The sequence below is a fragment of the Caenimonas soli genome, from assembly GCF_013155545.1.
In the GTDB taxonomy this organism is placed as follows: domain Bacteria; phylum Pseudomonadota; class Gammaproteobacteria; order Burkholderiales; family Burkholderiaceae_C; genus Ramlibacter; species Ramlibacter soli.
The window spans coordinates 220,954-276,939 of record NZ_JABJVV010000004.1 but is presented as its reverse complement, the minus strand read 5'-3'; the positions used below and the strand labels follow the sequence as shown (position 1 = coordinate 276,939).

The window sequence follows — 55,986 nt, the reverse complement described above, 5'->3', positions numbered from 1 at the left end:
TGTTTACGCTGCGAGGCATGCCGGGCATCAAGGTTCCGATGCCGATCATCCTGGGGATCGACATGGCCGGCGAGATCGCGGCCGTCGGCAAAGGCGTCACGAACTGGAAGGTAGGCGACCGGGTCCTGGTCGATCCCATGGACCGCGTGAAAAACCAGTTGATCGGCGAGATGTCGGACGGCGGGCTGGCGCAGTACTGCGAAGTCCCGGCCCACATGCTGATGGCGTTGCCCGATCGCGTGTCCTTCGCCGAGGCTGCCGCCCTCCCGGTCGCCTACGGTACGGCCTACCGCATGATGATCACGCGCGGCAAGGTGGCGGCCGGCGAAAAGGTGCTGGTGCTCGGCGCGTCGGGCGGCGTTGGAACCTGCTGCGTGCAACTGGCCCGACTGGCCGGGGCCCATGTGGTGGCGGCCGCCTCCACCTCCGAGAAGCTGGACCGGCTGATCGAACTGGGCGCTCACGAAGGCATCAACTACCAGGCCGTCAATTTCATGAAGGCCATCCACGAGCGCTTCGGCAAACCCAGGGTGTGGGGAGGCGGCGGCGTCGACATGGTGGTGAATTTCACGGGCGGCGACACCTGGGTGCCCTCCTTGCGTTCACTGCAGCGGGGCGGGCGGATGATGACCTGCGGAGCCACCGCCGGTTACGACCCGCAAACGGACATTCGCTACATCTGGACCTTCGAGCTCAATATCCAGGGCTCCAATGCCTGGGACAGGGGCGGCCTGCACGCCTTGCTCGACCTGGTGCAGCAACGCAAGCTCATCCCGATGATCGACCGGACGGTACCGTTGTCGCGGGCCATCGAGGCGTTCGAGGCGCTGGACCGGCGCGAATTATTCGGCAAGGTCATCATCGAGCCTTGACGTCGGCGCCTCGCGCCCGCTCCATCATGGGGCATCGTTCAGCACGATTGATCCACGCGAGCGGTGCGAGCAGCCCGTCGGATGAGCGCCGGCGCGGCTTGCATCCATGCGCAGCGCCTGGCGGCCCTGCGCCTCGAAAAAAAGACCCCCACCCCAACCGTTCGCCCCCCGCCGGAAAGCCTTGCAAACACGGTTCATGAATGCTATTCTCAATTCCATGAACGCAATTCACGAAATAAAAACGGCGGTGATCGGCAGCGGCGTGATGGGCTGCGGAATTGCGCTGGCCTGCGCGCTGTCGGGGCGCGCCGTCGTCCTGCACGACCAGAACGCGGCCGCGCTGGATGCCGCGTTCGAGCGCATGCGCATGGACCTGCAGCGCCTTGCAGCGCGGGGGCGCTTGACGCAGGAGCAGGCCGCCGCCGCGATGGCGCGAATTTCCGGTGACAGCAGGATCGAGGGAGTGGCGGCCTGCGACCCCGTGATCGAAGCGGTGTTCGAGGATTTGGCAGTCAAGTCGGAACTGTTCCGGCAGATCGGCGGGATCGTGGCGCCCGATGCCCTGGTTGCCAGCAACACCAGCGCGCTCTCCATCGAGGCCCTTTCGGGTTCCATTGCACAGCCTTCGCGTTTCACCGGAATGCATTTCTTCATTCCCGCGCACCAGAACGCGCTGGTCGAGATCACGCGCGGCACCCGCACCAGCCAGTCCAGCCTCGAACGCGCCATCGCGTTCTGCCGCTCGATCGGCAAGACCACGCTGCAATGCAAGGACTCCCCGGGCTTCGTGGTCAACCGCTTCTACCTTCCCTTCATCAACGAGGCAGCTCGCATCGTCGATGAGGGCCTGGCGTCCGCCAGCCTGGTCGACGAGGCCGCGAAACTGGCGTTCGAGCCGCCCATCGCGCCGCTGGCGCTTTGCAATCTCGGCAGCCCGAGGACAACACACGGCGCAATAGCGGCGCTGGCTGCCCTGGGCCCTTTCTATGCACCGGCCGCCAACGTGGTTTCGCATGCGGCCGCGATGACACCCTGGCCCCTGGGGGACAAGTCCGCTGCGCCCGCGTCGGTTCCGCAGGCCATCGTCGATCGCCTCAGGGGCAGCGTGTTCCTTTCGATCCTCCACGCGCTGGACCAGGGCGTGGCCGCCGCCGCGGATTTCGATCTTGCAGCCCGCGTGGCGTTGCGGTTCGGCCTCGCGCCTGTCGCCTTGATGGACCGGCTGGGCGCCGCCGAAGTGCGCCGCCTGGTTCACCCTCTGTGCGAAGCCCATGGACAACCCCTTCCCGCCGCGCTGCGCGCAGTTGGCGGGCTGTCAGCCACCACCGAAAGGGAGACCCCTTGACGTTCGACCCGACCCGCTATGCGGCATTCCTGAAAAAATATGCCACCAACGGCCCTGCGCCGGGAGGCCTGAGCATCGCCCTGTGCGACAGGCATGCCGAGAGGGCCCCCGACTCCCTCGCCCTGATGGACGAAGCCGCCGACGGGACCATCACCACCTACAGCTACGCGAAGCTGCGGGAGCTGTCGACGCGTTTCGCCAACGCCCTCGCCGCGCGCGGCGTCCGTCGGGGCGACCGCGTGGCTCTGTTTCTGGGGCAGACGCCCGAGATGCCGATCGCGCTGATCGCAACCTGGCGGCTGGCGGCCATCGCGATGCCGATCGCCAGCGTGTTCAGCGGGACCGGGCTGCTGCACAGGCTGGCTCATTCGGGCGCCAAGGGCATCGTGACCGATCGCACGGGCTATGCAAAGTTGCAGCCCATGCTGGACCAGCTTCCGCCCGACATGACGATCTGGCTGACCGACGGAACCGAGGCGGGCACTGCCGACTTCTGGTTGGACCTGGCAAAGGGTTCGACACTGTCCCCCGGCGTACCAGGCCAGGGCCGCGATCCGGCCTACATCATCTACACCTCGGGAACCACCGGCAAAGCCAAGGGAGTGTTGCATTCGCATGGAGGCTGGCTCGGCGGCGTGGGTGGACTTGCCATGATCCACACCGACCTCGGAACGACGGGCGACGTTGCGTGGTCGCCCGCGGAATGGACCTGGATCGCCGGCTTTTCCGGCATCCTGCTCTCCTTTCTGTATGCCGGCACCCCGCTGGTGTCCTGGAAAGCGCCGCATCCCTTCGACCCCGACGCGGTGTTCGCATTCATGTCGCGTCACAAGATTCGCAACACCCTGCTGACGCCGACCATGCTGCGCATGATGCGGCAGGTCGGGACGCCGCCGCCGACGGTGCTGCGCAGCCTGTTCTGTACCGGCGAGTCGCTCGGAAAGGACATGTTCGAGTACCTTCAGTCGGCGTTCGGCCTGATCCCCGGCGAGGCCTATGGGCAGACCGAGTGCGCCCCTTTCACCGTTCACAACGCGGCGTTGATGCCGGCACGCTTCGGCTCGCTCGGCCTTGCGGTTCCGGGCGCCCGGCTGCAGATCGTGAACGCTGCCGGCGAGCCGGTGAAGTGCGGCGAGGTGGGGGAAATCGCATCGCACCGCAGCCATCCACAGACCTTCCTGGGCTACTGGGGCGACGAAGCCGCGACGGCGGCCAAGCTGCGTGGCGAGTGGCTGATGACAGGCGACGAGGCCTGGCAGGACGAAGAGGGCTACCTGTGGTTCGTGGGCCGCAACGACGACATCATCAAGAGCTCGGGCTATCGCATCGGCCCCTCGGACATCGAGGCTTGCTTCGTCACCCACCCGGCGGTCGACCTGGTGGCCGTGGTCGGGCTGCCCGACAAAGTGCGCGGCGAGGCCGTGACGGCCGTCGTGCAGCTCAAGCCCGGGGTCGCGCCCTCCGAAACCCTCAGCCGGGAACTGGTCGAGTACGGCCGCACCCGCCTGGAACGCCATGAATATCCGCGCCGCATCGAGTTCATGGCGCAGTTGCCGCTCACCGTGACCGGAAAGGTCATGAGAAAAGCGGTCAAGGACGACCTGTGGCAGCGCGACGCCGCGCGCGCGTAATCCACCTTTCGAGCATTCGTTTGTATCCGCGCACCACGCGCAATTCGTCTTTGTTGCCCACCAAGAGATAAGGAATCATCATGCAATTCACTCGAGCGTTTCACGGCATTTGCGCTCTGGCGGTCACCGCCGGTTGCCTGCTGCCCGCGCCAGCGTCCAGCCAGCCGGTGCGCATCGCCGTCATCGAGCCGCTGTCGGGACCGACGGCCGGCACCGGCAAGCCCTGGGTCGACAACCTGACGGTCGCCGCCGATGAGCTCAACGCCCGCGGCGGCGTGCTCAAGGGCAGGAAGATCCAGATCGTTCCGCTCGACAACGCCGGCAATGTCGAGAAGACCAACGAACTGCTCAACAAGGCCTACGACGACGGCATCCGCTATGTCGCCGTGGGCATCGGTTCCAACCACGCCCTGGCCACCACCGCCTTCGTCGAGCGCCAGAACAAGCGCTCGCCGGACAACCCCATGGTCTTCTTCAACACCTCCGGCGGCGCCCTCGCGCTGACCAACGAGAACTGCTCGTACTGGCACTTCCGCTGGGGCATCGGCGCCGACATGTACGCCTCGGCCCTGGTCAATGCGATGGCCAAAGATCCGGGCGTCAAGCGCATCTACCAGATGGACCAAGGCTATGCATTGGGCCAGGCTTTCCACAACGCAGCCTCGCAGCTGGTGAAGGAGCGCCTGCCCAATGCCGGCGTGGTCGCCGCCGACGTCATCCTGCCCTTCGGCAAGGTGCAGGACTTCACGCCCTACGTTGCCAAGCTGCGGCAACTCAACGTCGACACGGTGCTCACCAGCGCGTTCGACGTGGACTTCATTCGCTTCTACAAAGCCATCGTCGCGGCCGGCCTCAAGGTCAAGGTCTATGCCGCGTACGGCAATCTGTCCCCGCACATGGCCGTGATCACGCCGCAGGACCTGGCCATCGTGCCGGTGGTTGCCGTGACTGACCTGAACCCCAACGATGGCGTCGGTGAGGAGATGAAGAAGGTGTATGCCAACTACCGCAGCAACTTCAACGGAAGCTACTTCGCCGAGCGCATGGTCTGGATGCTGGACATGTTCAAGTCCGCCATCGACAAGGTCGGCGAGGACAACCCGCGCAAGGTCGCGGCCGCGCTGGAGCAGACCAGGATCACCACGCCCTCCGGGCCGGCGTCGTTCCGGACCACCGATCACCAGTTCGAGTTCCCGCTCACCATCGTGCAGCTATCCGCATCGGTGCCGGAGAAATATTTTGTCGAAGGGCGCACCACCGGCGTCGGCTTCAAGACGCTGTACCCGCCTTCGCCGCAGGGTTCGATGATGCCGACCACCTGCAAGATGGCTCGGCCTTCCTGACGCGCGGCTTTTCCTACCGGAGCGTTCCATGGACAGTGTCGCATTCGTCGTTTTCAACGGTATCTCCTACGGGCTGATGCTGTTCCTCTTGAGCAGCGGCTTCACGCTGGTGTTCGGCATCATGGGCGTGCTGAACATCGCCCATGCGACCTTCTTCATGCTTGGCGCGTACTTCGCCTACGAGCTGTCGCGCATCGGCGGCTTCTGGCTGGGCCTGTGCCTGGCGCCGATCGGGGTGGCCATCCTGGGCTCCCTGATCGAGCGTCACGTGCTGTCACGGGCGCGGGGCGCGGGCCACCTGGCGGAATTGCTGGTGACCTTCGGCCTGGCCTATGTGCTGACAGAGGCGGTTCAACTGATCTGGGGGAGGACCTCGGTGCCTTACCTGGTTCCGACTTTCCTCGACTTTCCGCTGTTGCGCACCGGTGGCATCCAGTACTCGGCGTACAAGGTTCTGTCATTCGGCTTGACGCTGCTGGTCTTCATTGTCCTGTTCCTGGTGATGCGCCTGACACTGATCGGCTCCATCATCCGGGCCGCGCTGACGCATCCCAAGATGACGGCGGCGCTGGGCCACAACGTGCCGCGGCTGTTCAACCAGGTGTTCGCGGTGGGCGCGGGCCTGGCGGGCCTGGCCGGGGCGCTGGCGGGCAACGTCCTGGGCACGCAGCCGACGATGGCCATCCAGCTCGGCGCGCTGATTTTCGTGGTGGTGGTGGTCGGCGGGCTCGGTTCGCTCGGCGGCGCCCTGCTCGCGTCCCTGCTGATCGGCCTGGTTCAGACCGCCGCGGTTTCCTACCCTGTTTCATTGCTGGACGTGGCGGCGCTGCTGCACCTGGATGGGCAGGCGCTGGCTCGCAGCACGGACCTGCGCCAGTTGTCGACCGCATCGATCGCACCGCTGCTTCCCTATCTGCTGATGATCGTCCTGCTGCTGGTTCGCCCGCGCGGCCTTTTCGGAACGCGAGACGTCTGATGTTTACCCGCCCTCATCGATTTTTGCTGGCGCTCACGCTGTTTGCGGCCGCCCTGTCCCTGCCCCTGCTCAAGCTGTCTCCGGCCACGCTCACCGGCGCGTCGCAGATTGCGATCGCAATCCTGTTCGCGCTGTCTTTCCACCTCATGTACGGCATCTGCGGAATGCTGTGGTTTGCCCACGGCATCTTCTTCGGGGTCGGCGGATACGCCCTGGTCTACCTCCTGAAGGGTTTTCACGCGCAATCGATTCCCTATGTGCCGATCTCCCTGCTACCGCTCGCGTGCGGCCTCGCCGCGGCGCTTGCCGGCGCGGCCATCGGCTGGATCGCAACGCGCCGCGAGAAGCTGGCCTTCGCCATGATCTCCCTGGGCATCGGCGAACTGGCCATGGGCCTGGGCTATGTGTTCAGGTCGGTGTCGGGCGGAGAAGAAGGCCTGTCGGTGGACCGCTGGGTCGGCCCCACGCCCCTTGGCATCACGTTCGGCCCGCCATGGCAGGTCTACCTGCTGATCGTCTGCTGGGTTGCGCTGAGCATGCTGGCGATTCGCCATTTCGAGACCACGCCACTTGGCCGCATCGCCTTGGCCGCGCGGGAGAACGCCGAGCGTCTTCGGTTTCTCGCCTACGACGTTCGCATGGTGCGCTGGCTCACCTTCACCGTGTCCAGCTTCTTCGCGGGCATCGCGGGCAGCCTGTCCGCGCTGAGCTACGAGCACGTCGGCCTGGCGTCGCTGTCGATCGAACATTCGGCGCTGCCGGTATTCATGACGGTGCTCGGTGGAACGGGCTCCTTTTTCGGAACCATCGCCGGCGCAATCGGCGTGACCTTGCTCAGCACCCAGCTCAGCGGCGTGACGCCGGCCTGGCTGTTCTACCTCGGAGTCATCTTCACCTGCGTGATCCTGTTCTCGCCGAACGGCCTGGCGGGGGCTTTCGCGGCGCAGCGTGCGCTGCTCGTCGCAGGGACGGCACGCAGGCAACTGCTGCGCAACGGGCTCGCGCGCGCCGCGGCCATCCTGGTGGTGGCCACCGGCCTGATCGGCATGACCGAGGTCGTGTTCGCCCGGCGCAGCGGCGGCGGGGCCGTGTCGATCTTCACGCTCGGGCTTCCGCTGGCAGGTGCGCTATTGCTCTGGCTCCTCGTGGCCGCCTCGGGCGCCTGGTGGGGATGGTCCACGCTCGCGCGCGCGGCCAGGATCCGGCGAGCCGCACCTGACGTCACCCGCAGCAAGATGGAGGCAGCATGAACACCGCACTCGAACTGACCGAGGTGCGCAAGCAGTACGGCCTGCTCAAGGTGCTCCAGGGCGTGAACTTGTCGATCGCCGCGTCGGAGCGCCATTGCATCATCGGCCCCAACGGCGCCGGCAAATCCACGCTGTTCCACGTGATCTCGGGACGCCAGCCCTTGTCCGGGGGGCGCATCACCTTGGGCCAGAAGAAGATATCCGGACTGGTCCCGCACGAGATCGCGCGGCTCGGCCTCGCCCGCAGCTTCCAGATCAGCAACCTCTTCCCGCGTCTGAGCGTGCTGGAAAACCTGCGTTGCGGATGTATGTGGAGCAGCGGAGACCGGTATTCGATCTGGCGAAACATCGCCAAATCGCATGCAGCCAACCGGCGCGCGCAGGAATTGCTTGAGGAAATCGAGCTGCAAGCACGGGCGGACACGCTGGCCGAGAACTTGAGCTACGCCGAACAGCGTGCACTGGAGATCGGGATCGCCGTCGCCGGCAATCCTTCCGTGCTGCTGCTCGACGAACCCACCGCCGGCATGAGCCAGGCCGAGACCGAACGGGCCATCGGCTTGATTCGCCGCGTCAGCGAAGGCCGTGCGCTGGTCATGGTGGAGCACGACATGAGCGTCGTTTTCGGCCTGGCCGACCGGATCACCGTGCTGGTGGCCGGCAAAGTCCTGTGCACCGGCACGCCCGAAGCCGTCCGCGACAACGCCGCGGTGCGGGAAGCCTACCTCGGAGATTTGGGGCAGGACCATGCTTAGCATCAAGAACCTTCATGCCTACTACGGGCAGAGCCACATCCTGCAGGGCATCGACCTGGAGGTACCCGCCGGCGCGGTGGTGAGCCTGCTCGGGCGCAATGGCGCTGGCCGGTCCACCGCGCTCAAGGCCATCATCGGCGAGGTGCAGGCACAAGGGTCGGTCCGCCTCGATGATGCGGAAATGATCGGACTGCCACAGCACCGCGTGGCGCGCGCGGGCATCGCGTACGTCCCGGAGAGCCGTGACGTCTTCCCCGAGCTCACGGTGCGCAAGAACCTCTCCCTGGGAATGAAGCGCGGCCCCGGCGGCGAGTCGAAATGGAAACTCGAGGAGATGTTTCAACGCTTTCCGCGCCTGGCCGAGCGCGCAGAGGTGAACGCCGGGTCGCTGTCCGGCGGCGAGCAGCAGATGTTGACCATCTGCCGCAGTCTGCTGGGCAACCCGAGGGTCATGCTGGTGGACGAACCCACCGAGGGCCTGGCGCCGAAAGTGGTGGCGCAGGTGGCCGAACTGCTCAGCGATATCGCCGCCGCGGGCGTCGGCATTCTTCTTGTGGAGCAGAAGCTGACCATCGCAATGCGCTTGTCGCGCACCGTGCATGTGATGGGGCGTGGGCAGATCGTCTATTCGGGTTCGCCCGAGGCATTGACGGCGCAACCCGAAATTTTCCGCCAGTGGCTGGCAGTTTGACTTAAAGGAACGACTTTCATGCGAGAAGCAGTAGTAGTGGGCTATGCCCGAACCCCCATCGGCAAGGCCCATCGCGGCAGCCTCAACATGACGCACGGCGCCACCATGGCGGGCCATGCGATCGCCGCCGCCGTCGAACGTGCGGGAATCGAACCCGGCGAAGTCGAGGACGTGACCGTGGGCTGCGGCTATCCCGAAGGCGCAACCGGCGAGAACATTGCGCGGCAGTCAGCGCTGCGGGCCGGGTTGCCGGTGACGGCGGCCGGCCTGACGGTCAATCGCTTTTGCTCCTCCGGCCTGCAGGCGATCGCCATCGCCTCGCAGCAGATCATGGCCGGTGGCAGTGACGTGATGGTGGCCGCCGGCGTGGAGTCGCTGAGCCTGATCGAGGGCCCGGGCAAGAACCGCTCGAACGTGGAGGAAGCATGGCTGCTGGAGAAGTATCCCGAGATCTACCGCATGAGCATGCTGCAGACCGCCGAGGTGGTGGCAAAGCGCTACGGAATTTCGCGTGAACAGCAGGACGCCTACGCGCTGCAAAGCCAGCGGCGCCACGCGTCGCCGGAGCAGCAGGCGATCCTGCGCGACGAAATCGTGCCGATCACGGTGCGGCGGCGGGTGGTTGCCAAAGGAAGCGACACCGCCTATGAGGAAACCGCGACGCTGGCCCACGACGAAGGCGCGCGCGCCGGCACGACCCTGGACGGCCTGGCCGGCCTCAAGGCGGTGGAGCCCGAGGGCAGCGTCACCGCGGGAAATGCCAGCCAGCTGTCCGATGGCGCGGCGGCGGTCGTCGTGGTGGAGCGCAAGTTCGCTGAGAGCCGCGGCCTGAAGGTGCTGGGCGCCTTTCGCGGCTTTGCCGTGGCCGGATGCGAGCCCGACGAAATGGGCATAGGGCCCGTATTCGCGGTGCCCCGCCTGCTGGCGCGCAACGGCCTTTCGATCGACGACATCGACCTGTGGGAACTGAACGAAGCGTTCGCCTCGCAGGTCCTGTACTGCCGCGACCGGCTGGGGCTGCCCAATGAACGCTTCAACATCCACGGCGGCGCGATCTCGATCGGCCACCCCTACGGAATGAGCGGCACGCGGATGGCCGGGCACGCCTTGCTTGCGGGGCGCGCGATGGGACTGAAGCGCGCGGTCGTCACCATGTGCATCGGCCATGGCATGGGCGCGGCGGGCCTGTTTGAGATATTTTCCTGACGCGATGGCGAAATGCCCCTGTCATTCATACCACCGGAACGCGAACTGCTGCGAACCCTGCAGTGCGTTGCAGGGTTGGAGGCGCTGCTGGCCTTCGATACCGAAGGCGCTGCGGTGGACGATGTCGCCGCCATCCTGACGCACGGGGGCCGGTTCGCGACGAGGTGGCTGTCGCCCGGCCGGGGCGCCTCGCAGCGCGAGGGCGCGAGACTGGAGGGCGGCCGCGTCAAGGCGCCCGTGGGTATTGCCAAGGCCTATGAGGCCTTCCGAAGCGACGGCTGGATGGGCATGTCCATGCCACGCGAGCTGGGCGGGAGCGCCCTGCCTTGGGCTGTGCAATTCGCATTGTGTGAGATCTGGAGTGCGGGTGACGCTGCTTTCAATCAGTTGCCGGCCTTGACCCATGGTGTCATGGTTGCGCTCGAGCAGCATGCGCCCGAGTGGATGCGGCGGGGATGGCTGCCCAGGCTGGTTTCGGGGGAATGGACCGGCGCCCTTGGAATGACCGAGCCGCAAGCCGGTTCGGACCTCGGCTTGCTGCGGACCAGGGCCGTGCCCCACGACGACCATTACATGATCGTCGGCCAGAAGGTGTTCACGTCCTGGGGCGATCATGACGGCGCGGCGAACGTGCTGCATCTGGTACTGGCACGATTGCCGGGAGCCCCTGCCGGCACGGCGGGCATCTCGCTGTTCGCGGTGCCCTTGCGTCGAGCCGACGCCGCGGGCGTCGCAGGGGATCTCAATCACGTCCGGGTGCTGTCCCTCGAAGACAAGATCGGCCTGCATGCCAGCGCGACCTGCTGGATGGAATTCGGCCGCGACGGTGTAGGCGCCGAGGGCTGGCTGCTGGGGGAGGCGAACCGGGGCCTGGCCTGCATGTTCTCGATGCTCAACATCACGCGCCTGGCCACTGCGGTGCAGGGCGTCGGCCTTGCGGAGCGCGCCTACCAGCAGGCGTTGGGCTACGCAAGGCATCGCGTCCAGGGCAAGCCGGTCACCGGCGGCGCCGCGTCGATTCCGATCATCGGCCACCCGGACGTGCAGCGCATGCTGCTGACGATGCGCACGCTGATCGCCGGCGCCCGCGCGCTGTACCTCTACGCCGCCGCCCAGCTGGACATCTCGGCCGCGCACCCCGTTCCCGCGCAGCGAACAGTGGCGAAGGCCCGGCTCGAACTGCTCACGCCGGTCGCCAAGTCCTGGTGCAGCGCGCGGTCCGTGGAGGTGACGGCCATGGCGATCCAGGTTCACGGCGGCGCCGGCTATGTTGCCGAAACCGGCGTAGCGAGCTATCTCTCGGATGCCCTGGTCGGGCCGATCTATGAAGGAAGCAACGGCATCCAGGCATTGGATTTCGGCCGCAGAAAGGTCCTGCGCGACCAGGGGCAGGCACTGCGGGAACTGATCGTCGAACTGCATGGCCAGTTCAGGGCGCGCGCCGAAGCAGAACCGCAATGGGCGCAGCCTTTTGCTGCCGTTGACCCGTACTGCAGCCTGTTTTTCACGCTGGTTGAACTTTCGAACCAGCGCTGGTCCGCGCAACCGTCGACGGCGGCCGCAGCGGCCAGCGATTTTCTCGATTTCGCGGGCACCCTGATCGCGGCTTTGCTGCTGGCGCGGGAAGCCGAGCCAGGTGGGCGGCAGGCGAATGCAGAGCCGCTGGCTGTCATGAAGTTTTTCGCAGCCCAGGTGCTGCCACGCTGCGACACCTACGCCGCACAGGTGCTCGCGGCCGAACATGTGGTTCAGGCGGCGTTTTTGGTGGACTGAGGCCGGCACGATCGGCAAAAATGGGGAAGTATCAAAAAAAATGAAAGGACGTGCCACTGTGTCTAGTCTCGTTGCCGCCGCTCGAAAAATGCCAAAGACTACGCCGCGCGCATCGCTGCGAAAAGAGTTCGAACTTCGCGGGGAGGCCATCCTCGAAGCGGCGCTGGCGGAGTTCTGCGAGAACGGCTACGACGCCACCTCGATCAGCTCCATCGCGTCGCGCCTGGGTATTTCAGACGGTCTTCTCTACAAGCACCTCGACGGCAAGGAGGAACTGTTGTACCGCTCGATCGCGTGGCACTACGCCGAAGTGGTGCAAATGATCCGCGACGAAGTGAAAAAGGAGAAGACGCCGCTGGAGCGGATGCGCCGCTTCGTGGAGCTGCAATTCATGTCGTGGCGCGATTCGCCCAAGTTCAACCTGCTGTATTTCCACGAAACGCGCCGCCCCCCGCACAAATATTCGTCCATCCTCAGCCCGCTCAGTAGCATCTACGTGCGCTGTTTCGAGGACATCCTGCGCGACGGGATCAAGAGCGGGCAGTTCCAGCCTGATCTCAATGTTCGCTTCATCCGCGATTTCGTGATCGGGGGGCTAGACCATTCTGTCTGGTGGTCCGCCGCAACCGGCCGGCGAATCGACGTGGAAGCCCTCACGGAACAGAGCATGGCTTATGTGCTGCCAGGCCTGCTTGCCGAGCCCGCGGCCAAGTTCGCATCGGCCGAGGCAATAGCCCGGAAATCGATGCCTTAGCGATGAAACGGGCTTGCGTCGCGAAATCGTGAATGGTATTCTCGATGTCATGAATAGAATTCACGATTTGCCTGGCGCTACTGCCACGGGTGCCGCCGGCACGGCCTCTCCACACCAATTCAGCTATCTGCACCTGAGCATCGAGGGGGCGGTGGCCAAGCTGCGTTTGAACCGTCCGGGAAAACGCAATGCGGTCAACAAGGAAATGATCCTCGAAATCGGCGCCTTCTTCGCCTCGCCTCCCCCGGGCGTGAAGGCCGTCATCCTGCATGCGCAGGGCGACCATTTCTGTGCCGGGCTGGACTTGACGCAGGTGCTCACCGCGACCGATCCGCTGGGCGCGATCGAGGAGTCGCGGTTGTGGCACCGGGTATTGCAGGACGTGCAGTATGGCGGGTTGCCGGTCATCGCGTTGATGCACGGCGCAGTGCTGGGCGGCGGGCTTGAAATAGCCACTGCGGCGCACATCCGGGTGGCCGAGGAGAATGCGTTTTTCGGCCTCCCCGAAGCACAGCGGGGCGTGTTCGTCGGTGGCGGCGCCGCGGTCCGCGTGGGCCGCATCATCGGCAGCGGCCGAATGACGGAAATGATGCTGACCGGTCGGACTTATAGTGCCCAGGAAGCCCTCGCGCTTGGTCTTGCGCACCATGTGATGCCGGCCGGCAAAGGCATGGCCAAGGCAGAGGCGCTGGCAATCTCGGTGGCCGGCAACGCCCCGCTGACGACGTACCTCGCCATCCAGGTACTGCCGCGCATTGAAACCATGGGCAATGAGGAAGGCTTCATGACCGAAGCCCTCGCAGCGGCGCTGCCGCGATTCTCTGCGGATTCTTCCACAGGGGTATCTGCCTTTCTGTCGAAGCAGACCCACCGCTTCGACTAGCCGTGAGTTGCAATATGTTGTTCCCGCCGAGGCGGGAAGCTAATGCAGGCAACCAGTCAGTGCTCTCGGCACTGTGGGTCCACATGCGGCCGCAGGCCCATCACGAAGGCAAGTCTGGATGAATCGTTCGGCCTTGCCATTGGTTTGCGGTCGGTAGGGCTTGGTGAACGTGTGCTTGATTGCAGTGACCTTAGGCGGGGCGCTCATCGCCCGAAGCAACAGGAACGAGGCCAGCCGCGGTCTCCGCCCCGTGATGTACGCGCGGGCGCGCACGAGGGTGGATTATAGATAATTCGTACATGCGATTCCGATAACTCTGCCGACGCATCGTTCGCCGCACTGGCCCGGAGCAACGCCAACAAGGTTCCACGTTTGGAACGTTGAAATCTTCGGGATTCTTCGACGCAGCGGGATCTTCAGCAAGGGCGCCTTCGGGCCCTGGCAGGCGCCAATACCACCCCTTGCTCATGCCCCCCTTGCGGCGTTGTAGATTCAGCCGCTTGCCAGCCGCCCGTATCCCCTTCCGACCGAATCACGCGTACGCCAGGGCTTTGGCCGCCGCGCCCGCAGGCACCCATGCCGCGCCGATCAACTCCTGCCGCCGCATGTCGGCTGCGTCCGTCAGGTCGCCGACTCGGTGTTGTCAGGCGCGTCCGCATCAGCCCGTCCGAGCAGCTCGCCGGCCGAGCCTTGAACCTCCCTGCCCCACTCGATCCGGGTAGCCTCGATTCCAGCAAGTGCTTCCACCAAGTTCAATTGGTACTCAAACCCTACGTCGTTCCGGACCAATGTTGCTTTTGGCGCGCGCGAGGATTCGGCAATCTCGCCCCTCGTCGTCTTTGCTCTTGGCCGCCAACAGCACTACCCGCGCGACCGCAGTGAACGCGATGCTACCCACCACCCGCGCGGACGGGTCCATCGACGGGCGCACGCCCATTTCGCGGCAGCGGCTGCCGAAGGCAACGCTGGTGTATTGGGCGTATTCAACCGGTCGTCGCAACATTGAATTGCTGAACCGATTTTAGGTACTCGTGCACGGCTTCGGCTGGTGTCTTCCAACCGAGCGATTTTCGAGGCCTGGTGTTCAGCGTGTGGGCTACGGCTTGGATCTCCCGTGCGCTCCACCTAGACAGGTCGGCGCCCTTTGCGAAGAAGGGCCGCTTTGCAGACTTCCATGCGGTCGTCCAAGAGGCTGACCAACCCCCCTACGGAGCGGTCGCACTACGCCTACAGCGCATCAAAGGGCGGTGTTGTGGACATGACGCTGGCGGAGATCGTCTCCGCCGCACCGCACAAACCCGGACTCCGAAGCGCCGCTTCGGCGCAAGCGGGGTCAGGACTACTGGGCTGTTGGGCCTCACCGGGGGCTGGGCTTGAGGCGAGATGAAGATCTCGCCGCCCTCACGGCGCTTTTGGGCCCTACTCCGCCGTGATCTTCGCGATGCGAACGATGTCGCTCCAGCGCTTCATTTCAGACTGGACATAGGCGCAGAATGCATCGGGCGACTGGCCGCCGTCCACCGATCTGAAATCGGCGAGGCGGCGGGCCACCTCCGGATCTTTCAGCGCATGCGCGGCGGCGTCATGCAGCGCCTTGAGCACCGGCGCGGGCAAGCAGGAGGCGGCTCAGTGGTTGGGCCCTCCCCCCCGCTGGCGCAGGCTTCATCCTATTTAGCCTGCTGAATTTCCATCACCGTGTACTTGCCTCCCTCATTGGCGGCCTTGAATCGCACCTTGTCGCCAGGCTTTACCTTGTCGAGTTCCGTGGCATCTTTGACCTGGAACACCATCGTCATCGCAGGCATGTCGAGATTCTTGATCTCGCCGTGCTTCAGCGTGACTTTCTTGTTGTCCTTGTCGACCTTGCGAACCTCCGCCTCTGTGAAGTCGGTGGTGCTCGCAGTGGCTGCCTGCGCTTGCGCATGCGCGCTTGTGGCCATGACGGAGGACAAGCCAACCATGCCGGCAAAGAGAACGTGGGAGAGACTTTTCATGACTTGCTTCCTTGGTACTGCTGATAAACCGTGGCGCCACCACCCTTGGACAGCAACATCACGCTAAAGGGATCTTTACGATTCCCATAGATGGCCCCGTCCATGCCGGGTGATCCCACGGGCATTCCAGGAACCGCCAAACCGATGGCATTGGGCCTTTCCTTCAACAGGCGGTGGATTTCACGCGCCGGCACGTGGCCTTCAATGGCGTAGCCGCCGATCAGCGCCGTGTGGCACGAGCCATACTTGCTGGCGATGCCCAGCCTGGTCCGCGCTGCACCGTTCCCGGTCTCGTTGACCTTGACCTTGAAGCCATTGGCCTCGAGATGGGCTACCCATTCCTTGCAGCAGCCGCAGTCGGGATCCTTCCAGACCTCGGCGCGAATTGCGGACTTTGCGTGAGCTGTGAAAGCCAGCGGAGCCAGCAGCGCTGCGCCCGCGCCAAGCACAAAGTCGCGCCGTGATGGCTTCCGGGTAATGTGAGATGTTTCCATGCGTGCCTCCTTTCAGGGATTGACCTTGATTTTTCCGACCATGCCGGCCTGGTAGTGCCCGGCCACCAGGCAGGCGAAGTCGAATTCGCCGGCGCGATTGAAGTTCCATACGAGCTCGCCCTTCTTGCCTGGCCCGACATGGGCCATGTAGGGCTCGTCATGTTCCATAGTCGGGAACTTCATCATGAGTGCGGCATGCTCGTCGAGTTCCTTCCTCGTGCCGATCACCATCTCATGCATCATGTTTCCGGCGTTCTTGATGATGAACTTCACGGTATCGCCCTGCTTGACCTCGACAAGATTGGGGGAGAAGCGCATTTTGTCCGTCATAGTGATCTCGATGGTGCGCTTGGTGGCCCGGGGTTCGCCGGCGACGCCCCATGGCTTCTGCTCCTTCTTGACTTGGGCCGGTTTGCGCCCGTTGTTCTTCGCTTCATGGGCGTATGCGGTCGCGGCGAGCGCAACACTGAGCGCGAGCAAGAGTCTTTGCATGCTGTCCCTTTCTTAGTGGTGGGCGCCATGCCCGCTGGGTTTGCGAATCTGAACTTCGATGTCTTTCCTGGGTGCGGTCTTTGCAGGCATCGAGCCGGAGCCCGCTGTGGTTGCCCGTGCCGGGCCGGGCGGCGCGCCCTGGAATTCGAAGGCCACCGTGCCCGCCGGGTGCTTGAACCAGCCCGGGTTCTGGTAGTCGCCGGGCTTCTGGTCACGCCGCACTTTGACCACCGTGAACATGCCGCCCATTTCGACTGAGCCGAACGGGCCTACGCCGGACATCATGGGAGCTGTATTGTCCGGAAGCGGCATTTCCATCTCCGCCATGTCGGCCATGCCACGCTCGCCCATCACCATGTAGTCGGGCACCAGATTCGTGATTTCCTTGACCACCTTGCGATGGTCGACGCCGATCATGGTGGGGACGTCATGGCCCATCGCGTTCATCGTGTGGTGGCTCTTGTGGCAGTGGAAGGCCCAGTCGCCTTCCTCGTCCGCCAGGAATTCGATCTGGCGCATCTGTCCCACCGCCACGTCGGTGGTCACCTCATACCAGCGGGTGCTCTTGGGCGTTGGCCCGCCGTCCGTGCCGGTGACGAGGAACTCGTGGCCGTGCAGGTGGATGGGGTGGTTCGTCATGGTCAGGTTGCCGAAACGGATGCGCACCTTGTCGCCCTTGCGCACGTTCATCGAGTCGATGCCCGGGGAGATCCGGCTGTTGAACGTCCAGAGGTTGAAGTCGAGCATCGTCATGATCTTCGGCGTGAAAGACCCGGGCTCGATGTCGTAGGCGTTCAGCAGGAACACGAAGTCACGGTCTACCTGTTCGATGAGGGGATGGCGCTCCTTGGGATGCGTTACCCAGAAGCCCATCATCCCCATCGCCATCTGCGTCATCTCGTCAGCGTGCGGGTGGTACATGAAGGTGCCGGGACGACGGGCCACGAACTCATAGACGAACGTCTTGCCTGGCTCGATTGCTTTCTGCGTGAGGCCGCTGACGCCATCCATCCCGTTGGGCAGACGTTGCCCGTGCCAGTGAATGCTGGTGTGCTCCGGCAGCTTGTTTGTCACGTAGATGCGTACCCGATCGCCCTCGACCACTTCGATGGTGGGACCTGGCGACTGGCCGTTGTAGCCCCAAAGGTGAGCCTTGAACCCCGGCGTCATCTCCCGCACCACCGGTTCGGCAACAAGGTGGAATTCCTTGACGCCGTTGTTCATGCGCCAGGGCAGCGTCCAGCCATTCAAAGTGACGACAGGGTTGTAGTGTCGGCCGCTGCTGGGCACGAGCGGCGCCATGGTGTCCGGCTTGGTCTGGATCGCCGGTTCGGGCAATGCCGCCATGGCGACCTTGCTCACCGAGGCGGCCGCCACTGCTCCAGTGATGGCGCCTGCGCCGGTCAGAAAGTTTCGTCTCGAGGTCATTTTTATTTCAACCGGATCAGTGACCCTGGCCCTCGTTGGTGGTCGATGTACTGGCGGATACTGGAGTGACCGCCCCGGCCAGCGGCTTGCCGATCACCGCAGCTGACATGCTTGCGTCGGCCAGCCAGAACTGCTGCTGTGCATTGATGGACGCCATCACGCTTGCGATCTGATCCCGCGTGTCGGCCAGCAGCTCGAACACGCCTATCAGCATCCCGTTGTAGCGCAGCACGTTCTCGTCCGACATGGTCTTGCGCAATGGCACGATTTCGTCCCTGTAGTGCTTCGCAAGGTCGTAGGCACTCCGGTAGGCCGAGTAGCTCTCGCGCAGTTGCGATGACGCAGTCCGCACGACGCTTTCGTAGCGATTCGCGGCCGCCAACGACTGGGCATTCATCGCGGCCCGCTGGGCACCGCCCCAATCGAAGATCGGGAGCCGGATCGCCAGCTCATAGCCCTTGCGATTGGCTCGCTCGCCGCCGGCGTTGTCGAACACTGTGTCGTGGCGGGCGCCGAGTTCGACGTCGACCAGGCTGTTCAGGAGGGTCAAGCCCTGGGATCTTCCGGCGGCGTCCAGCTGCAGCCGAGCCATCTGCCAGTCGAGGCGTTGCTGCATCGCCGCGGTGCTGACCTCCGCAGCTGCGCGGGGCTCCTTCGGCAGGTCGGGCAGCCGCCCCGGCAGCTTCAGGCTCCCCGCCTGCGCGTCGTCCAGGCCCAATAGACGGACCAGTTCCTCGCGCGCGACCGTGGCCGCATGCTGCGCTGAAGCCAGTTGCGCTGTCGCATCCGCATAGAACGCATGCTGGCGGGCGCGCTGAAGCTTGGTGAAATTGCCTACCTGCTGCATCCGCCGAGCGAGTTCGGCGCTCGCATGTGCAGCTCTTTGGACCTGTTCGGCGTAGCCCAGGGTTTGCTGGGCGCTCACCGCCCGCACCCACGCCTGGCGTACCCGGCTGACCTGGTCCACCACGGCCGCTGTCAGTTGCAGCTTTGCCTGGGCCTGCTGGTTTCGGGAAATCACCTGCCGCTGCGGCAGTGTCAGCAGGTCCAGGAGCCCGATGGAAAGTAGCCGGCCCAGTTCCAGCTCGTTGCTCAGACGCATGCGTTCAAAGGTGAACACCGGGTTGGCGATCCTTCCGGTCTGGTTCGCCGCCGCCAAGTCTGCCCAGCCCTGAGCCAGCAAGGCCTGGAAGCCAGGACTGTTGGCCAGTGCGAGCTGCACGGCCTCATCCATGGACACCGGCTCGGCCAATAACTGCCTCGAAAGCTGGTCGCGCGCGTGGCGCTGTTCGGCCGTACGACTCAGTTCCACCCTGCCCTGTGCAAAGTCGCGTGCGGCCTCATTGGTCTCTCGCAAGCTTTGGTCGAGATCCACCGAGGCGCAACCCGCCAGCAGCAAGGCGGCACCGGTCAGCCCGATGCGTCGAATATTTGTTTGCATGGCCGAGTCCTTAGTGCTTGTGGCCACTGGACGGGGCGGGTGTCGCGGACGGAGCGCTCGGCGGAGCCGGTTTGGCGGCGCCTTCGCCTGCTTCTCGGGCATAGGCGCGCCAGCCGCCTACCTTGCCAACGGTATCGTTGGACTCCTTCCACGGGGCAAGCTTTTCCTCAGCGAAGGGCTGATAGCCCTCGAATGCGGACCTGTAGGGCGCGGGCGCGGATGCGGGACTCGCACCGGGGGGCTGGGCTTGCTGCGCCATGACAGCGGCGCACATGCTGCTAGCGATTAGGGCCAGCCAAAGCGCTGGTTTGGGGTGAAACATGAAATCCTCGCGTGTTGAACGACGACGCCACGGCCGATAGGCTGGTGGCGGACGAGCAAGTGCCCGGCTGCCGATCAGCGATGCTGTCGGCGAGACGGGGCGTCAGGCGCGAGGAGGTTTGTCAGGAACGGGTGTTGGCCGGCTATACACCAGCACCAACGGCTCCGCCGAAGTGGTCCGGGGAGCCTCAGAGAGCGTGAAGGATTGCACCGTCTGGTTGACGGCGACGGCGTGGCAACAGGCCGCGCAAATGCTGCACTTGTGGCCAGCATCGGGCAGGGTCGATCCACTGGAATGTTCACCGGTATCCGGCGCCGCCTGATGGTGTTTCGCATGATCATGAGTCACGGCCGGGGATTCGTGCACATCATGCCCGTGGTGCTCGTGCGCAGCTTCTGTCTGCTGAGCTTGAGCCTTTGCAGCCGGGCCGCAGTACAGCATGGACGCGGCAGCCAGCCCCTGCAGCGGAATCGCCAGGAGTAGTAGCCAAGCCAAGAACATGCGCAATCGGATCATTGCGGGGAATTCTACTGACTGTCGGCCATATTTGTGCGATGAAGGGTGGGAGGCAGGGTTACAGGTGGTGTTCTGAAACCTCCCAGGCCGGGCCGCTTGCGCACACTCGATCCGCAAAGTCTTCAACGAGCTTCGCGAAGGCGGCCGCGTCCGCCCAATGGGGAGCGTGGCCCGCGCCTTCCCACACAACTACCTGGGAGCGCGGCAAGCGCTGTCGGAGGGATGTCGGCATCCGGCGCCGGGACCATCGAGCCCGCCGTGCCCCAAAGAACCAGTGTCGGCACGGCCAGCCGGTCCAACTCGTCCGAGTAGTCGTCCTCGAACAGGCCTGCGAACGCCTGCTTCCAGATGGTTGCGGGCACCTTCAGGCTTTGTTCGACCATCTGGTCCATGAAGGGCTTAGCAACCGGTCTCGCCACGGTGCTCTGCTGGAACTCGTCGGCGAAGCCGAACTTGATCGGGTCGGCCAGTGGAGCTCCTCAGTCGGCCCGGATGTTGTTGGCCTTGACCACCTCGCCCCAGGTCTTGTAATGAGTGCGCGTCAGCGCGCCAAGCTGCTCGGGCGTGCCGCCGCCGGGCTCGTCGCCCCGGTCGAGAATGTTCTTGGCCACCGTTGGGTCCTTCAGCGCCGTGTTCATCGCGGCGTTGGCCTTCTTCACCACGTCGGCAGGCAGGTTGGGCGGGCCGTACAGGCCGATGAACGAGACGATGTTGAAGTCCTTGAGCCCCACCTCGGCGGCGGTCGGCACGTCCGGGAACGCGGGCACGCGCTTGTCGCTCGTGACCAGCAGCGGCCGCAATTGGCCCGACTTGATGAAAGGCGCGAGGACCGACGTGGCATCGAACATGGCGTCGAGCCGGCCCGCGATCAGATCGGTCATCGCCGGGCTGCTGCCTTTGTAAGGCACGTGGTTCATCGGCGGCTTGCCCAGGCGCTCGCGCAGCAGCTCCATCGTGACGTGCGGGAGCGCGCCCACGCCGCCGGTGCCGTAGTCGATGCCCTTGCCGCCCTTGCTCTTCGCCTTGACTTGCTCGACGAAGTCGGCGTAGGTCTTGACCGGCGAAGAACCCGGCACCGCGAGAACGAGAGCGGACTGCAGCATCACCCCGATGGGCGTCATCTGCCGCGTGTCGACAATGCCCACCGTCGTATAGACGTGAGCGGCGATCGTCATGGAACCGTTGCCGACGTACAGCTTGTAGCCATCCGGCGGCGCCTTCATCACTTCGACCGCGCCGATGTTGCCGTTCACGCCGGCCTTGTTGTCGATGACGACCGGTTGGCCAAGCGAGCTCTGCATGCCGGCCAGCAGCACACGGCCCGCGAAGTCGGTCTGGCCGCCCGGCGGGAAGCCGACGACGAGCGTGACCGGCTTGGTCGGCCAGGCGGCCTGCGCCCACGCGGCCGGCGCCGCCAACACGGCAACTCCCAGCGCGGCGCCGCCGACCAGGACAGAGCGGCGCGAGGCCGCGAAGTGGTTCGTCTGCATGTGAAGTTCTCCTTGGATTGGCCGAAGGACCGGCTGACGGGAGAAGGTAGGCTCTTGCAGTCGTTCGTCGGTGTCAAGTGCCAAGTACGGCCGAGTCAGCCCAGGACTACTGGACCGTTGGACTCACCGGCGGCTGGGCGTCAGGCGAAGTGAAGATCTGCGCCGCATCCACCGCATCGAAGCGATACTGCTGGCCACAGAATTCGCAGCCCACATCGATCTCCCCGCGTTCGGCCAGGATGCTGTCGGCCTCCTCCTGGCCCAACCCGCGAATCATCCTGGCCACTCGCTCGCGGCTGCAGGTACAGGCGAAGCGCGGCGTCTGCGGCTCGAAGCGCAAGAGCTTTTCTTCCCAGAACAGGCGGTGCAGGATGGTGTCGACATCCAGTTCCAGCAACTCCTCACGCTTCAGGCTGGCCGCCAGGATCGCGATGCGGTTGTAGTCCTCGTTCAGCCCGATTTCGTCTTCGTTGGCCTTGCTGACCAGGCTGCCGGCCAGGTTCCCCTCGCCTTGCATCGGCAAGCGCTGGATCAGCAGGCCCGCCGCCACCTTGCCATCGGCCGCCAGCACCAGCGTGGTGTCCAGCTGCTCGGACTGCAGCATGTAGTGCTCGAGCACCTCGCTGAGCTTTTCGATCTTCTCGCGATGATCACCGTGCAGGGGCACCACCCCCTGGTAAGGCTGCTGCCCGGGAAACTTGTCCTTCGGGTCGAGCGTGATCGCGCAGCGCCCCTTGTTGCCCAGGTTGACCATGTCGGAAAGCCGCGCGTTGCCATTCACCTCGCCCACCACGGTGGCGGTGGCCCGCAGGCTGAGATCGTGCTGCACTTCGGCTACGGCCACCTTGACCGGGCCGTGGCCAAAAATCTGCAGGATGAGCGCGCCGTTGAACTTGATGTTGGACTGCATCAGCACGCCGGCCGCGGCCATCTCGCCCAGAAGCTCCGCCACTGGGGCCGGCCACGCACCGGTGTTGTCATTCGAATCCCGGCGGGCCAGGATGTCGGTCCAGGCATCGGTCAGGCGCACGATGCTGCCGCGCACCGGCAGGCCATCAAAGATGAATTTGTGTAATTCGCTCAAAACAGGCGTCCTCAGGCGATCTTCTTCAGGCCTTTGGCATAACGCCGCGCGTTGTCTACATAGTGCTCGGCGCTCTGGGCGAGGTTGACGGCGGCGGCCTCGTCGAGCGTGCGCATCACCTTGGCCGGGCTGCCGAAGATCAGCGAATTGTCCGGGAACTGCTTGCCCTCGGTCACCACACTGCCGGCACCCACGATGCAGTTGCGGCCGATCTTCGCGCCGTTCAGGATAACGGTCTGGATGCCGATGAGGGACCCATCGCCGATGGTGCAGCCGTGCAGCATGACCTGGTGGCCCACCGTAACGTTCTCGCCTATGGTCAGCGGCATGCCCATGTCGGTGTGCAGCACCGAAAGATCCTGGATGTTGCTGTTGCGCCCAATGCGAATGGGCTCGTTGTCGCCGCGGAGCACCGCGCCGAACCACACGTTGGCGTTCGGTGCCAGTTCCACCGCCCCGATCACGGTTGCCGTGTCCGCCACCCAGGCGCCTTCGCCCAATTGGGGGGCCTTGCCGTCGAGCTCGTAAATTGCCATGTCTTGTTCCCGCAAAACCTAGAATTGTAGGGATGGAGCTCCGCCAACGTGCTCTGCAGGCCCTCTGCACGCCCGACCCCCTTGAAAAAGTAGCGCTAGCCCGCGCGCTGTGGACGGAGCGCGCTTCGTTTTCGATAGCAGAACAGGCGCCACCGCCGGGGCTTGAACTGCCGGGCCGCCCGCCCAGGCCCGAGCTCATCCATCCCGCCAAGGTGCCCCGCCGGTCCCCCTTCAAGCCCGAAGGCCTGGCGGCGCTGCTGCACGCCATCGCCCATATCGAGTTCAACGCGATCAATCTCGCGCTCGACGCCGCCTGGCGCTTCGACGGCATGCCGCCCGGGTTTTACGAAGACTGGGTGCGGGTGGCAGCGGAAGAGGCCTACCACTTCAGCCTGCTGCGCGAGCACCTCTCGTCACTGGGTTACGGCTACGGCGATTTCGCGGCCCACGACAACCTCTGGGGCATGTGCGAGAAGACTGCCGATGACGTCGTCGCCCGGATGGCGCTGGTGCCGCGGACCCTGGAAGCGCGCGGTCTGGACGCGACCCCGCAGATCCAGGACAAGCTGCGCCGGGTCGGGACCCCCGCGGCGCAGCGGGCAGTGGAGATCCTGGACGTGATCCTCACCGACGAGATCGGCCATGTGGCGATCGGCAACTACTGGTATCGCTGGCTGTGCGCGCGCGAAGGGCTGGACGCGGTGACGCACTACGAGGTGCTGGTTGCCCGCTACGATGCGCCGCGGCTGTATCCGCCGTTCAATGAAGACGCCCGCAAGAGCGCCGGGTTCACCGATGAGGAACTTGCGCGGCTGCCGCAGTGATATGTCAGAAGCTGTGGCGGACGCCCAGGTCGTAGCCGGTCGATCGATCGTTAGCGGCGGTCGTCGATCCGTTCAACGCCGTTGTGGCTCCACCGCTGTTGCCGACGCGGGCATAGGTGGCATACAGGGCGGTACGCTTGGACAGGTTATGCACATACCCGAGCGCGATCTTCCGCGAATGTGGCTGTGCGCCGGCGTCGGACCCGTAACGAGAGACAGCGACCTTGATTTCTCCCGGACCGGCCAGGACGACTGCGCCGAGCGTGTAGCCCTTCCCTGTCACGGCGATGGGCGATTCGGTTTTATCCCTGAAAATGGCACCCATCAGCCGCGCGCTCCCCGTATCGAAAATGGCCCCGACGTTGGTGCTGACGATATCGCCCGACGCCATGCGTGTCTCTGCGTACGCACCGGAAACCGTCAGCGGTCCGCCCTTGTAGCCGGCCCTCAGGCTGTAGCCGCTACCGTCTCGCTCCGTCGGTGTTCCGCTCGGGTTCTCGCCCAGGTAATATTGCGCCTGGCCGAAAAAGCCCCCGAGCTCCGCGGGGGTGAAGTAGCCAATTGCGTTCGAAGCGCGAGTGGACGTCTGGCCGGCCAGGGTTCCGACATTCACCTGGGTTGCGCCGACTCCCACGACGCTAAATGGGTCGGTATCCACGCGATTGCGGTAGTGGCCTGTGTAGTCGCGGCCGAGCCGCAGTTCGCCCCACGGTCCCGCCAGGCTGACGGTTGAGCGGCGGTTGAAGTTAAGGCCCTGAGTTCCCGCTGCCGCTGTCCCGGTGCCGGACGTCTGGTTGTTGGTGTTGGTGGCAAGCCCGGTGCCGTTGTCGGTATTGAACTGGGCCTCCAGCCAGAAACTCGCGGATAGTCCCCCGCCCAGGTCTTCGGTGCCGCGAAAACCGACACGCGAACTTGCGTTGGAGCCGCTGGTGAGCTGGTTGCGGCTTGCCGTGCTCCCCGAACCGTGTGCGTAAGCGGCATCGACGATGCCGAACAAGGTGACCGACGACTGTGCCAAGGTCCCCCCGGAATAGGCCAGGGTCGCCGCAGCGACGCAAAAAAGACTGTGTTGTCGGAAGCTGTGCATGGTGCCTTATGAGATTGAAGCTGTGCTGGAGAAACCGATGCTCGGCCATGGCGCATGGGCTGTAAATTGCGAAATTCCGAATGATTGATGCACTCTGACTATCACTGACATGACGAGCCAGCTCGTTCGATCCATTGGATGCATCAATACGTCCAAATATTGCAATTCACTCGACGCTGAGGTCGGTCCACACTTCGGCGCAGAGCTGCTGCCATACGGCACGGCCAGCGCAGGAGACACCAATGAGTACCCAGCAAGATGAACTCCGGTCATGGATCGGCCGCAGCGAGACTGTCCAGGACACTATCTATCCCACACCGGTCATCGCGCTGACGGCCACGCTGGATCACCCGGCGGCATCAGCGGCTACAGGCACGGCGCTCCCTCCCTTGTGGCATTGGCTGTACTTCCTGCCGATGCACCGGCAGAGTGACATCGGCGCTGACGGCCATGCCCGGCGCGGCGGCTTTCTTCCGCCGGTGCCGCTGCCGCGGCGCATGTGGGCCGGCAGCCAGTTCGAATTCCGCGCACCGATCCGGGTGGGCGATCGCGTCGCTCGCACTTCCACCATCGATGATGTTTCTACCAAGGAAGGCCGTACCGGAAAGCTGGTCTTCGTCAAGGTGCGCCACGAGGTACGTTGCAACGACAACAAAGACCCCGCGCTCGTCGAGTTCCACGACATCGTCTATCGCGAAGCGCAGGGCCCGAACGATGTCGCTCCGCCGCCCCAAGCCGCGCCGATCGACGCTGCGTGGCGCCGCCGGATCTTGCCGGACGATGTGCTGCTGTTTCGCTACTCCGCGCTCACCTTCAATGGCCATCGGATCCACTACGACCGCCAATATGTGACGCAGAAGGAAGGGTACCCCGGACTGATCGTGCATGGCCCGCTGATCGCCACGCTGCTGATGGATCTGCTCCGGCGCCAGATGCCCGACGCCGACGTGGCGAGCTTCCGCTTCAAGGCAGTCCGCCCCACCTTCGATCTCAATGCCTTCCATGTCAGCGGGCAACCGCAGGCCGATGGAAAGACCATCCACCTCTGGGCTTCGGACCACGACGGCTGGCTGACGATGGACGCAACCGCCGTCCTGCGTTGATTCACAGAAATTCCGGAGGCAACAACATGCAGCCACTCAACGGCATCACCGTGGTCACGCTGGAACACGCGATCGCAGCGCCCTTCGCAACCCGCCAGCTCGCCGACCTGGGCGCCCGCGTCATCAAGATCGAACGCCCGGGTTCGGGCGACTTTGCCCGCGGCTACGATGAGCGCGTCCACGGCCTGTCCTCGCACTTCGTGTGGACGAACCGCTCCAAGGAAAGCCTCACGCTCGACGTCAAGCACCCCGAGGCGGCCAGGATTCTCGAGCGCCTGGTGATCGAAAAGGCCGATGTCGTGGTGCAAAACCTGGCGCCCGGGGCCGCGGCTCGGCTCGGACTGGGCTACGAGAAGCTTTCGGCTATCAAGCCGACGCTGATCGTGTGCGACATCTCGGGCTATGGCGACGACCCGGCCAACCCCGGGCCGTATCGCGACAAGAAGGCCTACGACCTTCTCATCCAGAGCGAGGCCGGTTTCGTGTCGGTCACGGGCACATCCGACGAACCCTGCAAGGCCGGTCCTTCCATCGCCGACATCGCGGCTGGCATGTATGGGTACAGCAACATCCTCGCTGCCTTGCTGCAGCGCGGCCAGACCGGCAAGGGCCAGCGCATAGACATCTCCATGCTGGAGTCGCTCGCCGAATGGACGAGCTACCCTCTCTACTACGCCTTTGAGGGCGCGGCGCCGCCGCCGCGCACGGGCGCGAGCCATGCCACCATCTATCCGTACGGTCCCTTCCCGGCGGGCGACGGCACGGCCGTAATGCTGGGCCTGCAGAACGAGCGCGAATGGGTCAGCTTTTGCGACAAGGTCCTGGAGCAACCGGATCTCGCCAGCGACCCGCGCTTCACCGCAAACTTCAAGCGGGTGGCCGAGCGTGACGCGCTGCGCCGGATCATCGTCGAGGCCTTCTCGCCCCTCACCGGTGCGCAGGTCGTGGAGCGGCTCGAACTCGCGCAGATTGCCAACGCTCGCGTCAACACCATGCACGATGTCTGGGCGCATCCGCAGCTCAAGGCACGCGGGCGCTGGACGGAAGTCGGCTCGCCCAAGGGATCCTTGCCTGCCATGCTGCCGCCGGGCACCTGGGACGTGGGGCCGCGCATGGACCCCGTGCCCGCGCTTGGCCAGCACACCGATACGATCCTCGCCGAGCTGGGCTACGGCGCGGCCGAGATTGCGGCCCTGCACGCAACGAACGCGGTCTGAGGCGAGCCCGATGTTGGAAGCTCCCATCCAGCCGCGCACCTACCTGTTCGTTCCCGGAACGCGGCCGGAACGGTTCGGCAAGGCGCTGGCGAGCGGCGCCGACGCCGTGATCCTGGATCTCGAAGACGCGGTCGCGGCCGACGACAAGGCCGCGGCCCGCCAAATGATCGCGAACTGGTTCATGGGCGCGTCGCCCGCCGACAGGTCGCGCATCGTGGTCCGCATCAACGACGCCGAGTCGACGTGGTTTGCCGACGACCTGCGGGCGCTTCGAGAGGCCGGCGCCAGCAGCGTCCTGCTGCCCAAGGCCGAGTCGGCGCAGCAGATTGCCGAGACAAAGGCGGCGCTGCGCAATGCGAGCGTGCTCGCATTGATCGAAAGCGCGCGCGGCGTCGTACAGGTCGACACAGTGGCCGCTGCCGGCGCCTCCCGCCTGGTCTTCGGCACCCTTGATTTCGCCCTCGATCTTGACATCGACATGACGAGCGACGCCTCGGGACTGGCGTATGCGGCCAGCCGCATCGCGCTCGCCTCGCGCGTCGCGGGCCTTCCAACCCCGGTGGCCGGCATCACACCGCAGTTCGACGACCCGGTGCGCCTGCTCGCCGACCTGGCCGTCGCGAGAGGTCAGGGCTTCGGCGCCAAGCTGTGCATCCACCCCTGCCAGGTCGAGCCGATCCACGCGGCGCTGCGGCCCAGCGCCGAAGCGTTGGACTGGGCGCGGCGCGTGATCGCGGCCGATGCCGCATCGCCGGGCGCCGCCCGGCTCGACGGTCGCATGGTCGACCGTCCGGTGGTGCTGCAGGCGCAGCGCACCTTGGGCCTGGCCCGCGACTGACCCCATCCACTTCCTACCAGAGAGCGACACATACCATGGCCTCCACCATCATCGACTCACGCATCTTCGGCGACATGTTCAGCGACTCGCGAATGCGCGACGTCTGGTCCGACGAAAACCGCACCGCCAAGTACCTCGACATCGAGCGCGCCCTTGCCAAAGTCCAGGGCGAATTGGGAATCATCCCGAAGGAAGCGGCGGACGAGATCGTCCGCAACTGCAACCTGTCGCAGATCGACTGGGACAAGCTCAAGGCCAAGACCGAGCAGATCGGCTACCCCATCATCGCCGTGGTCAACCAGATCAACGCCAACTGTCGCGACAAGCTTGGCGAGTACTGCCACTGGGGCGCCACCACCCAGGACATCACCGATACCGCAGCAGTGCTGCAGATGCGCGAGGGTCTGGCGCTGGTCGAGCAAGACCTGGACGAGATCGCCGACGCTCTCGCTTCCCTTGCGAAAAAATACCGTGACACGCCCGTCATCGGCCGCTCCAACCTGCAGCAGGCCACGCCCATAACCTTCGGCTACAAGATGGCCAGCATCCTGGCCGGCATCGATCGCCACCGCGAACGCCTGCAGCAGTTGAAGCCGCGCGTGCTGATGGGCGAGTTTGGCGGCGCCTCGGGCACCCTCTCCTCACTGGAAAAAGGCGCGATGGAAACGCAGGCCGGCCTCATGAAGGAACTGGGCCTGGCCCAGCCGCTGATCTCCTGGCACACCGTGCGCGACACCATTGCCGAAGTCGGCGCTTTCCTGGCTCTGGTCGGTGGCTCGCTCGGCAAGATCGCGATGGACGTCAAGCTGATGATGCAAACCGAGGTGGCAGAGGTGTTCGAGCCGTACGCGCCGGGCCGGGGCTCGTCGTCCACCATGCCGCAAAAGCGCAACCCGATCTCCTGTCTCTACATCCACGCCAACATCTCGGTGGCGCGCCAGCATGCCGCGGCACTAATGGACGCGATGGTGGCCGACCACGAGCGCTCCACCGGCCCGTGGGAAATCGAATGGGTCTCGCTTCCCGAGATCTTCTGCCTCATGTCGGGAGCGCTGAAGCAGACCAAGTTCGTTCTCAAAGGTCTCGAAGTGGACGCCGCGCGCATGCGCGCCAACATCGACATGACCAACGGGCTGGTGATGTCGGAGGCGGTGATGATGGGCCTGGGCCCGTACATCGGCCGCGAATACGCGCACGACCTCGTGTATGACCTGTGCCGGCAGGCGATCAAGGAAAACCGCCCCCTGATCGAGATACTGGCTGCGCACGGTGAGATCTGCAAGCACGTCACGCGTGCCCAGCTCGAAGCCATGTGCGATCCCGCGAACCACCTCGGCCAAGCCGGAGTGATGGTCGACCGGGTCTTGGCCCACCGGCGCTGATCCCACCCCCCGTTTGCGTCAGGACGCAGTGCGTCGGCTTGCGGGCTTTCCGCGCTTGACCTTCATCTCGGTGAAAAATTCATAGAGCTGCTGGGCCGCCGGGGACAGGGAGCGCCCCTTGCGCCGGATCAGTCCGATCTTGCGGGTGACGACCGGATCGAGGAGCGGCACGCTCACCAGAAGCGGATGATCGGCGCCCGGCATAGCGATAGATGGCACCGCGGCCACGCCGAGGCCCGCTTCGACCAACCCGAGCATTGTGGTCACGTGCTCTGTCTCATAGATGCTCTGCGGCCGTCCCGGCACATTGGAAAGCGCCTGATCGAGCAACAGCCGGTTCCCGGACGCCTTGCTCACGGAGATGTAGTCATACTGCGCCAGTTCGGTCCATGTGGCGCGGCGCTTCTTTGCCAACGGATGGTCGCGCCGGCAAGCAGCGACGAAGCGCTCCTCCATCAGCGGCTTGAACTCGATGTCGGGTTCCTGACCGCCGACGAAGTTGAGTCCGAAGTCGGCTTCGCTGCGCGACACCGCCGTAAGCACTTCGTTGGCGCTGGCATCGAACACCTTGACCCTGATCTTCGGGTAGCGCTCGTGGTAGCGTGAAATCACCTGCGGCAGGAAGTAGTAGACGGTCGACGGCACGCAGGCAATCGTTACCTCGCCCATGCGGGTCGCGGCCACGCCCCTTATGCCGAGCAGCGTGTGGTCCAGGTCATCGAGAAGTTGCTGCACCTTGCGGTCGAAATCGCGGCCCACAGACGTCAGGCTCACGTGCCGCGTGGTGCGCTCGAGCAGTTGGACGCCCAGGGCCTCCTCGAGTTTCTCGATACGCCTGCTGAAGGCGGGTTGCGAGACATGAAGCGCTTCTGCCGCCTTGCGGAAGCTGCTGAGTTCGGCCACGGCACGAAAAGCCTGAAGGTCGTTGAGATTGAAGTTGATGGCCATCGGCTGTTCCTCAGAAAAACGCCTCACTGATCGACGGTGCGCATCAATCGATTCTAAACATGCAATTCACAGAATTTTCCGTCCGGCGGACCATAGAGCCCATTCCAGGAACAACAGTCCACCAAGTTCCGCATTCACATCCACCGGAGTAGACAAATGCAATTTTCCCGACCTCATCTTTTCGGCGCCGCCGCACTGGCCGCCACCCTCGCCTGCGGGAGCGCATTCGCCGCTTATCCCGAAAAGGCCATCACCATCGTGGTGCCGACCGCTGCGGGCGGCGCCAACGATGCGATGGCGCGGGTCGTCGGCCAAGCCATGTCGGCGATCCTCAAGCAGCCCGTCATCGTCGACAACAAGGCCGGCGCCAATGGCGCGATCGCGAGCGAATTCGTCATGCGCGCCCCACCTGACGGCTACACGCTGATGCTGGGCTACATCGCGACTCACGCCATGAACCCGTCATTGCAGAAGCTGCGCTACGACCCGGTAAAAGATTTCGAACCCGTCGCCATGGTCGGCTCGTCGGCTACCTTGATGGTCGTGGCGCCCACGGTCAAGGCCAGCAACGCCAAGGAGGTGGTGGCGATGCTCAAGGCTGCCCCCGACAAGAGCAGCTACGCCTCGGCGGGCAATGGCACGGCGCCCCACTTCGCGGCCGAGATGTTCAAGCTCTCGACGGGCACCGCGATGCTTCACGTGCCGTACAAGGGCTCCGCACCGGCGATCACCGACACCATCGGCGGCCAGACCCAGGTGATGTTCCCCAGCCTGTTTACCGCCATGCCCTACGTGAAGGGCGGCAAGCTGAAGGCGGTGGGCGTCGCCGGGGAGAAGCGCTCGGCGCTGATGCCCGACGTGCCGACGCTCAAGGAACAAGGCATCACCGGCGTCGATGTCTCCCAGTGGTACGCTATCTTCGCGCCCGCAAAGACGCCCAAACCGGTGGTGGACCAACTCAACAAGGTCCTTAACCAGGTGCTCGCTGACAAGAGCGTCGTCCAGCGCCTCGAAGGCCACGGCGCGGAGGTCTCCACCATGTCGCCGGACCAGTTGCGCAGTTATGTTGAGCAGGAACAGGTCAAGTGGAAGAAGGTGGTGCAGGCTGCAAAGCTGACAGCCGACTGAGATGAACAAGATCATCCCCTGCGTGCTCATGCGCGCCGGCACCTCGCGAGGGCCGTTCTTCCTGCGCGAGTGGCTCCCCGAGGGTGATGAGGCGCGGGACCAGGCGCTGATCGGTGCCATCGGTGCCTCCGATCCCCTCCAGCTCGATGGGGTCGGCGGCGGCAGCACGCTCAACAGCAAGGTCGCCATCGTCTCGCGCTCCACCCAACCCGGCTGCGACCTCGACTACCTGTTCGCACAAGTGGGCGTCGGGCATCGTTCGGTCGACACACGGCCCAACTGCGGCAACATGCTGTCCGGCGTGGCACCTTTCGCGATCGAACAGGGTCTGATTCCCGCCCGGGATGGAACCACCAGCGTGCGTGTATACAACGTCAACACAGGCTCGCGCATCGACGTGACGGTGCGCACGCCCGGCGGTCGCGTCAGCTACGAAGGCGATGCGCGCATCGACGGCGTGGCCGGGACTGCGGCACCCATCCTGCTCAACTTTCTGGACGCTTGGGGCGCTGTCACAGGGCAGGTCTTTCCGACTGGCAAGCGCATCGACACCATCGACGGCGTCGAGGTGACCTGCATCGACGCGGCGATGCCCCTGATGATCGTGCGCGCCTCCGACCTGGGCCTGACCGGTCGCGAGAAGCCGGCAGCGCTGGACGCGGACACCCCGCTGCTGGAGCGGCTGGAGGCCCTGCGCCTGCAGGCCGGCCGCATGATGGGCCTGGGCGACGTGTCGAACAGTGTCATTCCGAAGCCGGTGCTGGTAAGCGCAGGTGATTCGCCCAACAGCGTGACCTCCCGCTACTTCACGCCGCGCCGCTGCCACGCATCCCACGCCGTGACAGGTGCCATCGGCGTTGCCAGCGCCTTTGCGCTGCCCGGCACCGTGGCAAGCGGCATGGCGCGCGAACCGGGGCGGCATGCCCTGGTCGTGCTGCATCCGGCCGGTCAAATCGATGTGGAAGTCGAGTTGAAAGGCACAGGAGAGCATGCGGCCGTCGAGCGCGCCGCGCTGGTCCGCACCGCACGCAAGATCATGCAGGGCGAACTGCATTTGCCGGACTACGTGTTTTCGCGACCCGACACGACGGCCAAGGTGCCATCGACCTTCCCGCACAAGGCTCTCACGATCATCGTGCCAACTCGTGCGGGTGGCGGTAACGACGCCATGGCGCGAATCATTGCCGGCAAGCTGAGTCCCCTGCTGGGTCAGGAAGTGCTGGTGGACAACCGGGCCGGCGCGAATGGCGCTGTTGCGAGCGAGTATGTGGCGCTTGCCGAACCGGACGGCCACACGCTCATGTTCGGCTACATCGGCACGCATGCAATGAATCCTGCATTGCAGAAGGTCGGTTACGACCCGGTCGCCGATTTCGCGCCGATCGGACTGGTCGGCTCATCTCCTACCCTGATGGTGGCCCATCCGGACAAAGCCCCTGCCGACGTGGCGACGCTGATTGCGAAGCTGAAGGCCGAGCCGCGCCGATTCGTCTACGCCTCGGCCGGTGACGGCACGCCGCCGCACTTTGCCGCGGAACTGTTCCAGCTAAGCAGTGGCACGTCAATGGCCGGTGCGACCTACGAAGGCGCGGCCCCGGCGATCGCCGACACGGTCGCGGGCCGTTCGCAGATCATGTTTCCCAGTCTCTTTACGGCGCATCCGTTCATTCGCGCCGGGTACTTGCGGGCATTGGCGGTCGCGGGTCCGCAGCGACTGCCCGGTCTGGCGGAAGTCCCCACCTTGGCGGAACTCGGTGTGGACGGTGTCGACATCGCGCAGTGGTACGGTTTGTTCGCGCCAAGTGGCACGCCCGCAGAGACCATCGGCAAGCTCAACGAATTGTTGAACGAGGTGCTTAACGATCCGGAAGTGGTGGAACGCTTCCAGAGCAATGGTGCGCAGGTCGAACCGGGTAGTCCCGCTGCGCTTTCAGCGAAGGTGAACGCCGAACTCGCGCGCTGGTCGAAGGTTGTGGCACAGGGCAGACTGGCGCCGCACGAGTCCCGTCTGGTCACGCTGGACTGAGATCGCGACTGCGGTCGAGCCAGCGCACGGCTCATGATGCCTGCGAGCCTCGAGCCCGAGCAAGGGTCCGGCGCGCCTGCAGCACCACCGGGAGATCCACCATGCGGCCGTCGATTTGCACGGCGGCGCCACCGGAGGTGGCGTCCGCGGCAATCACACGCCGCGCCCAATCGACCTCCTCTGCCGTCGGCGACAGGAACTCGTGGATAAGAGGCACCTGGCGCGGATGGATGCACAGCTTGCCACCGAAGCCGAAGCGCAGCGCCCGCCGAGTGTCTTCACGCAGCTTATCGTCGTCGCCGATGGCGACCGTCACTCCGTCTATGCGCGCCGTGCCATGCTGGAACTTGATCGCGCACGGGCCGAAATCGGCGGCGCTGTCGACGGCATCGGCGGCCTCGTCACGGTGGGGCTGCTGCCAAGCACCTGCGACCTGATTTCCAGCCCGCTGGTGAGTGCCGTCGCGGCCAACGACCCGGGCATCCGCATGAGGATCTCAATGGGTTATGCCGGCACGCTGCAGCAGTGGATCGCGGTCGAGACCAATGCGATGAGCGTCCAGAAGAGCCTTGTGCTCGGCGGCCATGGCCTCACGACTCTTCCGCCGGTTGCCTTCGCCGATGAACTGGCGCGCAAGCTTGTCTCGGCCGCACCGCTCTGCAATCCGAAGATCACCCGGACGATCGTTCTTGCCCTTCCAGCCAACCGGGCGATCGGCCAGCACGTGCGGCGTGCCGTCGTGCTCTTGGTGGGGTGCGCGAAGGATGCAGTCGAACGAGGAGCGTGGCCGGAGGGGCGGTGGCTGGGACCCTGAATCAGCCGAGCGTCATCAAGGTCGCGTTTCCGCCGGCGGCAGCCGTATTGATGCTGAGCGCACGCTCGATGACGAGTCTCTCCAGCGGAATGTCGGTTTCGCCGGGTGCGAGGCGTTCGACACTGACGACTGCTCCCTCTCGCTTTGCCAGGCGCTGTTGTACGTCCGCAAGCTCCTGCGCCGCGCCATGCAGCAGCACGCAGTCGAACGAAACTTCTGGCGCTGCCCAATTTCGCGCGATGGCGACATGACCCTGAACTTCGGCCGGAAGACGCTGCAGGAGCATCTCGGCGTCTCCTGGCCAGATGGCACGGCTGCCCGCCGCAAGAACGGCAGCAAGTTGGGTGAACCGGTCGGACTCATTCTGTGCCAGGCAGAGCACATGCGGACGTGGGGTAATGCTGTACACATTGCGCTCACCCGTGGGCCCCGGCAGCACGACCGATTCGCCGGATCGCGCCAGGCTGGCAAAGCGGGCGCAGACCGCGGGCAGCGAGCCAAGGTCGGGGCCTTGGGTGGCAGCCCAATCCGCGAGAGCGCGCAAAGGCCCGGTGGGGGTCCGCGGGGTGCGTTCACTCGCGTCGGCGTCCCCTTCGACCGCGCGCGCCAGGACATCCTCGGGACGGCGGGACAGCAGACGGTAGAGATAGAGCGGGCCACCCGCCTTGGGGCCGGTGCCGGAAAGCCCCTCTCCGCCAAACGGCTGGACGCCGACTACCGCGCCGACGATGTTCCGATTGACGTAGATGTTGCCTGCCTGCGCGACATCCACGACACGGGCGATCGTTTCGTCGATGCGCGTGTGCAGGCCCATCGTCAGCCCATAACCGGTGCCGTTGATCTGGCCGACGAGGCCGTCCAGCTCTTCCCGCCTGAAGCGGGCGAAGTGCAGGACGGGCCCGAACACTTCGCGCTTCAACTCCGAGATGTTGTCGATCTCGATGACCGTGGGCAACACGAACGTGCCGGCGTGAAGCGGATCCTGGCTGTGACCTGCAAGCTGGTGAACGCGGCGGCCCTTGGCCCGCATCTCCTGGATATGCCGCTCGATGTTCCCCCGTGCTTCATCGTCGATGACCGGCCCCACATCTGTCGCGAGGCGCGCAGGATTGCCCACCCGCAGTTCTGCCATCGCGCCCAGGAGCATTTCGAGGACGCGATCTGCGCCTTCCTCCTGCACGCACAGAACCCGCAGCGCCGAGCACCGTTGGCCCGCGCTGTCGAAGGCAGACACCAGTACGTCGCTGACCACCTGCTCCACCAGCGCGGATGAGTCGACGATCATGGCGTTCTGGCCCCCGGTTTCGGCGATCAGCGGGATCGCGCGACCGTTCTCGTTCACCCGGCCGGCAACGCTGCCCTGAAGAATCCGCGCCACCTCGGTCGATCCGGTGAACAGCACGCCCTTGACGCGGGGATCCGCAACCAGTCGCGCACCGACCACGGAGCCACGGCCGGGAAGCAGCTGGATCGCGCCGCGTGGGATACCGGCGGCCCACAAGGCTCGCACGGCTTCCGCCGCGACCAGCGGAGTCTGCTCCGCCGGCTTTGCGAGGACCACATTGCCCGCCGCGAGCGCCGCGGAGAGCTGGCCGACAAAAATCGCAAGCGGAAAGTTCCACGGGCTGATGCACACAACGGGCCCCAGCGGAACATGCGTGCTGTTGTCGAAGTGGTCGCGAATCTCGCGAGCGTAGTACCGCAGGAAGTCGACAGCTTCGCGCACCTCGGCGATGGCGTTGGCCGCCGACTTGCCAGCCTCGCGGATCAGCACGCTCATCAAGCGCGGTATATCATCTTCGAGTCGCACTGCCGCAGCCTCCAACAGACGCGCGCGCTCGGCGGGAGAAACCGAAGCCCACGCAGGGGCCGCGAGGTCCGCATGCTGCAAAGCGAGGTCGACGTCCTCGGGCGTCGCTTCACGGACGTAACCGACCTTGTCGGTTTGATTCGCCGGGTTCAACACAGGCGCCTTCTCTGTAGAGGCCGTGTCCACCGCGAGCATTGGTTCCGCGTGCCAGGGCTGTTGTGCCGCGGCTTTGAACGAAACGGCAAGCTCGCGCAGTTGCGCCTCATTGGCGAGGTCGAGCCCACGCGAGTTTTGCCGGACGCTCCCGTAGAGGTCGCGCGGCAGCGGTATCGCCGGATGCGGGAGGCCGACCTGGCCTTCCTTGCGTGCATAGTCCTCGATGGTGTCGACCGGGTCTCGCACCAGCGCTTCGATGGAGAGCGTCTGGTCCGCGATCTGGTTGACGAAGGATGTGTTCGCACCGTTCTCGAGCAGGCGACGCACCAGGTAGGCGAGCAAGGTTTCGTGGGTGCCGACCGGCGCGTAGATGCGACAGGGACGTCCCAGCTTCCCATCGCTCGTGCCGCCCACCACTTGCTCGTAGAGCGGCTCTCCCATGCCGTGCAGGCACTGGAATTCGTACTGTCCAGGAGTGTACCGCTTCGGGTCGGCCAGCTCGTAGATGGTCGCCAGCGTGTGCGCGTTGTGCGTTGCGAACTGCGGATAGACCGCCTCCGGTGCTTCGAGGAGTTTCCGTGCGCAGGCGATGTAGCTCGCATCGGTGTAGGGCTTGCGCGTGTACACCGGATAGCCATCCTGTCCGTCCACCTGGGCCCGCTTGATCTCCGAGTCCCAATAAGCGCCCTTTACCAGCCGGACCATCAGCCGCCGGCCGCTGCGGCGGGCGAGATCGATCAAGTAGTCGATCACGAAAGGGCAGCGCTTCTGGTAGGCCTGGACTACGAAGCCCAGCCCGTCCCAGCCCTGCAGCTGGGGCTCGAAGGAAAGCCTTTCGAGGAGATCGAGCGAGATCTCCAGGCGATCCGCTTCTTCGGCATCGATGTTCAGGCCGATGTCGTAGCGCTTCGCAACCGCGCACAGGCTCGTGAGCACCGGGTAGAGCTCGCCCATGACCCTGTCGTATTGCGACCGGTTGTAGCGCGGATGGAGTGCCGACAGCTTGATGGAGATGCCCGGCCCTTCGTAGATTCCGCGCCCGGCGGACGCCTTGCCGATGGCATGGATCGCGTTCTCGTAATCGCGCAGGTAGCGCTGGGCATCACCGGCGGTCAGCGCCGCCTCGCCGAGCATGTCGTAGGAGTAGCGGAATCCTTCCTTCTCGCGCTCGCGCGCGTTCGCCAACGCTTCCTCGATGTGCTCGCCGGTGACGAACTGCTCCCCCATCATCCGCATCGCCATGTCGACGCCCTTGCGGATCAGCGGTTCGCCGCCGAGGCTGACCAGCCGGCCGATCGAGGCCGACAGGCCCGATTCGCTGTGCGTCGACACGAGCTTGCCGGTGATGAGCAAGCCCCAGGTCGCCGCGTTCACGAACAACGAGGGGCTCTTGCCGAGGTGTGTGCGCCACTGCCCTTGGGCGATCTTGTCGCGAATGAGGCTGTCGCGGGTCGCAGAGTCTGGAATCCGCAGCAGCGCCTCGGCGAGGCACATGAGGGCGATCCCTTCTTGGGACGAAAGCGCGTATTCCTGCAGCAGGTTCTGCACGATGCCTGCGCGCCCGGAGCTGGACTTGCGGTTGCGCAACGTGCGTGCGATTTGTTGGGCGAGAGATTGCGACCTGGACTTGACGCCCTGCGGGACGCTCGCGCTGGCCAAAACCAGCTTGACAGCCTCCGGCTCGGGGAGGCGCCAAGCGGCAGTGATCGCCTGTCGCAGCCGGGGTGCGGCCAGCTCAGCGGGTTCGAAGAATTGCTCGAAGGCGCGTGCCGAGGTGAAGTTCATGGACTATTTAGGAGGTTTTCAAGTGACATCCTCAATGTTCCAGTTTCTGGGTAGCATATTGCTTCGATTTATCAGCATTCTCCCGAAGGATTCTCTACACATGCCCAGCCTCGAAGATCTCGACCGAACGGACCGGCGCATCCTTCAGCAACTGCAGGACGATGGCCGGATTTCGAACCTCAAGCTAGCGGAAGCAGTGGCGCTGTCCCCCACGGCCGTGCTCGCCCGCGTCCAGAGACTGACCCGGGATGGATTCATCGAAGGCTACGAAGCTCGCCTCAACCCTCGCTTACTCGGCGCAGGGATGCTGGTCTTCGTCGAAGTTCTCCTCGACCGGACCACCCCGAACGTGTTCCGCGAGTTCCAGGCCGCAGTACAAGTTCACCCTGAAATCCTGGAAGCCCACATGGTGGCCGGCGGGTTCGACTACCTTCTGAAGACACGCGTCGCCAACATGGACGCCTACCGAACCTTCGCCGGCACCGTCCTCTGGCAACTGCCCGGTGTGCGTGAAACCCGAACGTATGCCGTCATGGAGGAGGTCAAGAATTCGACGAAGCTGCACATCCCGGCCTGATCGCGGAGGCGAGCCGAGGAGGCCGGACTGGTGCTTACCGAGGGATAGTGGCGATTCGGGGAGTCGGATGCGTTCTGAGGTAAGCGCGAATCTTGCGTGGAGTTATACCCACCACACATACCGCCTCCCGCAGTTGATCAGGCGAAGTACGCAATGTCTTGGCCCATTCGTCAAATTCTCGCGCGCTCCGCTCAGGCTGCTGCTGCATGCCGATTACTTGTAACGTCATCTCGCCACCTCAATTTCGACGACATTAACTCCCCTCGCCCCAGCTTGGCACAACCTCGACAGGTCGGCAACCGCGCAGACCCGAAGCCATGGTGATATGAAAGCAAATGCACTATGTGCGGCAACGTACAGACGAATTGGGCCCAGATTCGTAGTGTGGATTTTTAAACTCCACTCAAGCTACCCTCATGATGTCCAGATTTCTGGCCAACAACCACGACGAACTGGTTGAACGGTGCAAGGCCAAGGTCGCATTGCGACCGAGACGCGCGGCCACGGCTGAGCAATTGAGCAATGGCGTCCCACTATTTCTCGCTCAGCTTCAGAAAACGCTCGAGGCCGAGGAAGGGGCAGGCGATGCCGCGGAGAGTCTCAGAATTTCGGGTGAATCAGGCGGGGGCACGCTTGTAGTGTCCGAAATGGGTGTGAGCGCAACGGCGCATGGCAAGCAGCTCCTGAACCTCGGATTCTCGGTCGACCAAGTGGTCCACGACTACGGCGACCTTTGCCAGGCGATCACCGATCTGGCATTCGAGCGGGACGCGCCATTTTCGATTGACGAGTTCCGCACGTTGAACCGCTGTCTTGACAACGCCATCGCAAGTGCGGTGAGCGCGTTCAGTCATCAGCGCGATGCCATGGTAGCCCGCAAGCAAACCGCCGAAGTGAACGAGCGCGTCGGGGTCCTCGTGCATGAGCTTCGCAACTCCCTTTCTACCGCCTCGTATGCGGTGGCGGCCCTCGAGCAGGGCAATCTGCCCATCTCCGGTTCCACCGGCGCGGTCCTGAAAAGAAGCCTGGCCGCTCTTAACACCCTCGTCAACCGGTCGCTGGCGGAAGTGCACACCGAAGCGGATGCCATCCGCGAGCGTCAAACGTTTCCGCTCACATCCTTCATTGCCGAGGCCAGAAATGACGCCCTGCTCTATGCGCAGGCCAGCGGCTGCAGGTTCACGACAGCGGCCGTTGATCCGGCCCTGGAACTTACCGGGGATCACGCCCGACTGCTCTCGGCGCTGGAAAGCCTGCTGCAGAATGCTTTCAAGTTCAGCCGGCCCGACACGGAAGTGACGTTGAACTCGCAGGCTGTCGGCGACAAGATCCTGATTTCCGTTCACGACCACTGCGGCGGCTTGGCCCCCGGGTACGCAACCACCATGTTCAAGCCGTTCTCCCAGCGAACGGTGGGCGACAAGTCAAGTCTCGGCCTCGGCCTTTCGATCGCGCGCGCCAGCGTCGAAGCCGATGGCGGCACGTTGACCGTCCAGGACGTCCCGGCCGTCGGCTGCGTTTTCACGATCAGCTTGCCCCGCTACAACTAGCGCTGCAGCGAAGCCACGAAGCCCTGCAGGAACCGCTGCAGTTGGGCCTTCACTTTCTCGTCAACCAACTCGCCCGCCTCGTTGAACACCTGGCCTGCGCGCGAGACCATCAATCGGCCGCCGAACCAGGGCCGTGTACCCAGAGTGCGCAACACCGGAAGCCAGGCGTTCTGCGCCAGCATCGTGCCGAAACCTCCGGGGGACGCGCCGATAACGGCGACCGGGCGGTCGCCGAACACCCGCTGGATGTCCGCGGCAGGCCGGGTGAGCCAGTCGATCGCGTTTTTCAGCACGCCCGGCATCGAATTGTTGTACTCGGGCGAGACCAGCAGCAGTCCATCGCAGGCGGCAACACGATCTTTCAAGGCCTGCACCACCGGCGGGATGCCTTCGTTGGATTCGACGTCGCCGTCGTACAACGGGATGCCGTGCAACGTGACGACTTCCAGGGTGGTGCCGCCAGGCATCAGGCCGGCTGCCGCGCGCAGGAGCGCCGTGTTGTATGAGCCGGCACGCAGGCTGCCGGAGATTCCCAGGAGGGTTGGCATGGTTTGCTCCGTTCAGTAAATTATCGCAAGTCCGTATCGTCCAGCCAGGCGGCCGCCACGGCAGCGCTGGCAAGCGCCAAGGCCGCGCTGCATGCCATGATCCAGCGGTAGCCGGCGACGAAAGCGTCCTGCACCGCCGCACGCGCAGCCTGCGCGACCGCTTCCGCAGTGCCTGCCGGCAATTCGATCGCGGCCAGCCGGTCGCGTTGCTGCAAAATCGCAAGGGCGAGGTCGGCCGGCATGCCGGTGCCCGCCACGGCGGCGTGCAGCCTCGGCTCAAACACGGCCGCCATGAGTGAGCCGAACACGGCGATCGCCAGCACGCCCGCCACACGCGACAGCGCATTGTTGACACCGGAGGCCGTGCCAACATCGTCTGCGGCCACCGATTGCATGACGGTCGTCGTCAAAGGCGCCACCGCAATGGCCATGCCCAGGCCCAGCACGGCCACCCCGGGCAGAAAACCGTTCCAATAGCTGGATTCGCGGCCCGGCAGCGCCAGCAATGCGAATCCGGCGGCCGCGATGAGCGGCCCGATGATCAGAGGGGCTCGCGCGCCGCGCCGGTCAACCAGCCCGCCGGCCCACCGGGACAGCACGAACATGATCAGGATGAACGGCAGCAGCGCGGCGCCGGCCGCCGTCGCAGTCAGGCCCTGCACCTGGATCAGGTTCAGCGGCAGGTAGAACAGCCCGCCGCCGAGCGCCGCATAGAGCAGCAGCGTCAGCAGGTTCGCGGCGGCGAAGTTGCGATTGCGCAGCAGCCCGAGCGGCAGCATCGGTGCAGCCCGAACGCGCTCGACAAGGAAAAAGGCGACCAGCGCCACGACCCCGATGGCCAGCGCCAACAGCACCGCTGGGGCGCCCCAGCCCCGCGCGGGCGCCTCGGTGAAAAAGAACACCAGGCCGCCCAGCCCCGCGGTCGCGAGCACAGCTCCTCCAACATCCAGTCGCCCTGCCGATTGCGGACGAAGGCTCTCGGGAACGCGAGCCCACGTGATCGCGAGCACCATCACGGCCAGCGGCACATTGACGGCGAAGGCCCAGGCCCAGGACAGCCGATCGACCAAATAGCCGCCCAGCAAAGGTCCGATCGCGGAGGTGATGCCGCTGAACGCCGCCCAGGTGCCGAAGGCGCGCCCGCGCTCGTCCTCTGGAAAGCAGGCGCTGATCAATGCCAGGCTGCCCGGCACCAGCAGGGCAGCGCCCACACCCTGCACAGCGCGAGCGGCAATCAACTGTTGCACGGTGCGCGAAAAGGCGCAGGCAATCGACGCGACGGCGAAGATGACCACCCCCAGCATGAAGACGCGCCGGCGCCCCAGGCGATCGCCCAGCGCGCCGCCGACCAGGAGCAGCGCCGCCAACAACAGCGCGTACGACTCGATAACCCACTGCGCCTGATAGACCGAAGCGCGCAGTTCATTCTGGATAGCCGGCAAGGCGATGTTGACGACAGTGCCGTCGACAAAGGCAAGGCTCGATCCCATGATCGAGGCGGCCAGCACCCAGCGCTTCTGGGTCGCACCGCAAGCGACGCCCGGCGTGCGGTCACGCAGTGATGCGTCGTCGCAGGGGAAGCGGTAAGAGAGGGTCACCTTCGGGTAGCCGACACAGCGACCACCTTCTGGCGCTGCCACTCCAGGATCTCGAAGCCGGCCATCCCGGCAAGCATCGCGGCCACGAACACGGCGGCCGGCTCCAGGCCCATGCCCAGCGCCACCAGCGCAGGCCCCGGACAGAAACCCGCCAGGCCCCATCCGACGCCGAACACCGCGCTGCCGGCCAGCAGCCGGCGGTCGATACGACCGGAGGGCGGCAGCCTCATCTCCTCGCCCAGCAGCGACTGCGTACGCCGGCCCGCCAGGCTGAAGGCGACGAGGCCGACGCTGATGGCCCCCGCCATCACCAGCACCAGCGACGGATCCCAGGCACCCGCGATGTCCAGAAAGCCCAGCACCTTGGCCGGATTGGCCATGCCGGACAAGAGCAGCCCGAAGCCGAACACCAGGCCCGTGATGAAAGCACTCAATAGCGGCATGGCTTGCTCACAGTGCCAGCAGATGCCGGACGATGAAAACCGTGATGAACCCCGTTGCCATGAAGGCAACGGTCGCGGCCAGGGAACGCGGCGAGCGCCGCGACAGGCCGCAGACGCCGTGGCCACTCGTGCACCCGGCCCCGTAGCGCGTGCCGACTCCCACCAAAAGGCCCGCAATCACCAGCATGCCGTAGCCGGCGTCGATCCGCACCGAGGGGAGTGCCGTCAACAAGCCGTATGCGGGAGCCGCAAGGATCAGTCCGCCGATGAAGGCGACACGCCATGCGATTTCGCCGCGGGCGGGACGCAGCAAGCCCGCGAGGATTCCGCTGACGCCGGCGATGCGGCCATTGAGCAGGACGAACATCGCCGTCGCCAGGCCGATCAGCGCGCCGCCGGCCAGCGAGGACCAGGGCGTGAATGAGTTCCAGTCGATCGACATATCAGCCTCTCGGGTGGTGCGCCGCGTGCAGCTGCTTCAGCCTCTCGCGCGCGACGTGCGTATAAATTGTAGTGGTGGAAATGTCGGCGTGGCCCAGCAACATCTGCACCGCGCGCAGGTCCGCCCCATGATTGAGCAAGTGGGTGGCGAACGCGTGACGCAAGGTATGCGGTGACAGCGGCGCCGTGATGCCGGCCGCCTGCGCCTGCTTCTTCACGATCACCCAGAACATCGCGCGGGTCATCCCCTGCCCCCGCGAAGTGACGAACAGGTCCACGGTCTGCTGCCCATCGAGGATGACCGGCCGCGCATCGGCCAGGTAGCGGCTGATCCAGTCGCGGGCGACCTGGCCGAACGGCACCAGGCGCTCCTTGCTGCCCTTGCCCAGCACGCGCAACACCCCCTCGCTCATGCTGACGTTGAATGTCTTGAGCGTGACCAGCTCACTCACGCGCAAGCCGCTTGCATAGATCAGCTCCAGCATGGTGCGGTCGCGCAGGCCCAGCGGGGTATCGACGTCGGGCGCGTCCAGCAAGGCCTCGACCTGCGCCTCGGTGAGGGTCTTGGGCACGCGCAGCGGCTGCTTGGCCGATTGCAGCCGCAGGGTCGGGTCGGCCGTGATCAGGCGTTCACGCAAAGCCCAGCGAAAGTAGCGCTTGAAAACGGTGAGCCGGCGATTGGCCGTGGTCGCCTTGCTGCCCTCATGGCGCGCCGCGAAGTAGCCGTTGAGATCGGCCTCGGAAGTGCCGGCTAGCGTGCGGCCCTGCCCAGACAGCCAGGCGGCGTACAGCGAGAGGTCTCGCCGGTACGCCGCCAGGGTGTTCTTCGACAGCCCTTCTTCCAGCCACAGGGCGTCGATGAAGGCGTCGATGGAAGCGTCGCCGCTCAATCGAGCTTGAGCTTGGCCTGGTCAACCACCTTCTTGTACACGTCGTACTCGGCCTTGATCTGCTCGGCGAACTGCTGCGGCGTATTGCCGACGACGATGGAGCCGGTGTCCTCGATGCGCTTGCGCACCGCCGGATCCTCCAGCGCCTTCTTGGTGGCGGCATAGATCTTGTCGACCACGTCCTTGGGCATGTTCTTCGGGCCCCAGATACCGTAATAAGCCATGCGGTTCACCGGCTCCAGCCCCACTTCCTTGAAGGTCGGCACGTTGGGCAGGCTGGCCAGGCGCTGGGGCGCCGCCACCACGATCGGGATGAGGCGGTTGTCCTTGATAAACGGCTGCGCCGACGGCAGGTTGTCGAAGATCATGGGCACCTGGCCGGCCACCGTGTCGTTCAGCGCCGGGCCCGCACCTCGGTACGGGATGTGGGTGACGAAGGCGCCCGACAGGCTCTTGTACAGCTCCATCTGCAAATGGCCGATGCCGCCCGTGCCCGACGACGAGTAGGAGTAGCGGCCCGGCGCGCGCTTGAGCTCGGCGACGAAGGCCTTGTAATCCTTGGCCGGGAAGCTCGGGTGCACGGCGATCACATTGGGCGTGGCCGCGATGTTGATGATGGGCGTGAAGTCGGTGATCGGGTTGTACGGGATCTTGGGATTGATGGCCGGGTTGGCCGCGGTGGTCGAAACCGTCGCGATGCCCAGCGTGTAGCCGTCCGGCGCCGAGCGCATGGTTTCGGTGGCCCCGATCACGCCGCCCCCGCCCGCCTTGTTCTCGACGATCACCGGCTGGCCCAGGGCCTTGCCCAGCGGCTCGGACATGACGCGGGCAATGATGTCGGTCGTGCCGCCGGGGGCGAACGGCACTTGAATCTTGATCGGCCTGTTGGGGTAGCTCTGTGCGAGCACGGGGCCGGCGACGAGCGCCAGTGCGGCAGTCGACAAGGCAAACCATTGACGGCGTTTCATGGGGACACTCCTTGATATGCGAAAAAGCAAAAGACCCTGCATCCTATAAGCAGAAGCCAAACCGCGCTCTGCGGTTTACACATAAGGGGTAACCCTAGAGTTGCAGCTATCCTCGGGCGGTGAACTTTGCGCAACTGCTTTTTCCCGATTTCTCGCTGATTCTTTGTGGCTACCTGGTCTGCCGCTATACGGCCCTGAACCGCACGGTGTGGCAGCAGGTCGAGGCCCTGACGTACTACTTCCTCTTCCCGGTTCTACTGTTCCAGTCCATTGTGAAGAGCCCGCTGGACCTGGGCGCGGCCTCGAGCCTGATCGCAGCGGGCGTGCTGACAGGACTGGCCGGCATCGCATTGTCCTACTCATTGCCCCACCTGCCCTGGCTGGGCCGGCGAATCGATGTCCGCGACCATGCCGCGAGCGCGCAGGTGGCATTCCGCTTCAACTCCTTCATTGCGCTGGCCCTGGCCGAGCGAGTGGCCGGCCCGCAGGGACTGCTGCTGGTCGCCGTGCTGATCGGCGTGTGCGTGCCGCTTTTCAACGTGGCCGCGGTGTGGCCTATGGCGCGGCACGCACAACGGGGTTTTCTGAGCGAGTTGCTGCGCAACCCGCTGATCGTCGGCACGGCCTCCGGCCTCGCGGCCAATCTGCTTGGCTTTTCCATTCCGGCCTGGCTCGAGCCCACGGTGAGCCGCATCGGCGCGGCGTCGCTGGCGCTGGGCCTGATGGCTGCGGGCGCGGGTATGCAATTCGGCAGCTTGGCCCAGGGCAAGACGCTGATGGTGGCCGTACTGGCCATCCGCCATTTCATCCTGCCTTTGGCAGCGTTCGGGCTGGCGCGCCTGTTTCGCCTGGACCCGGCGCAGACCGCCGTGCTGCTGGCCTTCTCGGCCCTGCCCACCGCTTCCAGTGCCTATGTGCTGGCGTCGCGCATGGGCTACAACGGCCCCTATGTCGCCGGGCTGGTGACGCTGTCGACCTTGCTGGGCCTGCTGAGCCTGCCGTTCGCGCTAGGCGTGCTGGGCTAGCGCCCAGGCCACATGCTCGCGCACCAGGGCGCTGGGATGTTGCGTCCGGGCTTGCAGCGCGGCGCGCAGACTGGGGTCGTCCGCTTCGCGCAAGGCATTGCCGATAGCGACGGCGATATTGCGCAGCCAGCGTTCATGGCCGATGCGCCGTATCGGGCTGCCCTCGGTGAGGCGAAGAAACTCATCCTCGGTCCAGCCGAACAGCTCCGCGAGATGCGCTCCGGTCAGCCCTTCCCTTTCGTCGAAGTCAGGCAAAGCGCTGCGCCGCGCGTACTTGTTCCACGGGCAGATCAGCTGGCAGTCGTCGCAGCCGTAGATGCGGTTGCCCATCAGCGCGCGCAACTCTTCGGGAATGGGGCCGGCATGCTCGATGGTGAGGTAGGAGATGCAGCGGCGGGCGTCCAGCCGCTGCGGCGCCAGGATGGCCTGCGTCGGGCACACGTCGATGCAGGCACTGCAAGTGCCGCAATGCTCGGTCACCGGCGGGCTGGGCGGCAGCGCCAGGTCCACGTAGATCTCGCCCAGGAAGAACATGGACCCTGCTTCGCGGCTGAGCACCAGGGTGTGCTTGCCCCGCCAGCCCTGGCCGCTGCGCGCGGCAAGCTCAGCTTCCAGCACCGGCGCAGAATCGGTGAATGCGCGGTGGCCGAACGGCCCCACCTTCTCTGCGATGCGCTCGCTGAGCTTTTGCAGCCGCGAGCGCAGCACCTTGTGATAGTCGCGGCCGCGGGCGTAGAGGGATACCACGGCCTCCTGTGGCCGACGCAGACGCTCGAATTCAACCGATTGCCAGCCCTCCTCGGCTGTGCGGGGCAGGTAGTCCATGCGGGCCGTGATCACGCTCACCGTGCCGGGCACGAGTTCGGCCGGCCTGGCCCTCTTGAGGCCATGGGTTTGCATGTAGGCCATTTCACCGTGAAAGCCGTTGGACAGCCAGGCCAGCAATCCGGCCTCGGCGGACGAGAGATCCACGCCCGCGACGCCGATTTGGGAGAATCCCAATTCACGGGCCCAGGCCTGTATATCCGCCACCAGTTGAGGACCGTCGATCTGACCGCTGTAGAACGCCACCCGCCGATTGTAGAAAGTGCCGTCCGCGCCGTGGTCTGGGCCAGTGAGGACGAGACCCGGGCTTTCGCCGCGCAACTGGCGTCGCATCCCGCCATCGCCCAGGCCTTCATCGAGTTGCATGGCGAACTGGGAGCCGGCAAAACCACCGTGGTGCGGCACCTGCTGCGCGCACTGGGGGTGCAGGGGCGCATCAAGAGCCCCACCTACGCCGTGGTCGAGCCATACGAGGTCGAAGGCTTGGCGATCTGGCATTTCGACTTCTACCGCTTCACCGACCCGCGCGAATGGGAAGACGCGGGCTTTCGCGACATCTTCGCGGGCCCCGGGCTCAAGCTGGCGGAATGGGCACAGAACGCCGCGGGCCTGCTGCCGCCGGCCGACCTGGTCGTGCGCATCGACATGCAACCCGACGGATCGCGCCACGTGGCGCTGAAGGCGCAAACGCCGCTGGGCCGGGAGCTCCTGCAATGAACCGGCGCGATATCCTGCGCCAAGGCTCGTTGGTGCTGTTGCTGGGAACGCAGCAGATCGCCCGCGGCGCCACCATCGTCGCCGTGCGGGTCTGGCCCGCGCCCGAGTATTCGCGCGTCACCATCGAATCCGACGCCAAGCTCAGCTCCACGCAGGTCGTCATGACCAATCCCCCGCGCCTGGCGGTGGACATCGAGGGTCTCGATCTCAGCCCCGAACTGCGCGAACTGGTGGCCAAGGTGCGGTCCGACGATCCCTTCATCGCCGGCATCCGGGCGTCCCAGCATGCGCCGGGCGTGGTGCGGATGGTGGTCGACCTGAAGCAGCCGGCCGTGCCCCAGGTCTTCACGCTCACCCCGGTGGCCGCCTACCAACACCGCCTGGTCTTCGATTTCTATCCGGTCAAGGAAGTGGACCCGCTGGAGGCCCTGATCGCCGAACGGATGCGCGACCGGCCGGTGCCGCCCCCAACGCCGGCGAGCGACCCGTTGGGCGACCTGATCGCCGAAAAATTGCAGCGTCCCAAGCCCGAGGCCGCGACACGGCGGCCGCAGAAGACCGACCGCCTCATCATCGTCGCCCTGGATCCGGGTCATGGCGGCGAGGACCCGGGCGCCGTCGGCCCCAGCGGCACGCGCGAGAAAGACGTGGTGTTGCAGATCGCGCATCGGCTGCGCGAGCGCATCAATGCCTCCGTGATCAACGGCAATCCCATGCGCGCCTTCTTGACGCGCGACGCCGACTTCTTCGTGCCCCTGCATGTGCGCGTGCAGAAATCCAGGCGCGTGCAGGCCGACCTGTTCGTCAGCATCCACGCCGACGCCTTCTTCACCCCCAGCGCCCGCGGCGCCAGCGTGTTCGCCCTCAGCCAGGGCGCGGCTTCGAGCACGGCTGCGCGCTGGATGGCCGACAAGGAAAACAAGGCCGACCTGATCGGCGGCGTCAACGTCAAGAGCCACGACGCGCACGTGGCCCGCGCCATGCTGGACATGAGCACGACGGCCCAGATCAACGACAGCCTCAAGTTGGGAAGCGCGCTGCTGGGCGAGATCGGCAATGTCGGCCGCCTGCACAAGCGCAGCGTCGAACAGGCCGGATTTGCCGTCCTCAAAGCCCCGGATATCCCTAGCGTCCTGGTGGAAACAGCCTTCATCAGCAACCCCGAGGAAGAACTGCGGCTGCGCAGCGACGCCTACCAGGAACAGCTGGCCGACGCCATCATGCGCGGCATCCACCGCTACTTCGCGAAGAACCCACCGCTGGCGCGAAACCGCCCCCTGTAAAGCGCCGTTCCGCCGGCGATATTGCTGTGTCGGCGCAGGCTTCCATAGGCCTTCACGATTCCTGCCCGGCGGTTGCGCCGAGGGCCGACGATGCCCGGCTGCCCTTTCCTACGCCTCTTCAGAGCAGGCCTGCTTAGAGTGGCAGCACAGGCATCACAAGCGTCCGCCGGAAGCAGGCGCGCCTGGCAGTCCAATACAAGAGGTGTGCAGATGAAATCCAAACTTGCCGCGGCCGCGATCGCCGCATCCCTGATGGGCCTGACTGGCTGTGCCACGATGGACCGTCAAACCGTGGGTACCGTGGGCGGTGCCGTCGTAGGCGGTGTGGTGGGTGACGCCCTGATCGGCGGCCCTGTCGGCACCATCGGTGGTGCAGCCGCCGGTGCCTACATCGGCAACAGGGCCACGGAACCCAATCGGCGCAGGTACTAAGCTGACCGCCAGGTTCGATCAGATCGGGTAGATCAGCGAGTTGAGGACCATCTCGCTGTCGTACACGCACAGCCGGCTGGCAAACTTGAGGCCGGCCTCCGTGCGCACGATCTCGTCGATGTAGCGGCCCACGTTGTAGACCTCGCTCGAGTCGCCTGGCCTGGTGCGGAACACGGCGTAATGAGACTGGGCCCTGACCAGGCCCCCCTCCTGCGCCAGCACCTGCGCCGGGCTCACCACGTGCCGGGTGTAATACGGCGCGTGGTAGATGGTCTGCGTCACGCCGTAAACGCGGTCCTTCATCATCCCCTGGCTCTCCAGGGCCATGAGCGCCAGCGGCAGTCCGCGGTCGAAATTCTCGCGGGCCTGCACCTTGTAGCGCCCATCCTCCAGAAAGAATCCCGGCCACTCGTCGAAGCGCTTTTCGTCGAGCGCGGCGGCGTAGGCGGCGTTAAGTTGGTCTATCTCCAGCTGCAGCATCAGCCTTTCCACGCCGGCGCCGCTCATACCGCCATCACCTTGCGCCAGTAGGCGTACATGCTGCGGATCAGGGTTTCCGTGACCATGTGCTCGGTGCCTTCGGTGCCGGTTCCGCCCAGTTCGCACAGCGTGCTGCCGTCCTCGCCTTTCTGCCTGAAGCCATCCTGGCTGAGCTCTATCACTTCCCCATCGTCGGCGCTGACGAATCCCGCCGGGCCAAACAGGTTGGCCTGGCGCAACCTGCGCTGCGTCATCTCGGGCGTGTCGCCCTCAAAGCCGAAATGAGTCCAGACGAAATCGAACTCACCCTCGCCGCGGGGCACGATGTGCCGGGTGGAGAGCGAATTGACCTGCTGCTGGATGATGAGGCTGGGGAACAGGGTGATCATCGTCACCGTGGGCGTGATCTGCTGGCCGGGATGGGCCGGATCGTCAATGGCCCACCAGGGTTCCGGCACCACATCGAGCAGCCGCGTGTCGTTGAGCGCCATGTCGGCCTTGAACGAGGTCACGCCCTGCGTCACCGCGGCGTTCTGGCCGCCGTCGTTGCGGCGAGAGATCATCACGGCGTGGCGCCCGTGCGCGTCCATCACCATGCGGCTTTTTTGGTCCGCGCGCCACAGCCCGAAGGTCACGAACCAGGTGTGCAGCAGGCCGGGGTGGTACGGGTCCTTGATGTTCTCCATCATCAGCTTCCAGTTGCCCGGAATGCGCTGGCGGTTGTAGCCCAGCAGCGTGAGCTGCCGGCCCTTGAAGATGCGGTCCAGCCAGGGCATGACCTGCGGGCCGAGATAGTCCTGCAACGGCTCGGCACTGTCGCTGAAGGTCGCGAATACCAAGCCGTGCAGAACCGCCACGCGCAGTTTCTCCAGGCCGTGCTGCTTGATGTCGAAGTCCGCGGGCATGCCGCCGTTGACGCAGTCGCCGTCCTTGACGCCATCCTTGAACGGCAGGCCCGCCAGATCGCCGTTGAGCTTGTAGGTCCACTGGTGATAGGGACAAACGAAACTGCGCGCGTTGCCCTGCGGCTGCTGGCAGAAACGCACGCCGCGATGGGCACAGCGGTTCTCCACCACGCGCACGCCGGTGTCCACGCCACGGTCTTTCGGCGCCACGCGGTCGCGCACCATGATGACCTGGCGCTCCCCCACCGAGCTGAGCTTGTAGTCGCCGACGTTGGGGATTTCAACCTCGAGGCCGACGTAGCACCAATGCTCGCCGTAGAAGATTTTCTCGAGCTCGCGCTGGTAAAGCTGCGCATCGGTATAGGCCCAAAAGGGCACGCGGCTGGAACCAGGCTGGGTCCAGCGGGACAGTGTCTGCGGGGCGTTCATCCCCGAAATAATACGCTCACTTATTAATTCGGGCCAGCGCGGGTTGTTGCTCGACGACGCGCACTGTTCCCTGTTGCATCTGGCACTCCAGTTCGTGGCGGCCGGGCGGTACACAGCCGCGCCGCTGCACACAGTAGCTGGCGCTGGCGACGGCCCGCACCAGGGCGCGCTGGGCCGCCGCACCGCAGAGTCCGGCGTTTTCCGCCTGCCGCATCCCGTTGTCCAACAGGCCCGCCACCAGGCCGGCGAGGAAGCAATCGCCGGCACCCACCGTGTCCACAATCCGCAGCGCGGCGTGGTCGAGAGCATGCCAGCGGCGGCCGTCGCGGGCGAGCAGCATCGCGCCTTGGCTGCCTTGTGTGAGCGCCACGTACTGCGCCGGTCCGAGTTCGAAAAGTTCGCGCGCCGACAGCAGCAGATCGGGCTGGCCCGGCGCCAGTGCCAGCAGGTCCTCGTCACTCACCTTGATGACGTCGGCCAGCGCCAGCGCCGCGCGCACTGTCGCACGGTAGGCCTCGGCGTCGGGCATGGCGGCCGGCCTCAGGTTGGCGTCCACCACCACAGTCAAACCGCGCGCGCGGCAGGCCTTCAGCCAGGGCAGGTAGCGATGCTCGTCCGCCGAGGCCAGTGCCAGGCAACCCGTGCACACGACCTCCAGCCCCGCGAGGGACTGGGTAGCCGCCGAGAGCGTCGAGGCGTCTATGGCCCGGTCGGCGACGCCCTGGCGGTAGAAGGTGTAGGCCGGTTGACCTTCGGCGTCGACTCCGACCACGGCCAGCGAGGTCGGCTCGGCAATGGCCTCGGCGCGGGCCAGCAGCACACCGGAATCGGCCAGGCCCCGCGCCAGCCGCCGCCCGAACCCGTCACGTGAGAGCGGATTGAGATAGGCAGTGCCCAAGCCCTGCAGCGCCAGCGCGCGCGTGAAGTTGTACACAGCGCCGCCGGCACAGGGCTCGAGCAGGCCATCCCCTCGATCGACGAGGTCAATGAGCGCCTCTCCAGCTGTTGCCACCCGGATGCTCTTCAGCAAGCTCTCAGGGTTTTCCATAAATAAAACCACTTGATTTAGTTAGTCCGTCGCCACTATAGTTTGTTCGCTCGCTCGCGGCAACCAACACTTCTGGAGACACACCCATGAAAGCAGCCCTTCCCCAGTTCCTGCTGTCCACCCTGGCGCTCGCCGCCGGCACCGCCCTGGCCCAAGGCCAACCGGTGATCGGCCTGATCACCAAGACCGACACCAATCCCTTTTTCGTGAAGATGAAGGAAGGCGCCGAGGCCGAGGCGAAGAAGGCCGGCGCCAAGCTGCTGACGGCAGCCGGAAAATCGGACGGTGATACCGCGGGCCAGATCGCCGCGCTGGAGAACATGGCATCGGCCGGCGCGAAAACCATCCTCATCACTTCCAGCGGCGACGCGATCATTCCCACCGTGAAGAAGCTGCAGGGCAAGGGGGTGCAGGTGATCGCGCTGGATAGCCCGTTCGACGGCGCCGACGCCCTGTTCGCCACGGACAACTACCAGGCCGGCATGCTGATCGGCCAGTACGCCAAGGCAGCTTTGGGCGCCAAGCCGGCCCGCGTCGCGACGCTCGACCTGTTCCCCGGCCACCCTGTGGGCGCGCAGCGCCACAACGGCTTCATGAAGGGATTCGGCCTGGCCGCAGCGGACGCCAAGTCCAACGAGCTGTCCAAGGACCCGGCGATCGTGTGCATGTCCGACAGCTTCGGCGACATCGCCAAGGGCCAGGCCGCGATGGAAAACTGCCTGCAGAAGAATCCGGACATCAACATCGTCTACACCATCAACGAACCGGCCGCGGCCGGCGCGTTCAACGCGCTGAAGAAGGCGGGCAAGGAAAAGAACGTGGTGATCGTCTCCGTCGACGGCGGGTGCCAGGGCGTGAAGGACACCGCCGCGGGTTCGATCGCCGCGACCTCGCAGCAATACCCGCTGAAGATGGCGGCCATGGGCGTGGCGGCAGGCGTCGATTATGCGAAGACGGGCAAGAAGGCCTCCGGCTACACCGACACGGGCGTGACGTTGATCGCGGGCAAGCCGCTTTCCGGCGTCGACAGCAAAGACACCAAGCTGGGGCTTGACTTGTGCTGGGGCAACAAGTGAGCATTGGCGACTCAAGCGCCCGGCCAGTTGCCGGGGTGCGCGATGGGTTCTCGCTCGCCAGGCTCACCACCATGTCCCTTTCCCACCGTCCGCTGCCCTGGGGGCTGCTCGGCCCCTGGCTGGCGCTGGCCGCCGCTTGCCTGTTTTTCGCAACGCAGTCCGAGCGGTTCCTGACCGGCGAGAACCTGTCGCTGGTGCTGCAGCAAGTCATGGTGGTCGGCGTTCTGGCGATCGGCCAGACGCTGATCATCCTCACGGCCGGCATCGACCTGTCCTGCGGCGTCGTGATGGCGCTGGGTTCGATGGTGGTGACCAAGCTGGCGGCCGAGAGCGGCCTGCCGGTGCCGCTGGCCATGCTCGCCGGCATCGCCGTGACCTGCGCCTTCGGCCTGGTCAACGGGCTGCTGGTGACCCGCGCGCGCCTGCCCGCCTTCATCGTCACGCTGGGCACCATGAACATCGCGTTCGCCCTGACGCAGATGTACTCGAAATCGCAGACGGTTACCAACCTGCCCGATTCGCTCACCGCCATCGGCAACACCTTCGCCCTGGGCGGCACCCAGATCAGCTGGGGCACGCTGCTGATGTTCGCCCTGTACATCGTGGCCTGGCGCATGCTGTCGGACACGGCGCCGGGCCGGCACATCTACGCCGTCGGTAACAACGCCGAAGCGGCTCGCCTCACGGGCATCAGCGTGCAGCGCGTGGTGCTGGGTGTCTACGTGCTGGCCGGTTTTTTCTATGGCATCGCGGCGCTGCTTTCGATCGCACGAACCGGCGTCGGCGATCCCCAGGCCGGCCAGACGGAAAACCTCGACGCCATCACGGCGGTGGTGCTGGGGGGCACCAGCCTCTTCGGCGGCCGCGGCCTCATCCTGGGCTCGCTGGTGGGCGCCGTGATCGTCGGCGTGTTCCGCAATGGGCTCACGCTGATGGGCGTGGCGTCGGTGGTGCAGACCCTGATCACCGGCGTGCTCGTGATCCTCGCCGTGCTCGCCGACCGCCTGTCGAACCGGGGAGCGCGCTGACATGGAAACTCTCTCCAAAACAACGCTCGTCATGCAGGCCCGCGGCCTCACCAAGCGCTACGGGCACGTCACCGCGCTGGACGGCTGCGACTTCGAGTTGCGCGCCGGTGAAATCCTGGCCGTGATCGGCGACAACGGCGCGGGCAAGTCGTCGCTGATCAAGGTGCTGTCCGGCGCCACGGTCCCTGACGAAGGCGAGATCCGGCTGGACGGCCAGCCGGTGCACTTCAAGAGCCCGATCGATGCGCGGCGCGCCGGCATCGAAACCGTCTACCAGGAGCTGGCCGTGGCCCCGGCCATGAGCATCGCGGAAAACCTGTTTCTCGGGCGCGAACTGCTGCGTCCGGGTGTGCTGGGCACCTACCTGCGCGTGCTGGACAAGAAAGCCATGCTGGATCAGGCGGTGGCCCGCATGAACGAGCTCAAGGTCGGTATCCGCTCGATGACCCAGCCGGTGGAAACGCTGTCCGGCGGCCAGCGCCAATGCGTTGCGGTATCGCGCGCGGCCGCGTTCGCGCAACATGTGGTCATCATGGACGAACCCACGGCGGCGCTCGGCGTGAAAGAAGGCAACATGGTGCTGGAGCTGATCCGGCGGGTGCGCGACAAGGGGCTGCCGGTGATCCTGATCAGCCACAATATGCCGCACGTGTTCGAAATCGCCGATCGCATCCACATCCAGCGCCTGGGCCGGCGCGCCGCAGTGGTCAACCCCAAACAGATCGGCATGAGCGATGTGGTGGCCGTGATGACGGGTGCGATGGAGCCGTCCCAAATCCCGCAGGCCGCCCTCGCGTGAACACGCCCGCCGACCATGGACTCGAAGGCGCAGCCACCGCGCCGCTGCGTCCACGCGGCTCCAACCAACTGGGCATGCGGCAGTACAACGAGCGGGTGGTGTTGCAGGCGCTGCGAATGCACGGCGCGCTGCCCAAGGCGGAACTGGCCCGCGTGACCGGCCTCACGGCACAGACCATCGGCCTCATCACCACCCGGCTGGAGGAAGATGGCCTGCTGCTGCGCCACGATCCGGTGCGCGGCCGCATCGGCCAGCCCTCGATCCCGCTGACGCTCGATCCCGACGGCGCCTATGCCATCGGGATCAAGATCGGCCGGCGCAGCACCGACGCACTGCTGGTCGATTTCAACGGCAAGGTGCGCAAGCGCCTCAGCCTGTCGTACGCCTTCCCCGACGCCGCCGAGCTGCTGCCGGCCGTCAGCCAGCAGCTGCGCACCCTGCGCCGCTCACTCGGCGCGCGTTCCTCGCGGCTGGTCGGCGTGGGGGTGGCCGCGCCGTTCCAGATGGGCGGATGGCACCGCATGCTGGGC

At 65.3% G+C, this 55,986-nt stretch carries 56 protein-coding genes and 2 pseudogenes (2 of these 58 cut by a window edge); 30 read left to right on the top strand and 28 right to left on the bottom strand.

Annotated elements, in window-relative coordinates:
- From HNE04_RS08345 to HNE04_RS08290, 12 genes are all read left to right on the top strand, one after another.
- On the top strand, nt 1–872 hold the 3' portion of the coding sequence (locus tag HNE04_RS08345; protein WP_172218069.1) for a zinc-binding dehydrogenase. The gene continues 133 nt to the left of window position 1, outside the view; 872 of the gene's 1,005 nt are visible here — the last part of the coding sequence; the start codon falls outside the window, past its left edge; its stop codon occupies nt 870–872.
- Nucleotides 873–1,089: 217 nt separating this feature from the next.
- Nucleotides 1,090–2,217 carry a 3-hydroxyacyl-CoA dehydrogenase family protein gene (locus tag HNE04_RS08340; RefSeq protein ID WP_172218068.1) on the top strand — a complete coding sequence of 376 codons (1,128 nt, stop codon included), beginning with the start codon at nt 1,090–1,092 and terminating at the stop codon, nt 2,215–2,217.
- Nucleotides 2,214–3,848: an AMP-binding protein gene (locus tag HNE04_RS08335; protein ID WP_172218067.1), complete on the top strand. Its 1,635-nt coding sequence runs from the start codon at nt 2,214–2,216 to the stop codon at nt 3,846–3,848. The genes HNE04_RS08340 and HNE04_RS08335 overlap by 4 nt, the downstream gene beginning before the upstream one ends.
- A gap of 80 nt (nt 3,849–3,928) precedes the next feature.
- Entirely contained in the window at nt 3,929–5,191 is a 1,263-nt protein-coding gene (locus HNE04_RS08330) for an ABC transporter substrate-binding protein (RefSeq protein ID WP_172218066.1), read from the top strand.
- A gap of 28 nt (nt 5,192–5,219) precedes the next feature.
- On the top strand, nt 5,220–6,167 hold the full coding sequence (locus HNE04_RS08325) for a branched-chain amino acid ABC transporter permease (RefSeq protein WP_172218065.1): 948 nt from the start codon (nt 5,220–5,222) through the stop codon (nt 6,165–6,167).
- Nucleotides 6,167–7,417 (top strand): branched-chain amino acid ABC transporter permease, encoded by a 1,251-nt coding sequence (locus tag HNE04_RS08320; protein ID WP_172218064.1) that lies wholly within the window; start codon nt 6,167–6,169, stop codon nt 7,415–7,417. The genes HNE04_RS08325 and HNE04_RS08320 overlap by 1 nt, the downstream gene beginning before the upstream one ends.
- Complete coding sequence (locus tag HNE04_RS08315) at nt 7,414–8,172, top strand: ABC transporter ATP-binding protein (RefSeq protein WP_172218063.1); 759 nt, start codon at nt 7,414–7,416, stop codon at nt 8,170–8,172. The genes HNE04_RS08320 and HNE04_RS08315 overlap by 4 nt, the downstream gene beginning before the upstream one ends.
- Entirely contained in the window at nt 8,165–8,863 is a 699-nt protein-coding gene (locus tag HNE04_RS08310; protein WP_172218062.1) for an ABC transporter ATP-binding protein, read from the top strand. The genes HNE04_RS08315 and HNE04_RS08310 overlap by 8 nt, the downstream gene beginning before the upstream one ends.
- Nucleotides 8,864–8,881: 18 nt before the next feature.
- The gene (locus tag HNE04_RS08305) at nt 8,882–10,069 is read left to right on the top strand and encodes an acetyl-CoA C-acyltransferase (protein ID WP_172218061.1); all 1,188 of its coding nucleotides are present in this window, start codon (nt 8,882–8,884) and stop codon (nt 10,067–10,069) included.
- A gap of 12 nt (nt 10,070–10,081) precedes the next feature.
- Nucleotides 10,082–11,842 (top strand): acyl-CoA dehydrogenase family protein, encoded by a 1,761-nt coding sequence (locus tag HNE04_RS08300; protein ID WP_172218060.1) that lies wholly within the window; start codon nt 10,082–10,084, stop codon nt 11,840–11,842.
- Nucleotides 11,811–12,596: a TetR/AcrR family transcriptional regulator gene (locus tag HNE04_RS08295; protein ID WP_172218059.1), complete on the top strand. Its 786-nt coding sequence runs from the start codon at nt 11,811–11,813 to the stop codon at nt 12,594–12,596. Before HNE04_RS08300 ends, HNE04_RS08295 begins: the two co-directional genes overlap by 32 nt.
- Before the next feature lie 13 nt (nt 12,597–12,609).
- Entirely contained in the window at nt 12,610–13,479 is an 870-nt protein-coding gene (locus HNE04_RS08290; protein ID WP_235964863.1) for a crotonase/enoyl-CoA hydratase family protein, read from the top strand.
- Nucleotides 13,480–13,578: 99 nt separating this feature from the next.
- Here the strand turns inward: HNE04_RS08290 and HNE04_RS08285 are convergent.
- The 13 genes and pseudogenes from HNE04_RS08285 to HNE04_RS08225 all read right to left on the bottom strand — a co-directional run.
- Nucleotides 13,579–13,671: pseudogene (locus tag HNE04_RS08285) on the bottom strand (integrase core domain-containing protein); the annotation flags it as partial.
- Nucleotides 13,672–14,462: 791 nt separating this feature from the next.
- Nucleotides 14,463–14,639, bottom strand: a pseudogene (locus tag HNE04_RS08280) (IS30 family transposase); the annotation flags it as partial.
- A gap of 259 nt (nt 14,640–14,898) precedes the next feature.
- Nucleotides 14,899–15,093, bottom strand: a complete 195-nt coding sequence (locus HNE04_RS08275) for a tripartite tricarboxylate transporter substrate-binding protein (protein ID WP_172218058.1) — start codon at nt 15,091–15,093, stop codon at nt 14,899–14,901.
- A gap of 53 nt (nt 15,094–15,146) precedes the next feature.
- Complete coding sequence (locus tag HNE04_RS08270) at nt 15,147–15,473, bottom strand: copper-binding protein (RefSeq protein WP_172218057.1); 327 nt, start codon at nt 15,471–15,473, stop codon at nt 15,147–15,149.
- Complete coding sequence (locus HNE04_RS08265; protein ID WP_172218056.1) at nt 15,470–15,967, bottom strand: DUF411 domain-containing protein; 498 nt, start codon at nt 15,965–15,967, stop codon at nt 15,470–15,472. Before HNE04_RS08265 ends, HNE04_RS08270 begins: the two co-directional genes overlap by 4 nt.
- A 12-nt stretch (nt 15,968–15,979) precedes the next feature.
- On the bottom strand, nt 15,980–16,459 hold the full coding sequence (locus HNE04_RS08260) for a cupredoxin domain-containing protein (RefSeq protein ID WP_172218055.1): 480 nt from the start codon (nt 16,457–16,459) through the stop codon (nt 15,980–15,982).
- Nucleotides 16,460–16,471: 12 nt separating this feature from the next.
- Nucleotides 16,472–17,887 (bottom strand): copper oxidase, encoded by a 1,416-nt coding sequence (locus HNE04_RS08255; RefSeq protein ID WP_172218054.1) that lies wholly within the window; start codon nt 17,885–17,887, stop codon nt 16,472–16,474.
- 16 nt (nt 17,888–17,903) lie between these two features.
- Nucleotides 17,904–19,328 carry a TolC family protein gene (locus HNE04_RS08250; protein WP_172218053.1) on the bottom strand — a complete coding sequence of 475 codons (1,425 nt, stop codon included), beginning with the start codon at nt 19,326–19,328 and terminating at the stop codon, nt 17,904–17,906.
- A gap of 424 nt (nt 19,329–19,752) precedes the next feature.
- Entirely contained in the window at nt 19,753–20,166 is a 414-nt protein-coding gene (locus HNE04_RS08245; protein ID WP_172218052.1) for a DUF2946 family protein, read from the bottom strand.
- 122 nt (nt 20,167–20,288) lie between these two features.
- Nucleotides 20,289–20,558, bottom strand: coding sequence for an alpha/beta fold hydrolase (locus HNE04_RS08240; protein ID WP_172218051.1), 270 nt, complete (start codon nt 20,556–20,558; stop codon nt 20,289–20,291).
- An 87-nt stretch (nt 20,559–20,645) separates the two neighbouring features.
- Nucleotides 20,646–21,656, bottom strand: coding sequence for a Bug family tripartite tricarboxylate transporter substrate binding protein (locus tag HNE04_RS08235; RefSeq protein WP_172218050.1), 1,011 nt, complete (start codon nt 21,654–21,656; stop codon nt 20,646–20,648).
- A gap of 106 nt (nt 21,657–21,762) precedes the next feature.
- Nucleotides 21,763–22,740 carry an Hsp33 family molecular chaperone HslO gene (hslO, locus tag HNE04_RS08230; RefSeq protein ID WP_172218049.1) on the bottom strand — a complete coding sequence of 326 codons (978 nt, stop codon included), beginning with the start codon at nt 22,738–22,740 and terminating at the stop codon, nt 21,763–21,765.
- An 11-nt stretch (nt 22,741–22,751) separates the two neighbouring features.
- Nucleotides 22,752–23,276 carry a gamma carbonic anhydrase family protein gene (locus HNE04_RS08225; protein ID WP_172218048.1) on the bottom strand — a complete coding sequence of 175 codons (525 nt, stop codon included), beginning with the start codon at nt 23,274–23,276 and terminating at the stop codon, nt 22,752–22,754.
- A 32-nt stretch (nt 23,277–23,308) separates the two neighbouring features.
- On the opposite strand from HNE04_RS08225, the gene HNE04_RS08220 reads away from it, so the two are divergent.
- Nucleotides 23,309–24,100, top strand: a complete 792-nt coding sequence (locus HNE04_RS08220; protein ID WP_172218047.1) for a ferritin-like domain-containing protein — start codon at nt 23,309–23,311, stop codon at nt 24,098–24,100.
- Between the two features lie 4 nt (nt 24,101–24,104).
- Here HNE04_RS08220 and HNE04_RS08215 read toward each other — a convergent pair whose 3' ends face one another.
- Nucleotides 24,105–25,187 carry a porin gene (locus HNE04_RS08215; protein WP_172218046.1) on the bottom strand — a complete coding sequence of 361 codons (1,083 nt, stop codon included), beginning with the start codon at nt 25,185–25,187 and terminating at the stop codon, nt 24,105–24,107.
- A gap of 242 nt (nt 25,188–25,429) precedes the next feature.
- Between HNE04_RS08215 and HNE04_RS08210 the strand changes: the two genes are divergently transcribed.
- Genes HNE04_RS08210 through pcaB form a run of 4 tightly spaced genes read left to right on the top strand, consistent with a single transcriptional unit; the run spans nt 25,430 to nt 29,727 of the window.
- Nucleotides 25,430–26,290: an FAS1-like dehydratase domain-containing protein gene (locus tag HNE04_RS08210; RefSeq protein WP_172218045.1), complete on the top strand. Its 861-nt coding sequence runs from the start codon at nt 25,430–25,432 to the stop codon at nt 26,288–26,290.
- 26 nt (nt 26,291–26,316) lie between these two features.
- Nucleotides 26,317–27,507, top strand: coding sequence for a CaiB/BaiF CoA transferase family protein (locus HNE04_RS08205; RefSeq protein WP_172218044.1), 1,191 nt, complete (start codon nt 26,317–26,319; stop codon nt 27,505–27,507).
- A 10-nt stretch (nt 27,508–27,517) separates the two neighbouring features.
- Complete coding sequence (locus HNE04_RS08200; protein WP_172218043.1) at nt 27,518–28,345, top strand: HpcH/HpaI aldolase/citrate lyase family protein; 828 nt, start codon at nt 27,518–27,520, stop codon at nt 28,343–28,345.
- Nucleotides 28,346–28,380: 35 nt separating this feature from the next.
- Nucleotides 28,381–29,727, top strand: coding sequence for a 3-carboxy-cis,cis-muconate cycloisomerase (pcaB, locus tag HNE04_RS08195; RefSeq protein ID WP_172218042.1), 1,347 nt, complete (start codon nt 28,381–28,383; stop codon nt 29,725–29,727).
- 18 nt (nt 29,728–29,745) lie between these two features.
- Here the strand turns inward: pcaB and HNE04_RS08190 are convergent, their stop codons facing one another.
- Nucleotides 29,746–30,675: a LysR family transcriptional regulator gene (locus HNE04_RS08190; RefSeq protein WP_172218041.1), complete on the bottom strand. Its 930-nt coding sequence runs from the start codon at nt 30,673–30,675 to the stop codon at nt 29,746–29,748.
- A gap of 156 nt (nt 30,676–30,831) precedes the next feature.
- Between HNE04_RS08190 and HNE04_RS08185 the strand changes: the two genes are divergently transcribed.
- Entirely contained in the window at nt 30,832–31,803 is a 972-nt protein-coding gene (locus tag HNE04_RS08185; RefSeq protein ID WP_172218040.1) for a Bug family tripartite tricarboxylate transporter substrate binding protein, read from the top strand.
- A gap of 1 nt (nt 31,804) precedes the next feature.
- Nucleotides 31,805–33,829, top strand: coding sequence for a 4-oxalomesaconate tautomerase (locus HNE04_RS08180; protein WP_172218039.1), 2,025 nt, complete (start codon nt 31,805–31,807; stop codon nt 33,827–33,829).
- Between the two features lie 31 nt (nt 33,830–33,860).
- On the opposite strand, the gene HNE04_RS08175 is transcribed toward HNE04_RS08180, so the two are convergent.
- Nucleotides 33,861–34,145, bottom strand: a complete 285-nt coding sequence (locus HNE04_RS08175; RefSeq protein WP_207717484.1) for an HpcH/HpaI aldolase/citrate lyase family protein — start codon at nt 34,143–34,145, stop codon at nt 33,861–33,863.
- 21 nt (nt 34,146–34,166) lie between these two features.
- On the opposite strand from HNE04_RS08175, the gene HNE04_RS08170 reads away from it, so the two are divergent.
- On the top strand, nt 34,167–34,643 hold the full coding sequence (locus tag HNE04_RS08170; protein ID WP_172218038.1) for a LysR substrate-binding domain-containing protein: 477 nt from the start codon (nt 34,167–34,169) through the stop codon (nt 34,641–34,643).
- Between the two features lies 1 nt (nt 34,644).
- On the opposite strand, the gene putA is transcribed toward HNE04_RS08170, so the two are convergent.
- A complete protein-coding gene (gene putA, locus HNE04_RS08165; RefSeq protein ID WP_172218037.1) occupies nt 34,645–38,394 on the bottom strand; it encodes a trifunctional transcriptional regulator/proline dehydrogenase/L-glutamate gamma-semialdehyde dehydrogenase in 3,750 nt (1,249 codons plus the stop codon).
- A gap of 100 nt (nt 38,395–38,494) precedes the next feature.
- On the opposite strand from putA, the gene HNE04_RS08160 reads away from it, so the two are divergent.
- Entirely contained in the window at nt 38,495–38,971 is a 477-nt protein-coding gene (locus HNE04_RS08160; protein WP_172218036.1) for an Lrp/AsnC ligand binding domain-containing protein, read from the top strand.
- Nucleotides 38,972–39,005: 34 nt separating this feature from the next.
- Here the strand turns inward: HNE04_RS08160 and HNE04_RS28505 are convergent, their stop codons facing one another.
- On the bottom strand, nt 39,006–39,179 hold the full coding sequence (locus tag HNE04_RS28505; protein WP_407926594.1) for a DUF3606 domain-containing protein: 174 nt from the start codon (nt 39,177–39,179) through the stop codon (nt 39,006–39,008).
- 208 nt (nt 39,180–39,387) lie between these two features.
- Here HNE04_RS28505 and HNE04_RS08150 point away from each other — a divergent pair, with 208 nt between their 5' ends.
- Nucleotides 39,388–40,521 (top strand): sensor histidine kinase, encoded by a 1,134-nt coding sequence (locus HNE04_RS08150; protein ID WP_328700288.1) that lies wholly within the window; start codon nt 39,388–39,390, stop codon nt 40,519–40,521.
- On the opposite strand, the gene HNE04_RS08145 is transcribed toward HNE04_RS08150, so the two are convergent.
- From HNE04_RS08145 to HNE04_RS08120, 6 genes are read right to left on the bottom strand one after another with little or no spacing between them, the layout of a single operon-like run.
- Entirely contained in the window at nt 40,518–41,069 is a 552-nt protein-coding gene (locus HNE04_RS08145) for an NADPH-dependent FMN reductase (protein WP_172218034.1), read from the bottom strand. The two genes, HNE04_RS08150 and HNE04_RS08145, sit on opposite strands and share 4 nt — an antisense overlap.
- Before the next feature lie 20 nt (nt 41,070–41,089).
- Nucleotides 41,090–42,667: an MFS transporter gene (locus HNE04_RS08140; RefSeq protein ID WP_328700287.1), complete on the bottom strand. Its 1,578-nt coding sequence runs from the start codon at nt 42,665–42,667 to the stop codon at nt 41,090–41,092.
- Nucleotides 42,664–43,110 carry a YeeE/YedE family protein gene (locus tag HNE04_RS08135; RefSeq protein ID WP_172218033.1) on the bottom strand — a complete coding sequence of 149 codons (447 nt, stop codon included), beginning with the start codon at nt 43,108–43,110 and terminating at the stop codon, nt 42,664–42,666. Before HNE04_RS08135 ends, HNE04_RS08140 begins: the two co-directional genes overlap by 4 nt.
- A gap of 7 nt (nt 43,111–43,117) precedes the next feature.
- Nucleotides 43,118–43,552, bottom strand: a complete 435-nt coding sequence (locus HNE04_RS08130) for a YeeE/YedE family protein (RefSeq protein WP_172218032.1) — start codon at nt 43,550–43,552, stop codon at nt 43,118–43,120.
- A gap of 1 nt (nt 43,553) precedes the next feature.
- Nucleotides 43,554–44,441, bottom strand: coding sequence for a site-specific tyrosine recombinase XerD (xerD, locus tag HNE04_RS08125; RefSeq protein ID WP_172218031.1), 888 nt, complete (start codon nt 44,439–44,441; stop codon nt 43,554–43,556).
- Nucleotides 44,438–45,409: a tripartite tricarboxylate transporter substrate binding protein BugE gene (locus tag HNE04_RS08120; RefSeq protein WP_172218030.1), complete on the bottom strand. Its 972-nt coding sequence runs from the start codon at nt 45,407–45,409 to the stop codon at nt 44,438–44,440. Before HNE04_RS08120 ends, xerD begins: the two co-directional genes overlap by 4 nt.
- 119 nt (nt 45,410–45,528) lie before the next feature.
- Between HNE04_RS08120 and HNE04_RS08115 the strand changes: the two genes are divergently transcribed.
- Nucleotides 45,529–46,434: an AEC family transporter gene (locus tag HNE04_RS08115; RefSeq protein WP_172218029.1), complete on the top strand. Its 906-nt coding sequence runs from the start codon at nt 45,529–45,531 to the stop codon at nt 46,432–46,434.
- Here HNE04_RS08115 and queG read toward each other — a convergent pair.
- Nucleotides 46,417–47,505, bottom strand: a complete 1,089-nt coding sequence (gene queG / locus HNE04_RS08110; protein WP_328700286.1) for a tRNA epoxyqueuosine(34) reductase QueG — start codon at nt 47,503–47,505, stop codon at nt 46,417–46,419. The genes HNE04_RS08115 and queG overlap by 18 nt on opposite strands.
- Here queG and tsaE point away from each other — a divergent pair.
- From tsaE to HNE04_RS08095, 3 genes are all read left to right on the top strand, one after another.
- Nucleotides 47,485–47,976 (top strand): tRNA (adenosine(37)-N6)-threonylcarbamoyltransferase complex ATPase subunit type 1 TsaE, encoded by a 492-nt coding sequence (tsaE, locus tag HNE04_RS08105; protein ID WP_235964878.1) that lies wholly within the window; start codon nt 47,485–47,487, stop codon nt 47,974–47,976. The genes queG and tsaE overlap by 21 nt on opposite strands.
- Entirely contained in the window at nt 47,973–49,259 is a 1,287-nt protein-coding gene (locus tag HNE04_RS08100; RefSeq protein ID WP_172218026.1) for an N-acetylmuramoyl-L-alanine amidase, read from the top strand. Before tsaE ends, HNE04_RS08100 begins: the two co-directional genes overlap by 4 nt.
- Before the next feature lie 210 nt (nt 49,260–49,469).
- Nucleotides 49,470–49,691, top strand: a complete 222-nt coding sequence (locus HNE04_RS08095; protein WP_172218025.1) for a glycine zipper 2TM domain-containing protein — start codon at nt 49,470–49,472, stop codon at nt 49,689–49,691.
- Between the two features lie 18 nt (nt 49,692–49,709).
- Here HNE04_RS08095 and HNE04_RS08090 read toward each other — a convergent pair whose 3' ends face one another.
- Genes HNE04_RS08090 through HNE04_RS08080 form a run of 3 tightly spaced genes read right to left on the bottom strand, consistent with a single transcriptional unit; the run spans nt 49,710 to nt 52,535 of the window.
- Nucleotides 49,710–50,171, bottom strand: coding sequence for an aromatic-ring-hydroxylating dioxygenase subunit beta (locus HNE04_RS08090; protein ID WP_235964877.1), 462 nt, complete (start codon nt 50,169–50,171; stop codon nt 49,710–49,712).
- Between the two features lie 23 nt (nt 50,172–50,194).
- A complete protein-coding gene (locus tag HNE04_RS08085) occupies nt 50,195–51,505 on the bottom strand; it encodes an aromatic ring-hydroxylating dioxygenase subunit alpha (protein WP_172218023.1) in 1,311 nt (436 codons plus the stop codon).
- A gap of 16 nt (nt 51,506–51,521) precedes the next feature.
- Nucleotides 51,522–52,535, bottom strand: a complete 1,014-nt coding sequence (locus tag HNE04_RS08080) for a carbohydrate kinase family protein (protein WP_328700285.1) — start codon at nt 52,533–52,535, stop codon at nt 51,522–51,524.
- A 104-nt stretch (nt 52,536–52,639) separates the two neighbouring features.
- On the opposite strand from HNE04_RS08080, the gene HNE04_RS08075 reads away from it, so the two are divergent.
- The 4 genes from HNE04_RS08075 to HNE04_RS08060 all read left to right on the top strand — a co-directional run.
- The gene (locus HNE04_RS08075) at nt 52,640–53,629 is read left to right on the top strand and encodes a substrate-binding domain-containing protein (RefSeq protein ID WP_172218021.1); all 990 of its coding nucleotides are present in this window, start codon (nt 52,640–52,642) and stop codon (nt 53,627–53,629) included.
- Nucleotides 53,630–53,700: 71 nt separating this feature from the next.
- On the top strand, nt 53,701–54,657 hold the full coding sequence (locus tag HNE04_RS08070) for an ABC transporter permease (RefSeq protein ID WP_172218020.1): 957 nt from the start codon (nt 53,701–53,703) through the stop codon (nt 54,655–54,657).
- Between the two features lies 1 nt (nt 54,658).
- Complete coding sequence (locus tag HNE04_RS08065) at nt 54,659–55,456, top strand: ATP-binding cassette domain-containing protein (RefSeq protein WP_172218019.1); 798 nt, start codon at nt 54,659–54,661, stop codon at nt 55,454–55,456.
- A gap of 74 nt (nt 55,457–55,530) precedes the next feature.
- Nucleotides 55,531–55,986: the 5' portion of an ROK family transcriptional regulator gene (locus tag HNE04_RS08060; RefSeq protein WP_172218129.1), read on the top strand. Its footprint extends 696 nt past the window's final position; only the first 456 of its 1,152 coding nucleotides appear in the window; it begins with the start codon at nt 55,531–55,533; its stop codon lies off the right edge, out of view.

Bases quoted from the DNA above. Each gene is read 5' to 3' on its own strand.
- HNE04_RS08340 (WP_172218068.1), top strand. From the start codon at position 1,090: ATGAACGCAATTCACGAAATAAAAACGGCGGTGATCGGCAGCGGCGTG.
- HNE04_RS08145 (WP_172218034.1), bottom strand. From the start codon at position 41,069: ATGCCAACCCTCCTGGGAATCTCCGGCAGCCTGCGTGCCGGCTCATAC.
- HNE04_RS08065 (WP_172218019.1), top strand. From the start codon at position 54,659: ATGGAAACTCTCTCCAAAACAACGCTCGTCATGCAGGCCCGCGGCCTC.
- HNE04_RS08300 (WP_172218060.1), top strand. From the start codon at position 10,082: ATGCCCCTGTCATTCATACCACCGGAACGCGAACTGCTGCGAACCCTG.
- HNE04_RS08180 (WP_172218039.1), top strand. From the start codon at position 31,805: ATGAACAAGATCATCCCCTGCGTGCTCATGCGCGCCGGCACCTCGCGA.
- HNE04_RS08235 (WP_172218050.1), bottom strand. From the start codon at position 21,656: ATGCAGACGAACCACTTCGCGGCCTCGCGCCGCTCTGTCCTGGTCGGC.
- HNE04_RS08160 (WP_172218036.1), top strand. From the start codon at position 38,495: ATGCCCAGCCTCGAAGATCTCGACCGAACGGACCGGCGCATCCTTCAG.
- HNE04_RS08100 (WP_172218026.1), top strand. From the start codon at position 47,973: ATGAACCGGCGCGATATCCTGCGCCAAGGCTCGTTGGTGCTGTTGCTG.
- HNE04_RS08320 (WP_172218064.1), top strand. From the start codon at position 6,167: ATGTTTACCCGCCCTCATCGATTTTTGCTGGCGCTCACGCTGTTTGCG.
- HNE04_RS08225 (WP_172218048.1), bottom strand. From the start codon at position 23,276: ATGGCAATTTACGAGCTCGACGGCAAGGCCCCCCAATTGGGCGAAGGC.
- HNE04_RS08295 (WP_172218059.1), top strand. From the start codon at position 11,811: ATGTGGTTCAGGCGGCGTTTTTGGTGGACTGAGGCCGGCACGATCGGC.
- HNE04_RS08265 (WP_172218056.1), bottom strand. From the start codon at position 15,967: ATGGAAACATCTCACATTACCCGGAAGCCATCACGGCGCGACTTTGTG.
- HNE04_RS08085 (WP_172218023.1), bottom strand. From the start codon at position 51,505: ATGAACGCCCCGCAGACACTGTCCCGCTGGACCCAGCCTGGTTCCAGC.
- HNE04_RS08150 (WP_328700288.1), top strand. From the start codon at position 39,388: ATGATGTCCAGATTTCTGGCCAACAACCACGACGAACTGGTTGAACGG.
- HNE04_RS08090 (WP_235964877.1), bottom strand. From the start codon at position 50,171: ATGCTGCAGCTGGAGATAGACCAACTTAACGCCGCCTACGCCGCCGCG.
- HNE04_RS08070 (WP_172218020.1), top strand. From the start codon at position 53,701: ATGTCCCTTTCCCACCGTCCGCTGCCCTGGGGGCTGCTCGGCCCCTGG.
- HNE04_RS08305 (WP_172218061.1), top strand. From the start codon at position 8,882: ATGCGAGAAGCAGTAGTAGTGGGCTATGCCCGAACCCCCATCGGCAAG.
- pcaB (WP_172218042.1), top strand. From the start codon at position 28,381: ATGGCCTCCACCATCATCGACTCACGCATCTTCGGCGACATGTTCAGC.
- HNE04_RS08095 (WP_172218025.1), top strand. From the start codon at position 49,470: ATGAAATCCAAACTTGCCGCGGCCGCGATCGCCGCATCCCTGATGGGC.
- HNE04_RS08130 (WP_172218032.1), bottom strand. From the start codon at position 43,552: ATGTCGATCGACTGGAACTCATTCACGCCCTGGTCCTCGCTGGCCGGC.
- HNE04_RS08135 (WP_172218033.1), bottom strand. From the start codon at position 43,110: ATGCCGCTATTGAGTGCTTTCATCACGGGCCTGGTGTTCGGCTTCGGG.
- HNE04_RS08325 (WP_172218065.1), top strand. From the start codon at position 5,220: ATGGACAGTGTCGCATTCGTCGTTTTCAACGGTATCTCCTACGGGCTG.
- HNE04_RS08255 (WP_172218054.1), bottom strand. From the start codon at position 17,887: ATGACCTCGAGACGAAACTTTCTGACCGGCGCAGGCGCCATCACTGGA.
- putA (WP_172218037.1), bottom strand. From the start codon at position 38,394: ATGAACTTCACCTCGGCACGCGCCTTCGAGCAATTCTTCGAACCCGCT.
- HNE04_RS08220 (WP_172218047.1), top strand. From the start codon at position 23,309: ATGGAGCTCCGCCAACGTGCTCTGCAGGCCCTCTGCACGCCCGACCCC.
- HNE04_RS08210 (WP_172218045.1), top strand. From the start codon at position 25,430: ATGAGTACCCAGCAAGATGAACTCCGGTCATGGATCGGCCGCAGCGAG.
- HNE04_RS08240 (WP_172218051.1), bottom strand. From the start codon at position 20,558: ATGGACCAGATGGTCGAACAAAGCCTGAAGGTGCCCGCAACCATCTGG.
- HNE04_RS08310 (WP_172218062.1), top strand. From the start codon at position 8,165: ATGCTTAGCATCAAGAACCTTCATGCCTACTACGGGCAGAGCCACATC.
- HNE04_RS08185 (WP_172218040.1), top strand. From the start codon at position 30,832: ATGCAATTTTCCCGACCTCATCTTTTCGGCGCCGCCGCACTGGCCGCC.
- HNE04_RS08260 (WP_172218055.1), bottom strand. From the start codon at position 16,459: ATGCAAAGACTCTTGCTCGCGCTCAGTGTTGCGCTCGCCGCGACCGCA.
- HNE04_RS08205 (WP_172218044.1), top strand. From the start codon at position 26,317: ATGCAGCCACTCAACGGCATCACCGTGGTCACGCTGGAACACGCGATC.
- HNE04_RS08245 (WP_172218052.1), bottom strand. From the start codon at position 20,166: ATGATCCGATTGCGCATGTTCTTGGCTTGGCTACTACTCCTGGCGATT.
- HNE04_RS08200 (WP_172218043.1), top strand. From the start codon at position 27,518: ATGTTGGAAGCTCCCATCCAGCCGCGCACCTACCTGTTCGTTCCCGGA.
- HNE04_RS08190 (WP_172218041.1), bottom strand. From the start codon at position 30,675: ATGGCCATCAACTTCAATCTCAACGACCTTCAGGCTTTTCGTGCCGTG.
- HNE04_RS08215 (WP_172218046.1), bottom strand. From the start codon at position 25,187: ATGCACAGCTTCCGACAACACAGTCTTTTTTGCGTCGCTGCGGCGACC.
- HNE04_RS08075 (WP_172218021.1), top strand. From the start codon at position 52,640: ATGAAAGCAGCCCTTCCCCAGTTCCTGCTGTCCACCCTGGCGCTCGCC.
- HNE04_RS08330 (WP_172218066.1), top strand. From the start codon at position 3,929: ATGCAATTCACTCGAGCGTTTCACGGCATTTGCGCTCTGGCGGTCACC.
- HNE04_RS08120 (WP_172218030.1), bottom strand. From the start codon at position 45,409: ATGAAACGCCGTCAATGGTTTGCCTTGTCGACTGCCGCACTGGCGCTC.
- HNE04_RS08250 (WP_172218053.1), bottom strand. From the start codon at position 19,328: ATGCAAACAAATATTCGACGCATCGGGCTGACCGGTGCCGCCTTGCTG.
- HNE04_RS08170 (WP_172218038.1), top strand. From the start codon at position 34,167: ATGCTGGAACTTGATCGCGCACGGGCCGAAATCGGCGGCGCTGTCGAC.
- HNE04_RS08270 (WP_172218057.1), bottom strand. From the start codon at position 15,473: ATGAAAAGTCTCTCCCACGTTCTCTTTGCCGGCATGGTTGGCTTGTCC.
- HNE04_RS28505 (WP_407926594.1), bottom strand. From the start codon at position 39,179: ATGCAGCAGCAGCCTGAGCGGAGCGCGCGAGAATTTGACGAATGGGCC.
- HNE04_RS08315 (WP_172218063.1), top strand. From the start codon at position 7,414: ATGAACACCGCACTCGAACTGACCGAGGTGCGCAAGCAGTACGGCCTG.